Genomic DNA, 57671 nt, shown 5'->3' with positions numbered 1-57671 from the left:
CCAGGGCCTCTGTCAGTTCCTCGTAATCGTCGGAGGCCACGGGATACATGGAGGAAAACACAACCGGCGTAGGTTCTCGGAACCCTCCCATGGGGGCATCACATTTCCGGTCCGGCATGGTCACGGTGTCGCCGATCTTCACATCGGATATGTTCTTGATCCCGGCAATACAATACCCCACCTGTCCGGAAATGAGCCTGTCCTGGGGTTTTCTTTTAATCTGGAAGAGTCCCACCTCTTCAACCTTATACTGGGCGTTATTGGACATGAACATGATCCGGTCGCCCTTTTTGACATGGCCCTGAAAAATCCGGAAATGGACAATGGTTCCCCGAAAGGCATCATAGTGGGAATCAAAGATCAGGGCCTTGAACCCTTCTTCATCCAGGACATCCTCTTTTTCCGATTCCGGGCCCGGTATTCCCTGGATAATGGCATCAAAGATCATGTCCACCCCGGTTCCGGCCTTGGCCGATACCAGCAGGGCCTTCTCACTGTCCAGACCCAGATCCTCTTCGATCTGATCCTTGACCCAGTCAATGGCGGCCGAAGGGAGGTCGATCTTGTTGATCACGGGGATAATGGAAAGGTCATGCTCCATGGCAAGGTATAGGTTGGCCAGGGTCTGGGCCTCCACGCCCTGGGTGGCGTCAACAATGATCAAAGCTCCCTCGCAGGAGGCCAGGGCCCTGGATACTTCATAGGAAAAATCCACATGGCCCGGAGTGTCAATGAGGTTGAGCAGATATTCAATACCGTCGGGGCCGGTATAGGGAAGGGAAACGGTCTGGGACTTGATGGTGATTCCCCTTTCCCTTTCAATGTCCATGGAATCCAGAATCTGATCTTTCATGTCCCTGTCGGAAATAATTCCGGTCAGTTGAATCAACCTGTCGGAAAGGGTTGATTTTCCATGGTCAATGTGGGCAATGATGGAAAAATTCCTGATATTTTTTCTATTGAGTTTCAATAAAGCTCCTAACTAAGATGTTGACAAATATCCTGGTTTTAGTTTAATTCTATGCCCATACATTTATCAATTGAGCAAAAAAGAGTCAAGATTTCCCTCTTTACTAACCTGTCTTTCCAGGAGCCGACAATGGCAAATTCCATTCTCATAGTTGATGACGATACCGCAATCAAAGAATCCGTGGAAGAATATCTCAAAATACTCGGTTATACTGTGAAAAGCGCATCCAGTGCTGAGGATGCCCTGCAGATACTTGAATCTTTTCACGCCGATGTGGTCCTCACCGATATCATGATGCAGGGAATGGACGGTCTTGAACTCACAATGGAGATCAAAAAGAAGCATCATGCCGATGTCATGGTCATGACCGGCTATAGTGCAGAGTACTCCTATGAAGAGGCGGTCAAGGCCGGAGCCAGTGATTTTATCTTCAAACCCTTCAGATTCGAGGAACTTGACCTCAGACTGAAACGGGTTCTCAGGGAAGCGGCCTTTAAAAGGGAGAGGACCAAGATGCTCAAGGATATGGAGCAGCTGGCCATCACAGACGCCCTGACCGGGCTCCACAACTCCCGGCAGTTCTTCCGCCAGATCAAACTTGAAATCCAGAGATTCAACCGCTATTCAAGGGCTCTCTCCCTGCTGATTCTCGATATAGACTTCTTTAAGAACTACAACGACACCTGGGGGCATCTGGAAGGTGACAAGGTGCTCATGGGTATCGGCAGGGTGATCTCTTCGTGCATGCGTTCCATGGATACGGCCTATCGCTACGGCGGTGAAGAATTTGCCATTATCCTTCCCGAGACCGGTCTGAAAAGAGCCTGTGTGGTGGGGGCCAGGATCAAGGACCTGATCGCCTCGGAGGTATTTGAGCCCGAACCCGGGGTAAAGGCCGTGGTTACAGTCTCCATCGGGGCCAGCGAACTCAACCGGGACGAAGATGTCACCTCTTTTATCAAACGGACGGACAAGGCCCTGTACAAATCCAAGGAAAGCGGCCGGAACCGTCTGACCTATAGCTGAAAAATCAAGATATCCGCATGGAGATGTCCACGGACCGGGCCTGATGGGTCAGGGATCCGCAGGAGATCACGTCCACGCCTGTGGAGGCAATGCGCTTCAGGGTTTCCAGACAGACGTTGCCCGAGGCTTCCACAATCGCCCGTCCTTTGATGTATTCCACTGCCTGCTCCATGTCAGGGGGACTCATATTGTCGAGCATGATCACGTCGGCCCCGGATTTCACCGCCTCTTTTACCTCATCCATGGAAGAGACCTCCACCTCTATCTTCATAAGGTGGGAGGTCCTGGATTTTACCGCCCGGACCGCTTTTTCAATGCTACCTGCCGCAGCAATATGATTGTCCTTGATCAAAATACCGTCAAACAGGGAAAACCTGTGGTTGTATCCTCCCCCTGCCCTCACGGCTTCTTTTTCCAGGCATCTCCAGCCGGGGGTGGTCTTCCGGGTGTCCACGAGCCTGACCCCGGGATTGTCCGGCGGACTCCCCAGGGTTTCCACATAGGTGCGGGTCAGGGTGGCAATGCCGGAGAGGCGCTGGAGAAAGTTTAATGCAACCCGTTCTCCCTTGAGTAGATCAATGAGCCTGCCCCGGGCCTCGAAAAGAATTTCACCCTCGGATATCCGGTCCCCGTCGGTAAATCCGGACCTGCACTCAATCCCGGGATCCAGGGAATAAAAAACCTTTTTGGCCACTTCAATGCCGGCAAGGACGAAAGACTCCTTTGCCAGCATGATTCCCTTTCCCCGGTGGCCGGAGTCCAGGATGCTCTCCGAAGTAATATCCCCCAGCCCGGAATCCTCAAACAGGGCCAGGGAGATGATCTGTTCCGTAAGATTCATGGATGAAGGCCTATTGCATTTTCCTTATACGGTCCAGGCTGGCCTGGAGTTTTTCATTTTTCTCTTCCAGTTCCCTGTGCAGGGTTTTAACCTTTTTAATGACTTCTTCAGGGGCTTTATCCAGAAAGCTCTCGTTGTTCAGTCTCTTTTGAACCCCGATCAGCTCTTTGGTATTTTTTTCCTTTTCCTTTTCCAGACGCTTTGTTTCTTTTTGAAAATCAATCACCCCTTCCAGGGAGACATAACAAGTGGTGGCGGAAGTAACCGATGCTGCAGAAGAGGATGGTATGGAATCTGTATCGCAGAAATAAAAGCTCTCCAGAGAGGCCAGATTCACGATGATGGCCTTGTTCTCGGCAAGGATGATCTTTTCTTTTTCATCATCTGCATGGGCCAGAACCTTAATCTTGGTGGAGGGCTGAATATTCATTTCGCTCCTGATATTCCGGATCCCGGAAATCAGGTCAAAGAGAAAGCCCATATCCTGTTCAACCTTTTGATCCCTGTGGAGTTCAAAGCTCTCTTCATCATAGGGAAAGGAAGCCGCCATGACAGACCCGGTTGTGCTGGGCAGGATATGATAGATCTCTTCGGTAACAAAGGGCATAAAGGGATGGAGCATGACCAGGATATCTTCCAACACCTTTGCCAGAACCCCCCTGGAGGTTTCCTTTCTGGCCCTGCCCTCTTTTTCATAAAGAGAGGGCTTTGCAGTCTCAATATACCAGTCGCAGAATTCATGCCAGACAAATTGATAGGCAGCCGAGGCTGCCTCGTTGAACCGATAGGTCTCTATTCCCTGTTTCACGGCCAGGGCAGTGGCTGCCGATCTGGACAGGATCCATTTTTCCGGCAGGGATAGCTTATCCTGTTCAAATCCTAAGCTCTCCTCATCCATGTGCATGAGGGCAAACCGGGAGGCGTTCCAGAGTTTGTTGACAAAATGGCGGTATCCCTCCACTCTGGATTCGGACATCTTCACATCCCGTCCCTGGGCGGCAAAGGCGGCCAGGGTGAATCGGAAGGCATCTGCCCCGTATTGGTCGATAACCTTTAAGGGATCGATGACATTGCCCTTGGACTTGCTCATCTTCTTTCCGTGTTCGTCCCGGACCAGGGCATGGATATAGACATCGTCAAAGGGAACCTCGTCCATGAAATGGATGCCCATCATCATCATCCGGGCCACCCAGAAAAAGAGGATGTCAAATCCAGTAACCAGGACATTGGTAGGATAAAAGGTCTTGAGCAGATCGGTATCCTTGGGCCATCCCATGGTGGAAAAAGGCCAGAGCGCACTGGAAAACCAGGTGTCCAGAACATCGGTTTCCTGGACAATTTCTTTGGACCCGCAGGAAGGACAGGATTCAGGATCTGTCTCTTCCACAATCACCTCCCCGCATCCGGGACATTTCCAGACCGGGATCCGGTGGCCCCACCAGATCTGCCTGGAGATGCACCAGTCCCGGATATTGTCCATCCATTCAAAATAGGTCTTGGACCAGGTATCGGGAATGATCTTTGTCCTCCCGCTCCGGACGGCCTCGCTCGCTTTCTGGGCCAGGGGAGCGACCTTTACGAACCACTGCTTGGAAATGGAAGGTTCCACGTCGGTGTGGCAGCGGTAGCAGTTGCCCACACTGTGCTTTAAGGGTTCTTTCTTTTCAAGGAGCCCCAGTTCACTTAGTTTTTCCAGGGCCTGTTTCCGGCATTCAAACCGGTCCAGTCCCTTGAAGGGTCCTGCCCCTTCCAGCATGGTCCCGTCATCGGCGATTACCTTGAGTTTCTCCAGATTGTGCTTCTCTCCAAGATGAAAGTCATTGGGATCATGGGCAGGGGTCACCTTAAGGGCTCCGGTGCCGAAACCGGTGTCCACATAGTCATCCCGGATAATGGGGATCATTCGGTCCGTCAGGGGAAGGAGCACCTCTGTTTCGGTCAGGTCGGCAAACCTTTCATCATTGGGATTTACGGCTACGGCCGTATCCCCGAACAGGGTTTCCGGACGGGTCGTGGCCACGGTGAGTCCTTTTTTCTTTCCCTTGAACGGGTAGCGGATATAGTAGAGGTAGGAGTCTTTTTCCTCATATTCCACCTCAAGATCGGCCAGGGCTGTTCTGCATCGGGGGCACCAGTTGATGATGTACTGGCCCTCATAGATCAGCCCTTCCTTATAGAGCCTGACAAAGACCTTTCGTACGGCATCGGACAGGCCCTCGTCCATGGTGAATCTTTCCCGGTCCCAGTCGCAGGATGCCCCCAGACGCTTGAGCTGGTTGATGATGGCACCGCCTGATTTTTCACGCCATTTCCAGACCTGGTCAATGAACGCCTCCCGGCCCAGCATGTCCCGGGTCTGGCCCTTGACTGCCAGGTCTCTTTCCACCACATTCTGGGTGGCAATTCCGGCATGGTCGGTTCCCGGCATCCAGAGGACATTGTATCCCAGAAGTCTCCGGTACCGGCACATGATATCCTGGATCACGTTGTTCAGGGCATGGCCCATGTGAAGCACCCCGGTAACATTGGGCGGCGGAATTACAATGGAGAATCCCGGTTTTTCGCTCGAGTCCTCTGCCTTGAAAAAGCCCTTGTCCAGCCAGTACTTATACCATTTTTCTTCGATCCCCGAAGGCTCATATCCTTTGTCCAGAGCATCCGAACCCATAAATTCACTCCTAAAACCCTTATTAATGAAAAAGGGGATATACATCCCCATACCCAGATAAATTTAAATGATGCTGAAAATCAATCGCTGCCGATCTGATCCAGATCCTTTTGAAGGCTTGCCTTGATTTCCTTGATTTCCTTTTCGATCATCTTTTCAATGACCTCAAAGAGAATGGTTTCGATTTTTCCTGCGAACTTCTTTTCGATGACCCGTTCAAGGGCAGCTTCGACCCTGTCCGAAGAAACCTTTGAAAGATCGACCCCTCCATCGGATTCAAGGGAAGGGACATTCTGAAAATCTTCATCCCCAGATTCGACATCGTCAAGTTCCATGACCTCCCCGTCAAAGGATTCTTTGCCCAAGTCCCGGGAAAGGCTGTCATCAACAATTTCCGTTAATTCGATGATTTCATCATCCAGTTCTTGATCTTCAGTCATACTCTCCTCACTTTCATTGAAAATTAACCGATTCTGCCAATTTTCCACGGAAACAAAAAACTATCAAACCCATAACAAAGTGTCAATGAATTGTTAAAGGGGGAATCCTGGAACCTGTCAAGGATAGGGATTGTATTTTTCCCGGGTTTCACGTATTCTTCTTGGCATCTTTTTTTACACGAGGAGCCCCCATGACCAAATCCATTCCCTATGCCAGACAATGGATCCATGAAGAGGATATCCGGGCGGTTGTCCGCACCCTTGATTCTTCTTTTCTCACCACCGGACCGGAAATTGAAAAATTCGAAGCTCGTCTTTGCCAACTTACCGGAGCCGGGCACGCAATTGCCTGCACCAACGGAACCGCAGCCCTTCACCTGGCCTGTCTGGCCCTGGAAATCTCTGCCCCGGATCTCGGCCTGACCTCTCCCATTTCTTTCCTGGCATCGGCCAATTGCATTGAATACTGCGGAGGCAAAACCGATTTTATCGATATCAACCCCCTCACCCTTTGCATGGACCCTGAAAAACTGGAGGCGTACTGCCTTTCAAATCAACCGCCCAGGCTGGTCATCCCGGTCGACTTTGCAGGCATGCCTGCCGACCTGCCTGCCATAAGATCCCTGGCCCAACGGTTTGGATTTGCCGTCATTGAAGATGCCGCCCATGCCATCGGCTCCACTTATACCTTTGAGGGCCGGACCTATGCCTGCGGTTCCTGTGCCCATTCCGACCTGGCCATCTTCTCCTTTCATCCGGCAAAGACCGTCACCGCAGGAGAGGGGGGGGCAATTCTCACCAATGACGATGATTTGGCCTTCAGGCTCAAGACCCTTCGAAACCACGGTATGGTCAAAAACCGGGAACTCAACGAGGAGCACGGCCCCTGGTACTATGAAATGGAAACCCCCGGGTTCAATTACAGAATCACCGATATTCAGTGCGCTCTGGGAGTCTCCCAGCTTAGCCGGATAGACGAGTTCCGGGCCCGCAGACAGGAAATCGCCAGGCTCTACAATAAAGCCTTTAAAGACGATGACCGGCTGATCCTGCCCCCGCAGGAACTGGGGAAAACCGCCTGCCCCCACCTCTATCCTATACAGTTCAGGGGAGGCAGTTCTGTCCGCAAAAAAGTTTATCAAGGGCTTGCCGCTGAAAATATTTTCTGCCAGGTCCATTATATTCCCATCCATTTCCAGCCCTATTATGCAAAAAAATACGGGTATACCAAAAAAAAATGCTACCAGGCTGAGACCTATTACTCCAGATGCCTCAGCCTGCCCCTGTTCCCGGCCTTAAAGGATGAGGAGGTTCAAACCGTCATTGATAAATTGTCGGCACTGATCTGATATGCCGAAATTTCTGATCCAGAAACAGGCCATTGCCAACGGCAGGGTGAGGATTATTGGGCAGGAGGCCAAGCATATCTCAAAGATCCTCCGGCTGAAAAAAGGAGACCCCCTTGACCTGACAGACGGAAAGGGAGTCGACTATTCCGGGCTTATCCTTGGGACTTCCCTGCACCAGGTGGACATTGAAATCATCTCGGAACAGCCCTCTGCAACAGAATCCCCTTTGAAGATAAGCCTTTGTTCCGGCATGCTCAAGAACCAGAAAATGGATGAGATGATCAAAAACCTCACCCAGCTCGGTATTGATGAGTGGATCCCCTTTTTCTGCGAACGCTCCGTTCCCACCCCGGATTCCAAGGGGATTGAAAAGAAATTGGGCCGCTGGCAGAACATCGCCAGGGAAGCCGTCAAGCAGTGCAGAAGAAGCCGGGTGCCGGATATCCTCACTCCGGTGGACTTTAGAAAGGTTCTCGACCGGACCGCCCCGTCCGATATCAAGATCGCCTTCTGGGAAGGCTCAGACACCCCCTTGAAATCCCTTACCGTCCCCTCCCCTGCCCCGGACTCCCGGGTGGCCATCCTTATCGGTCCTGAAGGGGGATTTTCAAGCCGGGAGATCAAGATGGCCCAAGAAAAAGGCTTTATCTCTTTTTCCCTGGGACCGCGTATCCTGAGGGCTGAAAACGCCTCTGTATGCGCCTGTGCCCTGGTTCAGCATATTCTGGGAGATATGTAAGCAAAGCCGGTTTGGCCTAACAGGGTTTTAATTTTTCCCTTGACATAATTTCCCAAAAGGAATATAAACCCCCTGTTGTTTCGAGCCCAGGTAGCTCAGTCGGTAGAGCAGGGGACTGAAAATCCCCGTGTCAGCAGTTCAATTCTGTTCCTGGGCACCAAAAAATTCAAGGCCCTTGGCGGTTAAGCCAAGGGCCTTTGTTTTTTCTATGGTTTATGCTGTCCATGGCCTGTCCTGCCCATTGTTCCCGGCACCTTCCGGATCTTTGCCGGCGGCCGCTTTACCCGGTGCGGCTAAGCCACCTTATTCGGAAAAGCATAAAGGCTCAACTTTTTGTTAGCACCGGCTAACTTGCCGGTAAATTCAATGTAAGGCTGATTTCCGGGTTTTCAATACCGCCCGATTTAATTTATCTGGCAGAAGGTCTGGGAATCGGGTATATCTTCAATCGGTAAAGGAAGCGTACACCCACTTGAGGGCCTTTGACGAACCCAGGACCTGCACGGTGAGCGGCACACCAAATATGAAAAGGGTGAGGAATTTTACCCTGGAATAAAAGATTCTTTCTGTTTCAGCAATGATCAATGCCTGAACCTGGTTTTTGGGATCAGTTGAATAGTGATTGAGCGGATATAGGGCAGATTGCCACGACTATAGAATAAAGGCTGAAGAATGAAAGACGATACAATATACCGGCTGATCAAATTTTTTACCAGGCTGATTGGCTGGATTCCCCGCCCCATAGCGAGGGGTATTTCCGATTTTTTGGGACGGATCTGGTTTAAGGCGGATAAGCGGCATCGGCTCATTGTTCAGGAGAATATCAGCCATGCCTTTGGTCTCTCCATGGATGATCCGGGTGTCAGAAATATGGCCAGGGAAATCTTTAAAAACATAGCCGGAATCCTGTTTGAAATCGGGTGGGCATATAACCTGAAAAGAAGCGAATTCCCCCGCTATTTTACTTTTAAAGGATATGAAAACCTGGAAGCCGCTCTTAAAAAGAGAAAAGGAGCACTGGTTCTGACCTGCCACCTGGGAAACTGGGAACTGCTCTGTCAGGCCGTTTCTCAGTTGGGGCTGGAAAATGCAATTCTTTACAGGAAGCTCGATTTTCAGCCTTTGGAAAGATTTTTACTTGAAATCCGGGAGCAGTTCGGAACCCGGCTGATTGCATTGAAAGGTGCCAGCCGAAAGGTCGACGCTCTTCTTGCCAGAGGCCATATTGTGGGTACGCTTCTGGATCAGAATGTGGATTGGCATGAGGGCTGTTTTGTGAATTTTTTCGGCCGGCCTGCCTGCACCAATGACGGTGTCGCCTCTCTGATCCTGAGAACGAAGGCTCCGGTTGTTCCCATGTTCATCGTAAGAGAGGGACAAAAGTATCTCATTGAATTTTTGCCTGAGGTGCCGTTGGTCCTTACCAATGACAGGATAAAGGACCTGGAGATCAACACCCAGAATTATACCTCTGCCATTGAGACCATGATCCGTCGCTGCCCAGCCCAATGGTTCTGGGTACATAACCGCTGGAAAACAAAGAATTCATGCCCCTGGCCCAAGGCGGCTTGATCAAGAGCTGTCGAACGAACGGGTCTTGCATCATTCTGAATTTCCTCTATCTAAAATTGATTCGTTTATACTCTTTATAAGCTCAGCTTGGATATACCTTTACAGAGGTTTTGAATGCTGATATGAAACACCGCAGACAAGAAGATGATCGTCAGATCGCTATTCGCTCATGATGGATATCCGGACCTATCGATCATGCAATTGCGTTTCAATCATAAGAAGCCGTCTTTTATCCTTGAAAATCATATAAAATGAACCTTGATCTGGAAAATAAAATCGCAGTCGTAACCGGGGGGAGCGCCGGTTTGGGAAAGGCAATCGCCCTCAGCCTCGCAGGGGAAGGCGCCAGAGTCGCTATTTCAGGACGGAGGCAGGATCTTCTTGAGCAGACGGCAATTGAACTGAGAAGGGAAACCCAGGCCCAGATATTGACCTTTGCCGGGGATATGACTCAGATTGAATCGGTAACCGAATTTGTCAAAAGAATTGTTGATGAATGGGAAACTATCCATATACTTGTGAACAATGTCGGACAGGCGACCCGTGGACACCTTGAAACATTATGCCGGAAGGATTGGCAAAACACATTTGATACCAATTTATTGAGTGCCATTCACTGCACCGGCCAAATTACCCCGATAATGAAAAATCAGAAATGGGGAAGAATCATTTATATTTCGGCTCTGTCGGGAAAGGAACCGGGCGGGGAATTAATTGCTTCAAACGTCGTAAAATCGGGCCTCATCAGTTTTTCAAAGACATTATCCAGGGAATTGGCTCCTGACAATATTTTGGTCAATTGTGTATCTCCCGGATTGATCGAGTCACCCCAGAATGACCGTTATTTTACTCCATCTGAAAGAAATGAGGCCATTGGGAATATTCCGCTCCGCAGATTCGGAGATCAAAATGAATTTGCCGATGTTGTTGCATTTTTATGCTCTGAGCGGGCAAGTTATGTGACAGGTGTGAATTTACTGGTTGATGGTGGCGCCAGCCGGGGAGTATAATTCCCTATAATGCGAAGAGTATAGTATGGCCATATTGTTCAGATCCAAATTCTTACAACCTGAAGACAGGAGACAGAACCCATGGGAAAAAGACTGATCTTGTTTGTCCTTCTATTGTTTTTCCTATCCGTAAGTGTATCCGCTGCCATGAACCGGGGCAGTGATTCCATTCAGATTCATGCCGGGAACAAAGGAGATATCACTTTTCCCCACCACGATCACCAGGATGCTCTGGGAGACTGCATGATCTGCCATGACCTCTTTTCACAAAGGAAAGGGGCCATTGCCGATTCCATTGCCAAGGGAGATCTTAGAAAAAAGCAGATCATGAACAAATCCTGCATCCAGTGTCACCGGGACCGGAAAAAGACGGGCAAATCCTATGGCCCCGTCAACTGCAACGCCTGTCATAAAAGATAGGCCGCTTTAAAGCCGGCCCTCCAGAATATCCATGATGATTGGAATGGCCGGAGGCACCCTAGTGCTTGACCGGGTAAGATTCCGGATCATGGTAAGATGGGTTCCCCGGACCAGGGTAAGGGGAACTCCTTTCAGGCGGGTGGAATCCACAGTGACCAGGATGTCTCCGATTGTGTCGAAGAATCGCTGGTTCAGGGGTATCACCCGGGCGGCAATGATGTGCATATCCACATCCCGCGGCCGTGGGCGGGCGTTAAGCTCCCTGAGAAATTTACTGCCGGGAATCAGGTCAACGGCGGCGGCCCCGGTTCCGTCCAGGAGAAAATAAAGGAAAGGGGCATCCTTTTCCAGCCAGTGATGAAGGAAGTCCCTGATCTCAGTCATGATGCGGAGCCTGGCCAGCTGGGAGCCGTGGTTGGGCGTGCCGACCATGATCAGACGTTTAATCCGGGGAACCAGGCCGTTCTGAACCAGGGTCGAGTACTTGAGATCCGGACGGGTGAGCATATTCCGGGTCACCAGTCCGCCCATGCTGTGGGCAATGACGATGACGGACCTTTTTTCGTCCAATTTCTCCAGTTCGCCCAGGAAGAAATCCGACGACAGGGAAATTGCCTGGTCATTGGGATAGACCATTTCAAAGGTCCTGAAGTTTTTCCCGGTTAAGACCGGTGCCAGATTCATCCAGATCATACCGGGTTCATCCAGCCCATGAATGAGGATGATAAGGTCTGAACCCTCTGTATCCTGTTCGGACCGGTTCAATACTTTTAATCCGTATCCCTTTTGGGTCTTCCGGTCCGCGGCAGGAAAGATTTTCTTCACCAGGAACTGGATGGACGTTCTGGCATGTTTTTCCTGATCCGGAAAAAAACCTCTGCCCCATTGGACACAGAAAAAAACAATCAGGATAACAATAAAAATTTTCCCAAGTTTTCTAATGGAAAGCTTTTTCAATTCCCCTCCCTGTCCGGGTCTGCCCTGCCCTTTTATCCGTGGAGGCAACCATTGGGTTGACATCACGGGACTTTATCTATAGGTTGTCACTTGCCAGTTTTTAGCCGTAATGGCACGTTTGAGAATAACCTTACAGGACCGGATACACCATGCTGTTGAAAATCAACCCCGACAACCCCCAGGAACGCCAGATTTCAATTGCGGTGGAAATCCTTAAAAAAGGCGGACTCCTGGCCTATCCCACGGATACCTTTTACGGTATCGGCTGCAATATCATGGACAAGAAAGCCATTGAACGGATCTATGCCATTAAACAGAGGGATAAAAACAAGCCCTTCAGCTTTATCTGTCCGGATCTTAAAGACATCTCCAAATATGCCAAAGTTTCAAATGTCGCCTACAGGGCCATGAAGCGGCTGCTGCCCGGTCCCTATACCTTTGTGCTTCCCGGTTCCAGAATGGTCCCGAAAATCATGCTCACCAAACGGAAAACCGCCGGTATCCGCGTACCGGACCATGAGATTGCCCTGGTCCTGACCCAGCGTCTGGGCAACCCCGTCATCTCAACCAGTGCCACAGACCCGGACGGCAAGGTATTCCAGGATCCTTCCCTGATCCACGACTACTTCGGCAAGAGGCTTGATGCGGTCATTGACGGAGGGCCCGTGCCGGGCCAGCCCTCTTCCGTGGTCTCCCTACTGGATGACGTACCTGAGGTGATCCGTCACGGCGCCGGAGATGTGGAGATCTTTGAGTAGGGTATCTGCCAGTTTCCGGATAAAGCTCAACTGATCCTCCTTGGGATAAACCGGTTTCAGCTCTCCCTGGATCATGGCCAGCTCCCCGGCCCACTGGACCGTATCATCCAGATTGCCCAGCCTGTCCACCAGTTTCAGCGCCAGGGCGGTCTGTCCCGTATAGACTCTTCCGTCGGCCAGCTTTGCCATCTCTTCGACCTTGATATCCCTGGCCTTGGCTGCATGATTCACAAACTGAAGATGAAGTTCATCCACCAGGTCCTGGAGAATCTTTTTCTCGTTTTCCTTGAGTTCCCGTAACGGAGATCCCATGTCCTTGAATTCTCCGCTCTTGATGACCACGGGGGAGATCCCGATTTTCTTGGCGATCTCCATGATATTGGCGTATTCCATGATCACGCCGATGCTGCCGGTGATGGTACCGGGATTGGCCACAATCCCCTGGGTGGCCGATGCAATATAATAGCCTCCGGAAGCGGCCACGGATCCCATGGAGGCCAATACCTTTTTGGATGCCCGGGTTTTCATGAGTTCACGGTAAATTTCCTGGGAGGGCCCGATACCGCCGCCCGGGCTGTCAATGCGGATAATAATGGCCTTGATATTTTCGTTTTTCCTGAAATCCCGGATCTGTTCGATGATCTTTTTGGAGGAAAGAATCGGCCCGGCTACTTCCACGATGCCGATATTGCCGCTCCCTGAAGAGGTGAACCGGTCCTCCAGGCCCTTTCCCACGAACTGGGAACCGATATAGGCCAGGCCGATAAATCCGAGAAAGACCAGGGTCATGCAGGAGGAAATAATCATGAAAAAAAACAAGAACGGGTGGCGTCTGGCAAACATGGGAATCATCCTTTTGTAAAAAACAAAAGGCCGGTGAAATCATGATTTCATCCGGCCTTTATATTATGAAAGAACAGTCTTCCGGTTAAACGGAAGCGGCAGTCCGGTTAGGGGTGCCGCCTCTGGTTTGAGTCGGGAAAAACCTATTCCTCTTCTTCTGCAGGGTCTTCTGCGTCGACATCTGCGTCGGCATCGGCATCCGCCTCTGGTTCCGCATCTGCATCGGCTTCTTCCTGGGCCTTGTTGGCTTCAATCTGCTCCTGGATGTTATTCCGGAGGATCTCGCCAAAAGAGGAGGTGGCAGGCTTCATGTTCTTGGCAAATTCTTCAAGATACTTATCATCGTCATCGTCTTCAAGACGTTTGATGGAAAGCCCGATCCGTCTTTCATCGGAGTTGATATTCATCACTTTGGCCGTAATGGTCTCTCCGATCTGGTAGTGCTCTTTGGGGCTCTTGATGTTTTCTTTGCTGATTTCGGAAACATGAACAAGGCCTTCAATGCCCTCCTCCAATTCCACAAATACGCCGAAGTCGGTCAGGTTGGTAATTACGCCGGAAATTTCCTTGCCGACTTCGTAGCGCTGTCCAACGGTTTCCCAGGGATCTGCCTGGGTCTGTTTGATGCCCAGGGAGAATCGTTCATTGGCCTTGTCAATATCAAGAACAACGGCCTGGATGGTGTCGTTCTTCTTATAGACCTCAGAGGGATGTTTGATTCTCTTTGTCCAGGAAATATCTGAGATATGAACCAGACCGTCAATATCGTCATCAATGCCGATAAAGAGGCCGAACTCGGTAATATTCTTGATTTTTCCTTCGATGATGGTCCCCACGGGGTATTTCTGGGAAATGACTTCCCAGGGATTGTCAACCGTCTGCTTGATGCCCAGGGATATTCTTCTGTTATCGGGTTTGAGATCCAGAACAACCGCCTCAACCTCTTCGCCCACAGTTACCATCTGGGACGGGTGGCGGATCTTCCGGGTCCAGGACATTTCAGATACATGGATAAGGCCTTCCACCCCTTCTTCAAGCTCGATAAAGGCACCGTAATCGGTGAGGCTGACCACCCGGCCCGTAATCTTGGAGCCCACAGGATATTTATCTATGGCCGTGGTCCAGGGATCCGGGGTAAGCTGTTTCATGCCCAGGGAAACTCTTTCCTTTTCAAAGTCAAAGGAGAGAATCTTGACGTTGATATGGTCGCCCACGCTGTACAGTTCCGAGGGATGTTTGACCCGGCCCCAGGAGATGTCTGTGATGTGAAGAAGACCGTCCACACCGCCGAGATCCACAAAGATCCCGTATTCGGTGATGTTCTTGACGATCCCTTCCATGACCTTGTCGTTTTCAATGGCCTTAAGGGTGGTGGCCCTCAGTTTATCCCGTTCCGCTTCCAGAAGGACTCTTCTGGAAAGGACGATATTGTTTCTCTTTTTATTGTACTTCAGAATCTTAAAGGTATAGGTCTGTCCGACCATTTCATCCATATTCCGGATGGGGCGCAGGTCAGCCTGGGATCCTGGCAGAAATGCCGTCAGTCCGATATCAACTGAAAAACCGCCTTTTACCCTGGAAGTAATGACGCCCTCAATGGTGGAGTCGTCATCGTACACTTCTTTAATGGCATCCCAGACTTTGACTTTCTTGGCTTTTTCCCGGGAAAGAAGCACGGTTTCTTCTTCTTCATCCCAGACTTCGATCATCACCTCAAACTGGTCGTTGACATTGACGTTGACATTGCCTTCCTCATCAATGAATTCGTGAATAGAGATCCGGCCCTCAGATTTGTATCCCACATCCACAAGGACCATTTCCCTGCCGACGGATATCACAGTTCCGGTAACTACCTGCCCCTCTTCAAATTTTTTAAGGCTGGACTCGTAAATGCCCAAAAGCTCTTCCATCGTTTCTTCGCCGGTGATGTCATCAAACTCGGACGTAGAAGCCTCTTCTGTTTTCTCTAATTCATCAGTATTCATTTTTTGGTTTTCGTTTTCTTCAGCAATGTTGTTCATTAATATTATTCTCCCTTGTCGAATTTTTGTTACCCGCCCTCTCTGGGCAACACCCGGGTTAAATCCGTATAAATACTGGTATTAGACCGTGGGAAACCGACCAGAGGATGAGTACAATTTGCCTTTATATCAACTTCAAAAAAGGAAATCAAGAAAATAATACGGTATTCGGGAGCTCCTTTTTTACGAATTTTGAATATAGGACTTCATTCTGGCGACCACCTCAAGGATGCTCAGATGGGTGGAATCTATTCTTACGGCGTCGGGAGCCGGCTTAAGAGGCGCCTCTTTTCTGTGGGTATCGTCGTGGTCCCGCCGGCTCATCTCCGCCTGGACGGTTTGAAAATCTTTGCCTTGATCGCCGGTTTCATCAAAGCGTCTTCGGGCGCGAACCGAGATATCGGCAGACAAAAAAAACTTAAAATCCGCATCCGGGAAAACCACGGTTCCCATGTCCCGGCCCTCAAAAACCGCGTCCTGGTTCATGCCGATCCTTCTCTGCAAATCGAGCAGGGTCGCCCTGACCTCGGGCCGGGCTGAAACGGCAGAGGCCAGCATGGAAATTTCAGAGGTCCGGATAAAGGGGGTGATATCCTTTCCTGAAGAGACCAGGGTTAAATCCGGGCCGTCCAGAATGAAATTCAGGTCGAGGCCGGTCAGGAATTCGGCCAGGATCTCATCCTTTTCCCAGTCTGCATTCTGGTTTTGAATTTCATAGGCCACTCCTCGGTACAGGGCGCCGGTGTCCACATAGACGCAGCCCAGATCGGCTGCCAGGGCTTTGCTTACCGTTGTCTTTCCGGCTCCTGCAGGGCCGTCAATGGTGATGATTCTGGGAGACATATGGGAATTTCCTTATAGAACAGATTTCAATGCCTTGATAAAGGCCTGATTTTCCCCGGGGGTGCCGGTATTGACCCGGATAAACGTATCAAACCCGTAGGATTTCATGGACCTGACAATCACGCCCAGTTTGAGCATCTTATTGAACACTTGAGTGGCATCGGTTTTCAGGTTAACCATGAGAAAATTGGATTGGGTGGGAAGAAATTCCAATCCAATTTCCCGGAACTCATCACATAGATAATCGATTCCCTGGTGGGTGAGTTCAATGCTTTTTTTCAAGAAATCATCATCGCCGAGGGCGGCTTCGGCTGCTGCCTGGGCAAGTCCGTTAACATTGAAAGGCTGACGGATCCGGTTCAGTATCTCGGCCACCTCCGGGTCCATGATCCCGTAACCGATCCTGAAACCGGCCAGGCCATAGGCCTTGGAAAAAGTTCTCAAGGTAACGATCCTGGGATCGTCCAGGGGACGATCCAGAGAATTGTAAACCGCCCCGTCCCTGACAAACTCAATATAGGCTTCATCCACCACAATGATCACATCCCGGGCAAGTTTTGCGGCAAAATCCTCAAATTCTTCCCGGGTCAAAGTGCCGCCCGTGGGGTTAAAGGGGTTGGTGATAAAGACCATCCGGGTTCTGGGTCCTGTCTTTTCCAGGATACCGTCCAGATTGGTTGAAAAATCATTTAGGGGCACCATGACGGGACATCCCTTGGCCGTCTTGACGCTGATTTCGTACATCAGAAAAGAGGGCAGGGGCATAACCGCTTCATCGCCCGGATTCAAAAAGGCATGGGCCAGAAGGGCGATGATATCGTCGGACCCGTTCCCCAGGACAATATTTTCCGGTTTAACACCATACTTGTCCGACAGGCTTTTGCACAGGGAAGGCGCACTCGGCTCCGGGTACCGGTTCATGGCGGACAGGTTTTCCTGCACGGCCCGGGTCACCCGGGGAGAAAATCCCAGGGGGTTTTCATTGGAGGCAAGTTTAACGGCATTTGAAATGCCGTGCTCCCTTTCCAGCTCCCTGAGGGGCTTGCCCGCCTCATAAGGCTTTATGGTTTCTATCTGACTGCTGATTTTAAATTTCATGGGAGACCGCTCCTGACCCGGATATCTGTGGATTATATGTTCATGTAAAAACCTACTATCTATTTAGGATTTGAATTTTTGTCAATACCTGTGATAGAGAAACCTCAAGATGAATCACTTGTCAGACGTAAAACCCAAATTGTGGATAAAAGATAATGAACCCCGCCGTCATCACAGGTCTTGAAAATTTCAGACAAAACCCGCCCCAAGAGCTGAAAAACCAGCGGCTCGGTCTCCTGGCCAACCCGGCCTCTGTTGCCGGCGACTTTCGCCATGCCGTTGAGATCATCAATGAATCCTTTCCCGGTCAGCTGTCTGCCCTGTTTTCCCCCCAGCACGGTTTTTACGCGGAAAAACAGGACAATATGATCGAATCCTCCCACACCATCCATCCCCGATTGAATATCCCTGTTTACAGCCTGTACAGTGATACCCGGATCCCCACCCCGGATATGTTCCAGGATATCGACACCCTGATCGTGGATATCCAGGATGTGGGCACCCGGGTCTATACATTTATATATACGATCTCCTTTTGCATGGAAACGGCTGCCGGCCTGGGCAAAAAAGTGATGATCCTGGACAGGCCCAATCCCATCGGCGGGATTCACGTGGAAGGAAACCTTCTTGAACCTGAATTTGCATCCTTTGTGGGCAGGTTCCCCATTCCCATGCGCCACGGACTCACCGTGGGAGAGATTTCAAAATTCTTCAGCCTTGAATTCAACCTGGGATGCGATCTGAGTCTCATCCCCATGAAAGGCTGGACCAGGAAAATGCTCTGGCAGGACACCGGACTGGCCTGGATTCCCCCCTCTCCCAACCTGCCCACCCCCCTGTCCTGTTCGGTTTATCCCGGGCAGGTGATCTTTGAAGGAACCAATTTGTCCGAAGGCCGGGGCACCACCCTGCCCTTTGAACAATTCGGGGCCCCTTTTCTCGATACCGGGGCAATTATTCAGGAGACCTGGGGCCGGATAAAAGGGGCTCATCTCCGGGAGGTCAATTTCGAGCCCACCTCGGGCAAATGGCAGAACCGGGTCTGCCGAGGGTTTCACATCCATATCCTGGATCCGGACCGATACCGGCCCTATTTTTCCTCTCTTCTACTTTTGCAGGCCATACTCAAATTTCATCCGGATGAGTTTCAATTTAAAGAGCCTCCCTATGAATACGAATATGACCGCATGCCCATGGACCTGATCCTGGGCAGCCAAACCCTGCGGCAGGAGATCATGGAGCAGAAAAACCTGAAAGACCTTGAGGATAATTGGTGCAAAGGACTGAACCATTTTACATCCCTTTCAAGAAAGTATCATCTGTATGGGGGATGAATCTAAAAACCTGCCCTGGAAACGGATGAGTTTCAAGGGCAACAAGGTATGGGCGGAAATCACTTCCCAGGGAAAGATCAAGGTTGAGGATGGCAAGGTCAGGATCAAGTATAATTTAAACCAGGATTATGAGTACAGGATCAAAATGGACAACCTCAGGCCGGAAGAGGAGGCTGTCCCGGCAGCTCCCAAGAAGCCCAAACCTTCCGGTAAAAAAAAGGGCGACCAGGGGAAACAGGAACTGACAACTCCGGAAAATATGGAAACCGATCTGCCGGAAAACTGCATCCGAATTTATACGGACGGAGCCTCTTCGGGAAACCCCGGGCCTTCGGGGATCGGGGCTCTTCTGATCTACGGGGAAAATCGGAAAGAACTTTCCAAAAGCATTGGAATCTCCACCAATAACATCGCCGAACTGACCGCCATTGAGGCGGCCCTTTCCCTTTTAAAGAGAAGGGATCTTCCCGTCCGGGTCTACACGGATTCAAGCTATGCCCTGGGACTGCTGAGCCAGGGATGGAAACCCAGGAAGAACCGGAAACTGGTGGGCCGGATCAGAACGCTCATGGAAAACTTTACAGATCTGAAACTGATTAAGGTCAAGGGACATTCCGGCATCAAGGAGAACGAAGTGGCGGATTTTCTTGCGACTTCGGCCATTAAAAAAGATTAGGATCAGGTACCCCTCTGGGGGATGAGGCTTTTCCGGCCCGGGGAGACCGGTCTACTGCCTGCCCGGCAGGTTTGGAAAGGAAAAACGGCAAAGGCCGGCCCAGGGGCCGGCCCCAAAACAGGATCACAAAAAATGAATCAGGATCCTGGAATTTATTTTTTCAGATCTGCCAGTTCTTTTTCAAGTTCGGCGATTCTGGTCTTATCATCATCTGCCGGGGCATCCTGGCCTTCTTCATTTTTCCAGGAGTCCTTAAGTTCATCAAAACCGAGGTAAAGGGCAAGTCCGCCGCCAAGCAAGAGAATAGGTGGGATGCATCCGGCAAGGACCTGCAAAAACTGACCAAACCATACCGCCAGACCGACAACACCGAGAAGAACTGCAATCGCACCACCAATTAAAGTTTTCATAAGTACATCCTCCTTAACTAAGTTTATTTTTCCACAGCTAAATAGTTTCTTGTTGAATAGAAATGATCATCCACAGATAAAGACAATTACCATAGGATCACCTTTTTATCAAGGCGTTTTTCCAGGTTTGGATCCCCCGGTTCTCCAGGGGAATGAAAAAGATTCATAACCTGATTTGTCATCAGTTTTTAGATAAAACCCGGGATGCCCGTGATAATAATATTGCCATTGGAACCCAGCTCTGGTAATGAATAAAGGTTTAAATCAGCCAGGCTGACTCCCATGCGGACCATCGGTGATTTCAATTTATACTCGGGAGAGACCAAGGCCAAATAGTAAGGAAAGTTTCATGAATCTGTTTGCACCTCTTAAAGCCCTTCTGGCCCGGCCCCGCGCTAGAATCAGAAAATACATTGATAATCTTCTGGAAGATTCAATTACCTATCACACCAGCCTTTACCCCGGCAACAGAAGCCTGATCATAAAAAAAATCCTTAACCGGCTCACCGCCAAGGTAAAGGTGGATGATCACAATCTGGATAAAATCAAAAAAATCGATCCGGACAATTTTGTGGTTTTTGCCAGCAAAAATAAACGGGTTTTTGATTTTCTCTACCTGCATACCTGTTTCAAGGATATGGAACTGCCCTATCCTGAATTGGGATTTGATTTTTCCTTTTTCTTCACCCAGCCCCTGAAACGGTTGTTCAGGATCTTTATCTCTCACATGGATTATTTTCTCCATCATTTTCATTTCAGGGACATCTACACCTCGGGACAGGCCGAGCAAGAGCTTTTAAAGGGAAAATCCGGATTTGTCTGCCTTATCGAAGAGGATGATTTTTACAAGAGATTTATCAAATCCACCCCAGACCCCCTTTTCCTTCTCATCGAATTTCAAAAACGCATGGACAAATCCGTCATCATCGTGCCCGAGGATATCATCTACGTTTCCAAACCCATGCACAAGGACCCGGGACTGGCCGATATTCTCCTGGGGACCCATGAAAAGCCGGGACTGCTCAAACGGCTGTATATCCTGTTTCGTCACCCGGATAAGATAAAGGTGGCCATTGCCAATCCGGTGGACCTCAAGGAGTTTATCCGCCGGCCGGAAATCGATCGCCTGGATGCCGAATTCCAGACCCACAAGCTCAGGACCTATTTGACGGACATTCTCAACCGCCAGAGAAAAAGCATTACCGGGCCGGTCCTCAAGTCCCGCCAGGAAATCACCGAAGAGATCCTGACCCGTAAATCCTTGCGGGAGTATCTTGCCGAATATGCCGCAGCCCAAAACATCTCTTTGCAGAAAACCAATAAAAAGGCCGCCTCTTATATCAACGAGATTGCCGCCAATTACAACCTCAGGGTGATCAACTTCGGCAGGTGGATCCTGACCTGGGTATTTAAAAACATATTCGAAGGACTGATGGTCAACCAGTCAGAGATCAACAGAATGCGGGAAAAGTCCACCGAGGCCCCCCTGATCCTGGTTCCCTGTCATAAAAGCCATCTTGACTATCTTCTCCTGCCCTATGTCATGTACAAAAACAATATGCCCTGCCCCCACATCGCCGCCGGAAAAAACCTATCCTTCTGGCCCCTGGGTCCCCTGTTCCGGGGAGGCGGAGCTTTTTTCCTGAGACGGACATTCAAGGGAGCCGAACTCTACTCAAAGATATTTGCCGCCTATCTGGGAAAACTGCTCCTGGAGGGGTTCAATATCAAGATCTTCATTGAAGGTGGGAGGAGCCGGACCGGAAAGCTTCTCACTCCACGACCCGGCGGCCTTGCCATGATCATCAGGGCCTATCTTGATGGCGCCTGCGACAACCTCTACTTTGTCCCGATTTTCATAGGATATGACCGGGTTCTGGAAGAGGATGCCTATTTAAAAGAAATCGAGGGGGGGAATAAGAGTCCGGAGACCCTCAAGGGACTGATCTCCACCCGGAAATTTTTAAAAAAGAAATATGGAAAGGTCTATATCCGCTTTGACGAACCCATTTCCATCAACGATTATATCCGGGAAAAAAACATAGACCTCATCAAAACCACGGACAAAGAGTATATCCGGTTCATCAAACAACTGGGCTACAAACTCATCAACCGGATCAACGCCAATGCCGTGGCCACCCCCCACGGCATTATGGCCAGCGCCATCCTGACCGGTTCCTCCAACACCTTCTCAAAGAGGCAGCTCCTGGAACGGGTCAATACCTATATGAATCTTCTTACCTTTTTTGAGGCAGAGCTGTCCGACACCCTGCTCATTGACCCGGACAACACCCTGGATACGGTCATCCGTACCTTTATCAGCCGGAATTTCATGGAACTGGCAGACGAGGATGAAGATGAAATTACAGAGGATACCCAGTTCATCATCAAGCACAATAAACGGGCCATTCTGGATTACTATAAGAACTCCGTGATTTCCTTTTTTGTTCCTTCGGCCTATACTGCCGTGGCCGTACTGGAATGCGACCGGTTTACCTTCTCTCCGGCCGACCTGGTTCTGCGGTATAAGTTTCTCCAGAAGATGTTTACGGATGAATTCTCCTACGACGAAGACCTGACCTGCGAGGAACAGATCTCCCTGAGCATCAAGGGCTTTATAAGCCAGGGGATCCTGGTTCCGGATTCCAAGACCGAGATGTTCAACCTGACCTCCAGCGGGCGGAGAAAATTAAAATGGTTTGCCGCTTTTATGCAGCCTTTCCTGGAATCCTACCATACCGCCCTTGTCTATTTTGAAAAAGAAAAACCCGGGGAGTACGATGCCAGGGAAAGGGGCAAAAAGATCCTGTCCCAGGCCGGGAAATTGTACAAACGAAACCAGATCCGGCTGAAAGAATCCATCTCCCTGATTAATTATAGAAATGCCGCCAATTATTTCATGAAAAACGGGATCAACGGGGCTGAAGACCAGGTTCAAATCGAGCATTATAAACAGATTATCGACCGCCTGATCCAGCTGACCCTGTCCTGATCCGCCAAATATTCGGGCCATCCCATGAAAGCTCTCATCCTAGCGGCAGGATTCGGCACCCGGCTCCTGCCCCATACCCAGGAACGACCCAAGCCCCTGTTTACCCTGGGCAACCGGCCCCTGCTGGAAATTGCCATTAACGGTCTGGTTGAGGCGGGGTGTGAGCACATCCTCATCAACACCCATCACCTTCACGAAAAGATTCAATCCTTTGTCCGGAGCCTCCGGGTTCCGGTGAAAATCCAACTGGTTCATGAAAAAGAGATTCTGGAAACGGGCGGGGCCATTGCCAATATCCGATCTTTTGTGGAGGATGGCCCCTTTTTCGTCATTAATTCCGATGTGGTGTCCAGCCTTGATTTAAAAGCTCTCTATGAATTTCATTCGGCCTCAGGGGTTCTGGCCACCCTGGCGGTTCACGACCATAAAGAGTTTAACATTGTCAAGATCGATTCCAGGGGATTTATCGAGAATTTTGAATTTCCGGAAAAGGGACTGGCCTTTACCGGAATCCAGGTCCTGTCCCCGGCCATATTTGACCGTTTCCCGGACCAAAAGAAATTCTCCTCCATTGATCTTTACCGGACCCTCTGCCCGGAACACCAGGTCAAGGCCTATGTGGCACAGAATCTGTTCTGGAGGGATATCGGAACTCCTTTTTCCTACACGGAAACCTCCATGAGATGGACGGCCGGACAGGCCCTTGACCTTCCCGTCACTGATCTCGGTCCAATCGAGATAACCCCCCTGGCCGGGGACGGTTCAGACCGGAAATGGTTCCGGGCCTCGTCTCCCCGGGAGCCCGCAAGAACCCGGTCCGTTGTTATCTCCGACCACGGCATCTGTTCCCGGGCCGGGGACAACCTGGCCCAGATCCGGTCCTTTGTCCGCATCGGGGGCCACCTCTTTTCCAAAGGGATCCCGGTCCCTGAAATCCTGGCCTTTGATGAACTGTCCGGGATCGTGGTATTGGAAGACCTAGGCCATGCCCACCTGGCCGACCGGATAAAGACACTGGACCGTTCCGGTATCCTCTCTTTGTATAAACGGGTGATCCAAAGAATCATTGAGTTTTCCCAAAAGGGCAAAATCGGCTTTGATCCGGCCTGGACCTGCCAGACCGAGACCTACTCCAGGGATTTGATCCTGGAAAAAGAATGCCGATACTTTATGGAGGCCTTTGTTCAGGGGTATATGGGGATAGAAATTGATTTTAATGATTATATTGAAGAGTTCAATTATATCGCAGACATGGCCCTGAAACACTCAACCCCGGGACTGATGCACCGGGATATGCAGTCCAGGAATATCATGATCCATAAAGAAAAGATCTTTTTCATCGATTATCAGTCTGCCCGGACAGGCCCTCTGGAATATGATCTGGCTTCCCTTTTAATTGATCCCTATGTTACACTGGCCCGGAATGCTCAGGAGGATTTGCTGGCATATGCAATTGAAATCCTCGGGATAAAGGATAAAATCAAGACAGAGAATTTCCTGAGGACCTTTGGGTTCTGCTGCCTGACCCGGAACCTTCAAATTCTCGGGGCCTTTGGCTATTTAAGCCGGGTCAAGGGGAAAACCGGGTTCCAGGCCCACATCCCCCCTGCCCTGGACAGCCTGAAATCCATTTTCTTGAAACTGGACCAAGGGAAATTGAAAAACCTGACAGATCTTGTCAGACAGCTATGAGGTAAGGCATGGAAAAAATTCATATCATGATCAACGGTCTGCCCGGCAATGTGGCAAAAACCATGGCAGACGCAGCCCTTAAGGATGAGCGGTTTGAGCTGATCCCCTATTCCCTGACCGGCCCGGAAATTCCTCAATCCCGGTTCCGTGTGGACTCCTTTGAATTTTCCCTGGTCAAACCCGAAGAACGGGAAAAGGTCTTTCTCCGGCTGGTTGAAGAGTATCCCGGGTTTATTGCCGTGGACTACACCCATCCCAGCGCTGTGAACGCCAATGCCCAATTCTATACCCGAAACCGGATTCCCTTTGTCATGGGCACCACGGGCGGGGACCGGGAGGCCTTGGAGGAAAGCGTGGTAAAAGGGCAGACCCCTGCAGTTATTGCCCCGAACATGGCCAAACAGATCGTTGGATTCCAGGCCATGATGGAATATGCGGCCAACACCTTCCCGGACCTCTTTGCCGGATACTCCCTTAGGGTGAAGGAAAGCCATCAGCAGTCCAAGGCAGACACATCCGGTACGGCCAAGGCCATGGTGGGTTATTTCAACACCCTGGGGGCGAATTTCAAAAAGGAGGAAATCGAGCAGATCCGGGACCCGGAGATCCAGGAAAAAGAGTGGCAGATCCCCAAAGAGTATCTGTCCGGCCACGGCTGGCACACCTATACTCTCAAATCTGCCGACGACACGGTTCTCTTTGAGTTCAAGCACAATATCAACGGCAGGGACATCTACGTTTCCGGCACCTTTGATGCCGTGGTTTTCCTGAAAGAGAAACTGACTCAACCCGATTCGGGACAACGGCTCTACACCATGATCGATGTCCTGAAAAAAACCTGAACTTCGGTATTCTTATGAGCCTCTTTGTCAAACTCGCCCTGATCCTGTTCGGCCTGGCCTACCTGATCTCCCCGGTGGACATCATACCCGATATCCTTGTTCCCTACCTGGGATGGCTGGACGACGGCCTGGTTCTCTGGTGCGTATATTATCTGCTCCGACACGGGCAGCTGCCCTGGTTTCTGTTCAAGAAAAAACCCCTGGGCCGGTCCCATGCAGATCCCGGGCCGGAAGGTGCCAAGACCGGGTCTGAAAAACAAGGAAGATCAAACCGTCCTTCAAATTCCGGAGCCCCCCGGAAAAATGACAAAACCCAATTCCGCTCCCCAAAACCGGGATCTGAATACCGGATCCTGGGATTGGGCCCGGATGCCCCATGGAAAGAGATCCAGGCCGCATACAAGGAAAAGATAAAAAAATATCATCCAGACAAGGTCAATCATCTGGGAGAGGAATTTTCAGACCTGGCCAATGAAAAATTCCTGGAAATCCAGCAGGCCTATGAAAGCCTGAAAAGAAAAAAGGGCCGCTAGATTATAGAATCTCTATCCGACACCCTGAAAGTCAAAAATCAATCCATTGAGGTTCAATGGCACAGAACCGGTTCATCCTCTTCCCCTGTACTGGTCTTTCTCCACGAGGGACTGGGAAGCCTGGGGCTGTGGAAGGACTTTCCCCGGGATCTTTGCCGGATCTGCCAATGCCCGGGATTTGTATTTTCCAGATCCGGGTATGGAAAATCCGCTCCCTGTGCCCTGCCCCGGAAGATCAATTTCATGCACAAAGAAGCCCTGGATATTCTGCCTGAAATTCTGGCAACTGCCGGGATCAAAGATCATATCATCATCGGCCACTCAGACGGGGGGTCCATCGGAGTGATCTATGCGGGCAGCCCCCATACCGCCCGTCTCAAGGGACTGATCACGGAAGCCGCCCATGTGTTTGTCGAACCGGTCACCATCAAATCGATACAAAAGGCCAGAAAAGCCTACCTGGAAGGCAATCTCAAAAAAAAGCTGGAACGCCACCACGGAGAAAATACGGACACGGCCTTTTGGGGATGGAACGATGTCTGGCTTCACCCCAAATTCATTCACTGGAACATTGAAAAGTATCTGCAAAGGATCCAGGTTCCGGTCCTGGCCCTCCAGGGCCGCCAGGACCCCTACGGGAGTCTGGCCCAGCTCAATGCCCTCTCAGATAAAATACCTGACTGCAGCACCCGGATCATTGAAGAGTGCGGCCATGCCCCCCATATTGAACAAAAAAAATCGATCTTGAAAATAATGGGCGATTTTATCCATCTTTATTTGCCGTCCTGATATACTGAACTGCCTGGAAGAATTCTTCCTTAAAAGCGGCCAAAGGATGAAAAAGCTTCCTGTTGTATCTGATGGATGGTTTTGGAATCCGGTAAAAAAGGAATTTTTGGAACCATTGGCATGGGTAATTCAAGGGTATGAAAAAATGGGAGGGACTTCATCTTCATATTGTAAGCCAGAACCATCAAGGTCTCCAAATTGACCACATCTTCGATATTATAGGCCAGCAGGGTTTCCAAAGCTTTTTCATTCCCGTTTTGTTGATACTCTTGCCAAAGCAGAACAGCGAAATAGCCGTCAACCCCGTCCAGATCCCCCCGGTCAAGCCCCAATGCTTTTTCACATCGTTTTAAGCCTCCGGAGTATCCCAGGCTTTTCAAAATATATCTCAGGTCAATGTGAGCCTGATCCAGCTTTGTACTAAAATACTTTTCAATGAAAGGCTGATCAAAAATCTTTCCGTTGTAGGTTACAATGATATTGTAGTTTTGGATATCTTCCTTGAAATCGTTCAGGTTCCGGCCCTGGACATAGTAGCTGATCTTTTTTCCGTCATAAAGGGCGATGGTTGTGATTTCAGCCCCCCACATGTCAAGGCCGGTGGTCTCAATATCAAGATAGGCCATTGAATTTCGAAACTCGGGAAATAAGCGCCAGTGTTCCCTGGCCGGCAGGAGATCGGAAAAATATATCGGGTTATCCAGATTCTCCAGGGAATCTTGAATATGCTCTCTTATATTTGCCAGTCGCTGGGAAGATATTCCGGGATGATCACCCTTGAGTACATCCTGCCAGGTCCTTATGCCACAGTCCCAAATCTGTTCTTCTGTCTTGGCACCGATCCCCGGGATATGCTGAAAAGAATTTTTAAGCATGGATCATTGAATCCCTTTCCTGTTTTTTGTTTTGTATTCTTTTGGAGTAAGGAATTGGATTTATCAATCCCTCTTGCCATGGGCCAGCATGTGAATCAGATCCGATTCTTCAAGGACGGTGATATTCAGATTTTTTGCCTTTGCCAGTTTGGACCCGGCCTTGGCCCCGGCAATCAAAAAATCAGTCTTTGAGGAAACCGTGGAGGTGACCTTGGCTCCCAGGTCCCTAAGGGCCGTTTTGGCCTCGTCCCGGGTCATGGTCTCCAGAGTGCCCGTAAGCACAATGGTTTTAGCGGAAAAGACATGGTCTTGCTCTTCCCGGGAATCCTCTTTTAAACGATAAAGGTCATTGAAGATTTCCACCCCGGCCCCAAGGAGCCTCTGGATCACGGCCCGGTTTTCCGGGATGGAAAAAAACCGGGTAATGGCAGTGCTCCCTTTTTCCCCCAGGCCGTGGATGGACTCCAGACGGAGCTGGTCCGCATCCATGAGTTCCGGAAGGCCGGGAAATTCCCTGGCCAGAAGCATGGCAGCATTTTCCCCGGTGTGATCAATACCCAGGGCAAATAGGAGCCGGTTCAAAGAAACCCTCTTGGCGTGACGGATGGCATTGACCAGGTTTTGGGCCGACTTTTCCCCCATCCGGTCCAAGGCGGCCAGGGTGGATTGCTCCAGGGAAAAAAGATCTGCAAAGTCTTTTACCAGATCCTTGTCCACCAGAAGTTCCACCAGTTTTTTGCCCAGGCCGTCCACGTCAAAGCCTTTCTTGGAAACAAAATGACGGATCCTCTCCTTGAGCTGGGCCGGGCATCCGGAGTTGATGCACTTGACGGCGGCCTCATCGGGCAGCCGGGATACCGGGCTGTTGCATACCGGGCAGAATCGGGGCATGCAGAACTCTTTTTCGTCACCGGTCCGGGCGGAGTCGATCACCTTGACCACCTTGGGAATCACATCCCCGGCCCGGACCACCAGAACCCTGTCTCCGATACGGATATCCTTTCTGATGATCTCATCCTCGTTGTGCAGGGTGGCCCGGGAGACTGTGACCCCGCCCACCCGGACAGGGGCAAGCTCGGCCACAGGGGTGAGGGTGCCGGTCCGGCCGACCTGGACGCGGATGTCGTTGATTGTGCTGGTTTCCTGGGTGGCCGGAAATTTATAGGCAATGGCCCATCTGGGGCTTTTGATTTTCTCCCCCAGGGCCCTTTGCATGTCGATGCGGTCCACCTTGATGACCATCCCGTCGATTTCATAGTCCAGATCCGGCCGCATCTCCTGGAGCCGGCCATAAAAGACCAGGGCCTCTTTTAAAGAAATCCCTTTGCGGATATGGGGATTCACCCGAAAGCCAAAGGCCTCGAGTGTCTCGAGGAATTCAGCCTGGGTATTAAAATCCATGCCTTGGACCTGGCCCAGGCCGTAAGCAAACATGGCCAGGGGCCTCTTGGCCGTAATTTTGGAATCCAGTTGCCGCAGGGAGCCGGCAGCCGCATTTCTGGGATTGGCAAATAAAGATTCTCCCTTTTCCAGGCGCTGCCGGTTCAGGGCTTGAAAATCCTTTTCAAAGATAATTACCTCGCCCCGGACCTCGATCAGGGCCGGGGGATTCTTCTTATCCCGGTCGAGCCGCAAGGGGACAGATCGGATGGTCCGCACGTTATCGGTGATCACCTCTCCCCTGAATCCGTCTCCCCGGGTGGTGGCCCGGACCAGGATCCCCTCTTCATACCGGAGTTCCACAGCCACCCCGTCCAGCTTGGGTTCCACTGTATAGAGGACCTTTTTCGTTTCAAGATTTTTAAGAATCCGGTTGTGAAAATCCGTGATATCCTGATCGGAAAAGGCATTGTCCAGGCTGAGCATGGGAAGGGTGTGGGGGGCCGACTCAAAGCTTTCAAGGGGGGGAGCCCCGATCCTTTTTGTGGGAGAATCCTCAACGGAAAGTTCAGGAAACAGAGTTTCAATTTCCTTGAGTCTCCTGAGCATCATGTCGTACTCATGATCGGAGATCAGGGGATCATCCAGAACGTGGTATTGCCGGCTGTGAAAGGTCAGCTCCTTCTGGAGCCTTCGGGCTTCTTCTTTTATTTTCAGATCCATGATATTCGTCAGTTACCTATCCTCACCCAATCCATGGGCAAAGGAAAGCACGGCCTTGCAGGCCTGTTTCCTTGCCTCCTTGAATCTCTTTTTCCTGAACCCCGGGTCCCAGTCTTTGGAGGCCAGACTGTCCGACACCACCAGCAGGGAGGTCAACCGGACCTTTCTGTACCGGGCCGCGGCAAACAAGGCCGAGCATTCCATGTCAACGGCTGCCGCCCCGCGCTTTGTGAACCAGGCCACCTTTTCCGGGGTTTCCCGGTAAATGGCATCCGTGGTCCAGACCGGTCTTTGGCCTGCCTCCATGGCGTTGACGGAAAGATATCCGGCCAATTTCTCTGAAAGGGTCCTGTCCGGAAAGGTGATTCCAAGATCCGGGTCCAGGGCCTGGTAGTTCCCTGAGGTTCCCTCGTCACAGATGGCCCGGTCCGGAAGGATAAGGTCTCCGATGGCAAGATCCCGGGTCAGGGCCCCGCACCAGCCGAGAACGATGATCTGCCGGGCGCCTTTGGCCACCAGGGATTCCAGGAGCATGACAGCGTAAGGGGCGCCGATATAGGGTCCGGCAATGGTCACCCCTTTTTCCGTTTTAAAGAGGCGGCCCATGAAAAAGGGTCCTTGTCTGACCTTTTCAACCAAGGACCCCATGGTTCTTACATCCGGCTCGGTGGAAACCAGGACAGCCACCGGACCGATATCCGGCGCCTGTCTGGCTCCCAGGGGAGGGACCAGGGATTTACTATTCAGGTCCGACCCGGTCGGATAGCTCATCCTTTACCTCATCTATGATATCGTAGAGCCACATGATGTCCTCCACGGAAAGGCGTCCGGCCTTGGACGGCGCCCTGTCGGTTCCATCCTTTTTCTTGAGGATCCTGGGACCGACCTGGACCTTGGGTTCTCCATCTCCGTACTGGTGTATGGAGATTAAAAGACCGGTTTCCTCATTTTTCCATTCGCAGAGTTTCTTATCTTTATCAGGATCATAGCCTGCCATTTGAATCTTCTCCTAAAAATTATAGTTTTTCAAAATCACCAATATTCTTAAACAATCCAGACACCGAAGCCAACAGGGCGATCCTGTTGTTTTTCAGCCCGGGATCCTCACTAAAGACCATGACATCCTCGAACAGGGCATCCACATCGGGTCTCAGGGTGGCAATCTCTTTTAATGCCGGTTCATACTCCCCGTTTCCGGTCAGATCCAGGACCCGGGCCTGGACCGAAGATACAGAGTCAAACAACCGGGTTTCACTGGGATCCTCGAACAGGGCGGAGTCCACGGAAAGGCCGGACAGATCCCCGGCCTTTTTCAGGATGTTTTCCACCCGCTTAAAGGTCACGGACAGGGGGTCGAAATCCTCTGCCTGCCGGAGGCTGTCCAGGGCCCCGGCCCGGAGTACCACGTCGGGAAGATTGTCAAAGGAGGCGCCCAGAGCCGAGCTGACCGCTTCCTTGGAATATCCCTGTTCGGTGAGGATATTGACCATCCTGTTCTGGAGAAAGGTCATTACCTGGCCTGCCTTTTCCTTGCGTTTGCCGGGATCATCCATAAATGGGGACAGGCCTTTTTCAATGAGATCTCCCAGGGAGAAACTTAAATTTTCCCCCAGTATGATCTGGATGATGCCGATGCCCTGGCGGCGGAGGGCGTATGGATCCGCACCCCCCGTGGGAATCAGGTCAACGGAAAAGCATCCGCAGATGGTGTCGAGCTTGTCGGCAATGGCCAGCAGGGCTGCCGTGGGATTCTCCGGGAGCTGTCCGCCGGACTGGACCGGTCGGTAATGCTGCTCCACAGCGTCGGCCACATCCGGGTCCTCACCGGCTTTTTGGGCATATACCCGGCCGATGACGCCCTGGAGTTTGGTGAATTCGATGACCACCTGGCTGACAAGGTCTGCCTTGCATATGGCTGCGGCCCGTTTCACCTTGGCCTTGAGACCCTCCTTGTCATCATAGCCCGATACATCGGTGAGATAGTCCACGAGCTGGGCGATCCTCCCGGTCTTTTCATGGACCGAGCCCAGTTTTTCCTGGAAGGTCACCTTTTTCAATTTTTCGGCAAACTCGTCCAGGCTGGATTCAAGGTCGACCTCATAGAAGAACTTGGCATCGGAGAGCCGGGCTCTCAGGACCCTTCCATGCCCTTGGGCCACAAGGTCCATATCTTTGGCCCGGGTATTGTTGACGGCGATGAACATGGGCAGAAGAAGCCCGTTTTCATCCCTGAGGGCAAAATATTTCTGGTGTTCCCGCATGGCCGTGATCAGGACCTCGTCGGGCACCTGGAGAAATTCTTCATCAAACCGGCCCACCACAGGGTATGGATACTCCACAAGGTTGGAGACAATGTCCACCAGTTCCGGATCATCCAGAATCTGCCCCTTATTTTCCGCAGCCAGACTTTGAATGGACTCCAGAAGCATGTTTTTTCTCTTTTCGATTTCCGGTATGACCCCTGCCGACTCCAGAACTCCCACATAGGAGGCGGCATCCTTTACCGCATAGGTCCGGGGGTTCATGAACTGGTGACCCAGGGTCTCATTGCCGGACTGGATAGTGCCCACGGAAAAATTCAATGTCTTTTCCCCCAAAAGCCCCATAAGGGATATGATGGGACGGGCAAAGCTGATGCTCAGGCTGCCCCAGCGCATGGACTTGGGAAAGGGAAGGCCCAGGATCTGCTGTTCCAGCATGGATTCAATGATGGCCGCCGAAAATTCACAGGTCTCTTCCACCACTGCGGTGAGATACCGGCCCTTGCCCGTATCCTCCACCTTGATCTGATCCAGGCCGATGCCGGCCTTGTCTGCAAATTTTTTGGCCGCAATGGTGGGACTGCCGTTTTCATCGAACCCCACCTTTTCAGGGGGGCCGGTGAGGACAGAGGTTCGGGCCTTCTGGGAATCGGCAACATCTTCAATGATCAGGGTCAGGCGCCTGGGTGTTCCCAGAATCCTGGATTCACCGCTTTCGATCCTCTCCCGGGTCAGGGCTTTTTTCATATTCTTTTGAAATGCGGTCAGGGCAGGAACAATATACCCGGCCGGAATCTCTTCACATCCGATTTCAATCAACAATGTATTCATGTTCTATGCCTCCCCTCCCCTGTTCAATAATGGATGGCCCATCTCCTCCCTCTGGATGATATAGGCCTTGGATGCCAGGCGGGCGATATCCCTGATACGTTTGATGTACCCGGTTCTTTCCGTGACGCTGATGGCTCCCCGGGCATCCAGGAGGTTGAAGGTGTGGGAACATTTCAGGCAGTACTCATAGGTGGGAATCACCAGTCCCTTTTTCACGATCCTGTGGGCCTCTGCCTCGTATTTTTTGAACAGGTCAAACAGAAGATCCACATCCGCCACCTCGAAGTTATAGGTGGACTGTTCGACTTCCTGCATGTGGTAAACGTCCCGGTAGGTGATTTCATCGTTCCATTTCAGGTCAAATACGTTGTCCACGCCCTGGAGATACATGCAGATCCTCTCCAGCCCGTAGGTCAACTCAACGGGGATGGGATTGACCTCCACGGACCCGGTCATCTGGAAATAGGTGAACTGGGTCACTTCCATGCCGTCCAGCCATACCTCCCAGCCGAGACCCGAGGCTCCCAGGGTCGGGGACTCCCAGTCATCTTCCACGAATCTTATATCATGTTCAAGGGGATCCACGCCCAGAACCTTCATGGAGTCCAGGTAAAGCTGCTGAACGTCCGGGGGAGAGGGTTTGAGGATGACCTGGTATTGGTAGTAATGCTGGAGCCGGTTGGGATTTTCTCCGTATCTCCCGTCCGTGGGCCGCCTTGACGGCTGGGCATAGGCCACCTTCCAGGGTTCGGGACCCAGGGCTTTTAACAGGGTGGTGGGGTGAAAGGTTCCGGCCCCCACTTCCATGTCATAGGATTGGATAAGGACACAACCCTTTTCGGCCCAGAATCGGTTCAGATTTAAAATGACATCTTGAAAATTCATATCTGTCTGCTCTCATAAAAAAATTATAATTGATGGATCATTATTCCTCTGGGATCTATCCTTGTATCAAGAATCTGTGCGTTTTGTACAGGCTCAAGTATTTTTTTCCAGGATCCGGCCAGGGCAGCCAGTTTTCCGGCCCTTCCCACGGCCCAGATGCACCCTCCCCCGCCGGCCCCGGCAAACCGGACACCGCAATTGAGTTCCTGGGCGGATTCAAACAAGTTTTTGCCGGTGTTGTCAAGCACCTCAGGGGTCATTCCAAGCCTAAGCCGGGTCTCCTCATTCATGAGATCACCGGCCAGATCCCACTCTTTCTCTTTCAGGGCCATGAAAAATTTTTTTGTGATCCCCACAATTTTTTGAAAATCCTTCCGGGTTTCTCCCCGGATAAAGGAGTCAACCCATTGTTTATTTATATTTTTCGATACATGGGGAATTCCGCAATAGGCCACCAGAATATGGTCATTCAAATGGTCAAGCTCCCGGGAAGATTCAAAAAGGGGAACCCGTTCAAACCGGGGGCCGGTCAGGCCCATTTTCCATTTCCACAGGTTGGCGCCGCCGAATGCTGCGGCAGCCTGATCCTGCACCCCGCAGACCACACCGGCCACACTGGATTCAATATAATGGGAGAGCCAGGCAAGTTGTTCCGGATGGCTCTCTTTTTCAAGGGCCTGGAAAAACCCGGCCAGGACAGCCACGGAAGCGGAAGACGATCCCCCCAGGGCACTCCTGGGCGGAGAAGCCGACTCAATGGAGATGTGGATCCCATGGGCATTGAAGTATTGGGCGCAGGCAAAGATCAGTCCCATGGGATGGTTGAAGGGGGCCTGCCCCCCGTCAAATTCAGCCGGATCAAATCCCCTTGAAGAGACTTTCACCCGTCCCCGGGTATGGGGGGAAAGAATGACCCGGGTCCGCATATCCAGGGCCAGGTTGAGCCCGGCCGGACCCAGATGGGACAGGGGAAGATAAAAGGTGGACAGATCCAGGGTCCCGCCAAAGTCAATCCTGCAGGGCACGGAGGTTACGACCTGTCCTTGTTCCAGTCTGGGTTGAAAATTCATATTTCCCGCCTTAAACGATTCAAAAATTTCAATGTTCTCATCTCCCGGCCAATATGAAAGGGGATAAAGGATTCCATCAGGGCCTGGCCTTCGGCCATGGCAAAGGGAGAAAACTTTATCCTGTCGGCCCGTTTCAAGTCTGAGTTGTTGATCCAGAAAAGCTGTTTCAAGGTTCCCTTTGAAACATAGAGACCGTGTCTGGGGCCGCCGGAACCTGCCTGTCCCTGGAAGGCCGTTTTTTTCAAACAGGACTCGCAGATGATCTTGCCCTCTTTTAAGTCAAACCGGACATTCTTCTGGGGGATGGCGTCCAGATGGGTTTTGCAGCTCTCACAGGATTCAATGCTGGGGGAGAATCCGGAGATGCTCATGAAACGGATCTGGTACAGGAGGTTGAGCACCTGGGGGGAGATATCGGATCGGTTCAGCATGTCCAGGCTGAAGGCAAACAGATCGTAAAGGGCGGGCTGGACCTTTTCCTCCTCGAGCCACAGGTATACCAGCTCTGCCCAGTAGCTGGCATAGGCGGTTTTAAACAGATCGTACCGGATATTTACAAATCCGTTCTCAAGCTCGGTCTGGGTAAGGATGATCAGTCCATCCCTGTTCTTCTTTGGGTACCGGCACTGGATCCGGTTTAAGGAAAAAAGATCCAGGGCGCCGGAGAACCTTTTTACGCTTTTTTTTGCATTCTTGGCGATTACGGTGATCTTGCCCAGGGTCTGGGTCATGAAAGTGATGATATAATCATGATCCCCGTACTCGATTTTTCTCAGCAGGATGGCTTGGGTTGAAAAACCGGACATGGTCATATCAGGAAAACAGGGTCATATGCCCAGGAAAAGTTTTGCAATTCTAAAATAACAATAGACAGAGACAATATCGATGGAGGTCGTGACAAAGGGACCCGTGGCCACGGCCGGATCAACGTGGAATTTCTCAAGGGCCAGGGGCACCATGGATCCCACCAGGGCGGCAACGGTCATGGACGAGAGAACGGCCAGGCCCACGGCCAGGGCCAGGGACCAGGAAAAGGGTTCCGCCATGAATGAGAACCGGGCCACAAGGCCGATCAGGGTTCCGTATATCACTCCCAGGATCAGACCCACGGCCAGTTCCTTGGAAACCACCCGGGAGAAATCCTGGATGTTGATTCTGCCCGTGGCGATTCCCCGGACAACAATGGTGGAACTCTGGGTTCCAATATTACCTCCCATACCCATGATCACAGGGATAAAAGCGGCAAGGCCTGCGAATTTTGCCAGGGAGTCTTCAAAACCGCCGATGATAAAAAAAGCGGCCACTCCGCCCAGGCAGGAGGCCAGAAGCCAGGGCAGGCGGATCCTGGATCCCCTCAATACGGTCTGGGTTTCAATATACTCCTCGCCCACACCGGCCATTTTCAGCATATCTTCCGTGGCTGCCTCGTGGAGGATGTCGATAACGTCATCCACGGTGACAATTCCCAGGATGCAGTTTTCATCGTCCACCACCGGAACGGCCAGGTAATCGTACTTGGAGACCAGCCTGGCCACTTCTTCCCGGTCCGTATAGGTTTTCACAGAGACCATGTCCGTGGCCATGAACTCTTTTAAAGGCTTGTCCGGCTGGACCACCACCAACTGGCGCAGGGAACTGACTCCCACGAGCTTGCCGTATCCATCCACCACGTAGATGTAAAAGGGCATTTCAACGTCAAGATATTTGTTCTGCAGGGCTTCAATGACCTCCCTGGCCTTTACATCCTCTTCCAGGGCCACAAAATCGGTAACCATGAGGCTGCCGGCCGTATCCTCGCCATAGCTCATGAGCTGCTCAACGTTGTCGGACTCCTCTTTTTTCATTTTGGAGAGAATCTGGTCGGAGAGCTCTTCGTCCAGAAGTCCCAAAAGCTCGGCAGCGTCGTCCGACGGCATGTGGTCAAAGACCCGGACCAGCTTTTCAAATTCCACATTTTTCACGAACTCGAGAAAGACGGTTTCATCCATCTCTGAAAAAAGCAGGCCGATTTTTTCGGGATCATGGATGAGCTCAAACAATTTCTTTCGATTCAGGCCGGAAAGTTCCTTGAACACGATGGAAAGGTCTGCCATGTGGGTCTTGTCGATGATCTTGATGAGCTGCCGGGTGGCCCCCCGGCGCAGCAGTCTCTTGATGCTCGTGTTCAGAATTTTTAATTGTTCGGTCTGCATTGTTTTTCCCAGTTAAACCGGTTGATAAGGGTGTCCATCACAGCATGATCTTTACATGGGCATTCTCTTTAAGGGACTCGAGCCATTGGGCAAACTTTTCCCTTTCTTTTTCCTTGTAGAGAATTTTCTGAATTTCATCCCGGGCCTGGTCCAGGGTTTTCCCTCCCTCCCTGACGATCTCTTCGACAAAAAGAATCTGAAAGCCCTGATCGATCTGAATAATACCGGTATGGTCGCCCTTTTTAAGGTGGATCAGCTCGTCTTTAACGGCATCGCTGAAATTATTGATGTCAAAAATTCCCAGATACCCCCCTTCCCGGGCATTGGGTGCAAGGGAGTTCTCCTCGGCCAGCAATTTAAAGTCGGCATTCCGGTCCAGCTTGTTTTTCACTTCATTTATGGCCTTTTCATCCTTCATGAGGATATTCCGAAGCTCGTATTTTTCTATTCCGGAAAATTCCTCCAGGTGTTCTTCATAATAGGCCTTGATATCAATATCGGTGATAATTACCTTGGAACGGACTGCCCGGTTGATCAGCCGGGACTGGAGAATCTCCTGCCTGATCCTGTCCCGGTACCCTTCATAGGTCATTCCCTGGGCTTCAAGGGCTTTTTCAAAGTTTTCCTGGGTAAATTTGTTCTGTTTTTTAAAATTTTCAATGGCCCTGTCAAGTTCAGGCTCTGTGACCTGGATATGATATTTTTTTGCCTCCTGGTTGGCCAGGGATTTATCGATCATCTGATGGAGCATCTTTCTTTCAAGACTCTCCATCATCTCTTTTTTCCTTTTTTCAGACCCGGCTCCGGCTTCGATTTTTGTTTTATAGGGGGAAAGCATTTTATCGAGTTCCACCAGGGTGATGATTTCATCGTTGACAACGGCCACGATCCGGTCGACCACTTCTGTCCCGGCAGCCAGGGAAATCTGAAGCCAGGCCAGGGTAAAAACCATCAGAAAAACTTTTTTAATCATTGATATGTCCTTTATCCTTACCGATTAAAAATTTTGCGATCGCATCTTTATTAATTTCTGCGGGAAAGTCCAGCTTCAATTTCTGAATCCACTCATTATACTGGTCCTGACTTTTTTCCCTGCGCAGCCTTTCCACCAGTTCACTGCCGCTCTCGGTCAAATCGGTCCGGCCTTCCCCGGTTTCCTCTTCTTTGTATTCATCGGCGACCTTGTCATAAAAAGAGACCAGTTCTTCGGGAGTGATTTTCACTTTCTCCCTGAGCTCCCTTTGAATCAGTTCTTCCATGATCATGCTCTGTTTCAGCTTTTTTTTCCAGAATTCGTACGGCAGGGCGTTTTCCAGGAGGATCTGTTCAAAACTGTCTTCGGGATAATCTTCCCTTAAAAGCTTTTCCGCCTGGTCCACTTCTTCATCGGAAACCTGGATCCCCATCTGAGCGGCGGCGTTAAGAAGCTGAGATTGTTCGGTTAAGGCAAGAACAAGATCCATGATCATTTCATTGTATTCAGCAGGATCTTTTTTAATGTCGTAGGGATAGGCCGCCAGTTTCATGTCCAGTTCCTCAAGAAACTCATCCTTTTCAATGAGGATATCACCGCACTTGATGACGTATTCCGTTACATCAACGGCCGGCGGCGGACTGCACCCGGCTCCTGAAAAGCACACCAGGCCGGCGGCAAAAAACAGCCAAATATATTTCTGAATTCCAGGCCCCATCTTTCCCCTGCCCAAGATCTAAAATTTGAATCCGATTCCGTTCCAACAAATCAGAAACATTACCATCCCGGACCGGTTTTCGCAAGTCAATTTAAGCCTTGAAATCCTTGAGCATGGGTTCAGTTATAAAAATGGCAGGCCGTAAGATGGGCAGGATCATCCCTGTGGGCAATCAGTTCCGGCTCCTGTTCCCGGCACAAATTTTCCGCATGGGGACAGCGGGTGTTGAACCGGCACCCTTGGGGCGGATTTTCCACGGAGGGCACCTCCCCTTTCAGGAGAATCCTCTTTTTGACGGCCCCGGGATCCGGCAGGGGAATGGCCGACAGCAGGGCCCGGGTATAGGGGTGGCAGCAATGGTCATAGATGACATCTGCCCCGGCGATTTCCATGATTTTCCCCAGGTACATCACCACAATTCTGTCTGAGATATGCCGGACCACGGAGAGATCATGGGATATAAAAACATAGGTCAGCCCCATGGTCTCCTGGAGCCGGAGCAGCAGATTCAGGATCTTGGACTGGACCGAAACATCCAGGGCCGATACCGGCTCATCACAGACAATGATCTCGGGATCCATGCTGATGGCCCGGGCAATGCCGATCCGCTGCCTTTGCCCCCCTGAAAATTCATGGGGATACTTGTCAAGGGTTTCGGGCAAAAGGCCGACTTTTTCCAGCAGATCCTGAATTTCTTTTTCCAGATCAAGTCCATGTCCGTCGTGGATCCGGTACTTTTCCTCCAGGACCTGCCGGATGGTCTGCCTGGGATTAAGGGATTCAAAAGGATCCTGGAAGATCATCTGAAGATTTTTTGACAGTTCTTTTCTCCTGGCGGAGTTTAGCTCCGACACGGTCCTTCCGTTGACGGATATCTCTCCCCGGGTCAGGGCGTACAATCCCAGGATGCATCTTCCAAGGGTGGTCTTGCCGCATCCGGACTCCCCCACAATCCCCAGGGTCTCGCCCTTTTCCACTTCAAAGGAGACATCGCTCACGGCCTGGACCCAGCCGGTCCGGCGCTGAAACACCCCGCTGTACACCGGGAAGTATTTTTTGAGATTTTTTACCGTAAGAATGGGCATCCTGCCGTCCTGTTCTATCCTCAATTCATCACAAGCATCTTGGCCTATACCATCTTTTATCATAAAAAGCGAGAACCGGTGGGATGGATTCCGTCCGGACGGATAAGGGATGGATGATAAATCCAATTCCAAAAAATGCGGGAATGGATATTTTTATTGAATTTGAAAATAAAGAGGCATAAGGTGACCTTTATTTTCAAATACCAATGGAAAAACAAATATGAATTTTAACAAAGAAGTCATTATCATCGGCGGCGGGGTCATCGGACTGGGCTGCGCCCATTACCTGATCGAACAGGGAGCTTCCGTCAGGATACTGGAAAAGGACAGGATCGGAGACGGCGCCTCCCACGGCAACTGCGGACTCCTTTACTTCAGCGACCTGATCCCGCTTTGTTCTCCGGGGGCGGTCAGCCATGAAATCCTTCGCACCCTTAAGGGAACCTCTCCCCTTTATATCAAGCCCACCCTGGACCTCAAGCGCCTGTCCTGGCTTTTGAACTTTGCATTCAAATGCAACGATTCCCACAAAACACGGGCGGCCAAAGCCAAATTTGAACTTTTAACCTCTTCCATGACCCTGTTCCGTGACCTGCTCAGCCTGGAGGAACTGGCCTGTGATTTCGAAGACAAGGGAATTCTTTCCGTTTTCAAGGAGACTGCCAATTTTGAAGCCTTTCAGGAGACCGATAATTTCCTGAAAGATTTCGGCCTGGGAGCCCGAAAGATTGAAAAAGACGAGCTTCTTGACATGGAACCCGCACTAAGACAGGATGTGGCTGGTGCATGGCTCAACCGGTTTGACTGGCATCTGAGGCCGGAACTGCTCATGGACTCCTGGAAAAAATATTTGCTTTCAAAGGGGCTGATCATCGAGGAAAATTGCCAGGCAGATGATCTTGAAGTTTCCAACGGCCGGATCAAAAGCGTGAATACGGTCAAGGGGAAATTTGAGGCGGATGATTTTATCCTGGCCACGGGGGCCTGGGCCCCCCTGACCGCAAAAAAACTGAACTTCAACCTGCCTGTGGAGCCGGGTAAGGGCTACAGCATCACCATGGAAAGGCCGGAACCCTGTCCCGCAACTCCCTGCATGCTCTATGAAAAGAACATGGTGGTCACCCCCTGGAAGAGCGCCTACAGACTGGGAGGCACCATGGAGTTTTCCGGGTACGGCACCACGATGAACAGAAAGCGGCTGGAAAAGCTGATGACAGGAGCCGGGGCCTATTTAAAAGAGCCCCTGGGACGGCCCCTGATCGAGGAATGGACCAGCCTGCGTCCCATGACCTATGACGATATGCCCGTCATCGGCCGGGCCCCGTCCCAGGAGAATCTGATCGTGGCCACGGGCCACGGCATGCTGGGACTGACCCTGGCCACGGGAACGGGGAAAGCGGTTTGTGATCTGATCTACGGCCATGAACCCGGGATTAATCTCAAGCCCTTTTCCCTGGAACGCTTCCAATAGAGGAAAAGACTTAAAAATCACCCCGGCATAGGACCAGACCGGGGTATGGAAAATAGAAATCCCCCCTGTTTTTTCCATATCCCGGACCGGTCGTTCTTAAAATTTTGAACTCCCTGTAAAAAATCTATTCAGCCCATTGAATCCCTGGCCCGGCCTGATTCTCTGGCTTTCCACCGGCGAATTTTGAGTACAAACAATCGGTTTCTCAAAAAAATAGACTTTTTAAAATCCCTTTTATTCCAAAGAGTTCCATTCCATAATTTAGTTTTTCCTTCAATAACACAATAATAAATTTTATATCGCAATGTGTTTAAAGGTTTTCTTGAATCCAGCCGATTCATTATTCACCAGTGGAGGAAATCCAAACTCCAGGCTTCAGATATTTCACAAGGAGGTGAACCCAAATGAAGATCCTGTCATCGGCAATAAACTATGCCAGCTCATCCCAGCTAAGTCATTCATCGGAAAACACACTTTATTCCCTGGACCAAAACGGCCAGGTCGTCCATAAGGACCGGCACACCGGTAAGGAAAACCGGCAGACCCAGTCCTCCGCCTATTTTTATACCGGCGGCCAGGATACCGTTGACATCGGGGACGAGGCCCGGACCGCATCCGCCCGGACCACCAGGGAGTCAGAGGAGGCCTCAGGGGACGACGACCTGGAAAAAAATCTTTACGCGGCATCGGTTTTTGAGTGGGCTGCAAATGCCATTGACTGGCTGGTCAACGCATTTGAGAGCCGGGACGTGACCCGGCAGACCCGGATGTCAACCCAGATACTTGAGCCGTCCCTTCTCCAGACTCCGTCCGGGCACATCACGGATAAAAGGTTCTCCATCTATACATCCATGGCCTCTGAACTCAGGGCCAAGGCGGCAGCCCTGAGGCCGGAACAGATGTCTGCCTCTGATAACCGGATCAACCGATTTACCCTGCACGAGAAAGAAAAAACCCAGGTCCAGGCCTCCGGGATCATTCAAACCGCTGACGGTCGAAAGATCGATTTTTCCCTGGATGTCCTTATGGAGCGGGAAACCACCAGCGCAATCACTGAAACTTTCCGCATTGTGGATCCCCTGGTGATCAATTATTCAGGCACCTCGGCCGAACTGAGCGATGAAAAAATGGCCTTTGATCTGGATGGAGACGGCCAGGAGGAACAGATTGCCCGGCTCAAACAGGGCAGCGGTTTCCTGGCCCTGGACCTGAACCGGGACGGCAAGATCAACAACGGCAAAGAGCTTTTCGGACCTTCCACGGGTAACGGATTTCAGGAGCTTTCCTTTTACGATAAGGACAATAATCACTGGATCGATGAAAACGATGCCGTATACGAGGATCTGATGGTCTGGATCCAGGAAGACTCCGGGGAAAATGTATTGAAGAAGCTTTCCGAGACCGGCATCGGAGCCATTCACCTGGGATCGGTGAGTTCCGAATTCCAGCTCAAAAGTTCAAACGGCACTTCCCTGGGGCAGATCACAAGCACCGGAGTCGCCCTGACCGAAGAGGGACAGGTTAAAACCGTCCAGCAGCTGGATCTCACCGTCTGAAGGGGACATAGATTTTCATTCGATCCCAGCCCTGATTGGAAGAATCAGGGCTGGGATCTGTTCAACCCGGTGCACGGCAGATCCTCTGGTATATTGTCAGTTTAATAATGTAAACTCTTTCCCTTTCATTATCCTGATAAGGTAATTTCACAAGGCATAAAATTGATTGTTGCAATTGTCGGCAAAAGATGTTTAATCTCCAATTAAGTTGAATATTCACTTTCAAATTTGCCTATGCTTATTTCTCTAAGTAGATTTTTTGAAATACCTTTATACTCGCCTGAAACATTCCTACTGAATTTGGAATTTCAACTTATTGGGTTGGATATCATTCAAAATTACATCATATACTAACCTGCACAATTATTTATAATCAAAGGGGTGCTATGACTACTGAAACATTAATGGGGTTAAGAGTCTACAAGGATCGGAATACTGCGGTCCCATTGACGAAAGACTGGCGGAATATCCATGACTACTTTAATACACTGAAAAAGGCCTTCACAGAAGAAGAAAAATACTTATCCCATGTTAAGAGTCGTATTATTGGGGGCGTGGGAGGGATTAAAGGGTTGAAAAAAACAGACGCTTGGCTGAAATCTCTCTGGAAGAAAGAAAAAGCGCCGATAGAGATATTGAAAATGTTGAAGGTGAGACTTGGTGAGGTTGGGAATGGATGCAACTTGACATACTCTCCATATCAAAGAAAAACGATTGCGAACTTGTCTGAATTGGTAGTTAAAGGATTGTATAGCATACCAGTGAAAACAGCCTTGGGATGCACGGATGCAGGGTGTGTAGCCTATCAGCAGGAGATTTTTTCTCTCTTGAGTAATAGCGGAAACGTCGTTATTAATGCGGGGGTGACCATTGGTTCCAATTTAAAAAAAGAATACGGGCAGATTGCGGTGCCAGAGAAGGTGAAGGTTTACACGGTGCTACCAGAAAGAGAGGCCAATATGCCGGTCCAGATTCGTGTAAAATTCGCTTCTAAAAAATACCTTGAGTCTTCCGCAGTTCACTCTCGTCACGTAGAAATCCTGAGCGGCATCTTGTTCGAGGCTGGGAATGTTTATACAGGGAATTTTGGGGCTAACGCAAGTAAGGACACCGAGGCAAAAGTAGCTGCCCACAACACTAGGCAGGTCGCACGAATCGCGAAAAATTATCCCATAACCCAAAATGATTGGCGGAACCTAATGAAATTATTTTTTGCGACGAACGTAAGTGCACTTACGTTCCAATGCACTGCTAACTATGTGACAGCGTTCAAGAGTGGTTCTCACGATATTGGAGCAAACTTACAGACTAATTATTAGTAACCCCCGCTTTTGAAAAAATTTAACAAATCAATGCTGGTGAGCATAAACGACCGCGCACATAGCTTAAACTATGTTAAAACTCAAATTGTTTCTTGTTTCATTAACCAATATTTTTCCGAGTGTTCTTCTATAGTATATAAAATTACGTTCCGTCGGGGACCATTTAAGAATTTATTTTCTCTCCGCCCGCGGATCCGGAAGAGTCAAATTATTACCGGATATTGTTGACTCTGGGCAAATCAAGAGTTTTGGAGATTAACCTGATTTCAAAATGCCTAAAATGGGTAAGCATATTGCAGCACCTATTCTCGCTGATATCAGTTCTCGCTTCCATGTCAGGGCTGTATATACTACCAAAAATCAAGCAGACCCAAGATCCCAATCAAGCCTCATAATATCCCTTATACCAATCCACAAATCTCTGAACCCCTTGTTTGACCGGTGTGGAGGGTTTAAATCCGGTGTCTGTGATCAGGTCGTTTACGTCGGCATAGGTGGCAGGCACATCCCCGGGCTGGAGGGGGAGATATTCCTTGAGAGCCTCTTGCCCCAATGCCGTTTCAATGGCCTCGACAAATTCCATCAGGGCCACGGGCTGGTTGTTTCCGATATTGTAGATCTTATAGGGTACCCGGGAGGATGACGGGTTGGGATTGTCCGAGGACCAGTCCGGATCCGGCTCCGGAATTTTTTCCATGACCCGGATCACCCCTTCCACGATATCGTCGATATAGGTGAAGTCCCGTTTCATGTCACCGTTGTTGAATACCTTGATGGGCTCATTGTTGAGTATGGCTTTGGTAAAGAGGAACAGGGCCATGTCCGGCCGGCCCCAGGGCCCGTACACCGTGAAAAACCGAAGCCCGGTGCAGGGAAGGTTGTAAAGGTATGAATAGGTATGGGCCATGAGTTCATTGGCCTTTTTGGACGCCGCATAGAGGCTGATGGGATGGTCCACGTTGTGGCGGACGGAAAAAGGCATATTTGTGTTGAGGCCGTATACCGAGCTTGAGGAGGCATATACCAGGTGGCCGACCTTGGAATGGCGGCATCCCTCAAGGATATTGCCGAACCCCACCAGGTTGGCGTCCACGTAGGAAGCCGGGTTTTCGATGCTGTACCGGACCCCGGCCTGGGCCGCCAGGTTAACGACACAGTCAAAGGAATGGGATACAAAAAGGTCTTCCATACCCTTTCTGTCGGCCAGGTCCAGACGCTGGAATTGGAATCCGTCCCGATCGTTCAATAGAGCCAGGCGGGATTTTTTCAGTTCCACATCATAGTAGTCGTTGAGATTATCAATTCCCAGGACCTGGTGGCCCTGGTCCAGCAGACGTCTGCCCAGACCGTATCCGATAAAGCCGGCTGCGCCGGTGACAAGAACCTTCATATTCCATCCTTTTGTTTTGCCGATAATTCTTTTTCTACCACAGGGCCCAGCTGCCGGTGAAATAAACGTAAAGGGCCAGCCCCAGGTTGGTGACTCCGTGGGCCACTATGCAGGAAAGCAGATCCTTTCGCATTATCCATAAAACCGACATGAGAATACCGTAAACAATCGCTGCAGGCCATTCCGGAACCGTATGCCCCACAGTGAAGACAACGGTGGATATTAAAACCGCCGGGACGCTCCAGGCTCCGGGGCTGACATCGTTAATATTCGCTTCCTCAAGTGCGTCCAAAAGGGGGGTCTTTGCCTTTTGTCTGCGAAACTCATCCCATTGCAGGGCTAGTCTGAATACAAACCCCCTCATCATCAGCTCTTCAAAAACAGGAACTACCAGGCTGGCCGTTACCATGCGCAGGATAAACCCTGAAAAAGACCAGGCCTCGCCGCCGTCCCCTGCAAAGGGTCTGTAAAGTCCGCACCACAGAACCAGCCCGACAAGACCGAAACCCACTCCCCAAAGACAGGAGGCCCTCCGGCTCCTAGGCCCGGTAAGGGGAATGTACCAGCGCCAGGCCCAGACCAGGAGGGCCGTGACAATGACCAGTTTGAGGCTGTAGTTCAATTCAACACTGATCTTGTCCTGGAGAAGGGAGGCAATCCCCACATAGGCAAAATAAGGGGCGGCATAGGGAATGATCAACTCTCGGTTGGACCAGGTGTGCAGGGTCTTGTTCATCTTGCTCATGGGGGCCTTTTTCAACATTGTTCAGCAAATGATCAAGTTCTAATGGATCGGCTCTGATATTTCAAGGAGTTATTTTTTTCAAATGGGACCCTCATCTTCTGGAAATAAAAAACAAAGGGATTGCCACGGGCTTCTGCGCCCCATGCTGCCTTGACGGAATATCCGGCAGCATGAGGTGGAATCGGGTCTTCTATAATATTTTTAGGAATGCAGGGAAACGGGCATTGGGCTGAAGGGATACTCTGTTCTATGGAAGGTCTGAATAAATCGGGGAACTGGACCATTTGCTGATTCTTTCCCAGCCGTACCGGTCCTCCCAGCCCCTTCGCCTGTCCCTCCGATTCTGTCGGTTCTGATTTCCGGGATATCCCGGGCCCATGTCCAGGATACGCCTGTCAACCGGCGATCTTCGGTCCACCGGAGAGCGTTTGATGTACACACTTTTTGCATGGGTCATTTTTACCTCCTTGCCTTTTTCAATTTCGTCTTTCATATTTTCGTCCCAAATGATTGGTTTAGGCCGGGCAGATGGAGAAAGGATGGTTTACATATCTTGCAGTTCAGGATCTGAGCTTACCACTGAAGTATATTTCCCTATATTATATAAAAAATTCCACAATTGTCAAAATATTTTTTATGGAAATATCAGTTTGTCAAGGATGAGGCCGTAAAACAGACCCGGGCTTGAAGGGGGCGGGTTGATCCGCGAAAATTTCCATCCGATGTGGGCGCCACATACGGAACAGGCTCCAATTTCCCAGGAATAGCCGGGAAACCATGTAAATTCGGATGAGGGTCTGGAAACAGATACGCACCCCTCGGCCCGGGTAAAACATCCGATTTCAAAGACATGACCGTGGGGATTGGCAAAGGTATGGGAAAAAGCCGAATCCACCGTGGTCTGATGGGCCGGCCGGGTAACGACATTGCTGCACAGACGGCAGACCACCACCTTTTCTTCCCCGGGGGCGGTTTCAGATTCCTGTCTGGTCTCTTCATCGATGGCTTGGCGGCAAACAAGGAGCATGGATAAAACCGTTTATCTGCTTTCTTTGTCCAGGACATAGAGGGTCGCTCCCACCGGGGCAAAGGAAAGAATCAGAATATTGAGCCAGGGGACCAGAAATAAGAGCCCGAACCCCAGGTGAAACATCAGATTCTGTCTCAGGTATTGCACTCTTGTTCGGAAGGGAACCATCCGTCTGGCAGGAACCAGGTCGGTATTGTCCCAGGCCATGAACATGGCTGCGGTCAGGGCCGATATCAGTATAATTGCGGGACTCAAAGGAGTGAACAACCCGAAAATCATGATCAGAAGACTGATGATGACCGGGATCACCGCCCTGGGGATCTCCTGTCTGACCAGATGGAGAAAGAACTGAATCAGAGAAGTCTGTACGGGATTTTTTTCCTGCCCCAGAACCATTCTCTCGGTGATCCGGGACATGTAATCCATGATAAACACCCCAAAAAACAATTGGGCGATGAGATAGGACAAGACCATGGCAATCCCGGCCAGAAACAGGGTTAAAATCCATGAGGCAATCTTCCAGATATAGACCAGCCACCCTGATTCAGGCGCCTTCCATATCATGGAGAGAATCTGATCGTGCCAGAGCAGGATCAGGCCGACCAGGGAGAGGGTCAGGAGCAGGATCACCAGAAAACGAAGCAGGCCCAGCATGAGAAGAGAAGGCGTTTTCATGGCCAGGCCCAAACCTTTTAAATTGTATTTTATTCCCGAAAAAAATTCCATATGACCTTAAATTGTCCTTGCTATTCATTCCATGTATTCGTCCACTATAGAAAAATTAGATTCCAAGTTCAAGGGATTTGCCCATCATGCAGGGGTCAAATCCCCGCACAGACCCTTGTGCTTTCAGAACCCGGGATGCATTGAATAAAATAGGTCAGCTCCCGGGAAAATTCCTTGTAGCATGCATTGGTATTTTCCTCCACCACCTGCTGATCCAGGTGAAAGTACTCCCTGTAAAATTTGAAAAAAGAGAGGGATTTTTCCGTGTCCCTCCGGTCAAAGATCCCCCTGGCGATTCCGATTTTCCAGATCATGGCCGTGTCCTTTGAGACCAGATTCTCTTCAAGAAGGTTCAGGACTTCCTCGGAAGTATGAATCTTGTGGGATACGCCCGTGCTTTCCAGGCGGGAAGCCGTATTCACGGCTGTGCCGATGGCCGTGACGATCCGTCTTCTTGAGGATCCCAGGGGGCCGACCAGGGCCGGTCCGAATTCAAGGCCGGCCCTGAATCCGATATCCATGGAATGGGTTCTCATGAGGGTCCTGATTCTCTTTTCCCGGTCCATGGGGTGGCTGCCTAACCGGATGCGGTGGATCTCATTAAAAATGGAGGCCAGGGCGCAGACCAGGAGCATGACACGCTCGGCAGGACCGGGCCGCCGGTCAAGGCCGGGATCGTCAAATATGGAAACATTCTGGAGGAAGACGGAATCTCCGATGAAATTGTCCACACGACAGGAAAAGACAGCCGCGGTTTCAGCGGCGATTTCATGGCAGAGGTTCAATATCAGAAAGTACTCCCTGGGGCTTAGGCAATTTCTGACCCGGACCGATCCAACCATATCCAGAAAAGCATAAACCCCGTCGGTTATCATGACAGGGGTCATTTTCAACTGACTTGCCTTTACCGCGCCCACGGCCATGAGCTGTTTTTTTTGCTCGTCCAGTTCCGCCTCTTTTTCCTTGAGCCGGGTCCAGGTTTTCCGCAGTCTCTTTTCCTTGCGCCAGATCAGTTTGGTGGCAGACCTGCCCCTGGCTTTGCCCAGATAGGCCAGGGAGGCGGTTTCAATGGCCGAAACAAGGGTATCCATTCTTTTTTTCAGCCGGTCTCCATGGACAAAGCCTTTATCATCCATCTTAAGAAGCTGCCGGTCCACGGTATTGAAGATAATGGCCCCATAGTCCGGGACATAGGCGGATACAAAATTATCCGGCCTGAAATACCCGATGATATTCGGATCCACCCGGATATCGGCCTGCATATCAAAGCCTTTTCCGTCATAGGAGATCACCGGCAGATCATTTGGGATCTTACCTGCCCTGCCCGGCTCTCCACTGGTACGGGGTGCAAGTCCGATCCCGTTTATAATCAGGACTTTAATTCCCTTTGCATAGTAATCCTTGTGTTTCCTCAGGATATAGGCCACCACCCCCTCATTTTCCCTGACATCCCCAAAGGGATCCGTCCTGGAGAAATAGACCGGAGAGAGCCTTTTTATTTTCACGATGCCCGGGCCGAACCATTGAAACAGGAGGCCTGCCGCCCCCCTGCCGTCCAGTTTGTGAACCACGCCCCTGTCCCATTTGTAGGGGGGCAGAAACTTCTCTCCCGAATAATCCGTACCAAACATAAGACCTGCCTGCCTGGCCTTGAGAAGCCTTCTGCTAAAAGACAATAAAAATCTGAGAATATCTTTTTTTTTAAAGATCAGGGTTTGGAATTCTTGAATATCAGGCAGTTTTCGGTTCATGATTTTTCCTGAAAAACAGTCCAAATAAAACCCGAACCTATGGATATGGAGGAGAAAAAATGATAGCTTCAAATAACCGCACCAGGAGAAACAGGAATGGGTTCGAGGGGTGATGCCTTCTTGGGTTCCGGCTATTATATAAAATTTTATAAAAATATAAACAAGTATCTGGGAAATAAAACCCAAACCGTACAAAATTCAGAGCCATGGATATGCCGATCTATCTGCAAACCAGACAGCAGGGCCTGCTGAAAATAAAGATTGCCCAGGCCCGGGACCTCATGGAAAGCTGCCGTCTCTGCCCCAGGGCCTGCCGAATCACTCGAAGCAGAGATCAAAGGGGATATTGCAGGGCCACAAACCATCTGGAGATTTCCAGTTTTTCCCCCCATTTTGGAGAGGAACCTCCCCTGTCCGGTTCAGGGGGCTCGGGAACCGTTTTTTTCACCCATTGCAGCCTTGGGTGCATTTTCTGCCAGAACTTTGACATCAGCCTAGAGGGGAGAGGAGAGGAGGCAGAACCGGGCCAGCTGGCTTCGGTCATGCTCTATCTTCAAAAAGCAGGATGCCATAATATCAACCTGGTCAGCCCGGGACATTATCTGCCTTTTATCCTGGAAGGGCTGGACATTGCCGCTGAAAACGGGCTTGATCTTCCCCTGGTCTATAACAGCTCCGGGTATGAGAGCCTGGAGGCTCTCAAAATACTGGACGGCATCGTGGATATCTATATGCCGGATTTTAAATTCTGGGACGGCACCATCGCAAAACAGGCATGCAATGCCCCGGATTATCCCCAAGTAGCAAGAAAGGCCCTAAAAGAGATGCACGACCAGGTCGGAGACCTGATCCTGGATGGAGGGGGGATTGCCCGGTCGGGCCTGCTGGTCCGCCACCTGGTCCTGCCTGAAAATCTGGCCGGAACCGATAGAATTCTGAACTTTCTGGCCAATGAGATCTCCCCCCGGACCCGGGTCAATGTCATGTCCCAGTACCGGCCCATGTACCGGGCCCGGAACATCCCGGAACTTTCCAGATCCCTCACCGTAAAAGAGTACAGGCAGGCCCTGAAAATCGCAGAAGAACTGGGGCTGACCCTTCTCACCTGATTGCGGACCCGCCCCCTGCCCCAATCCATCTTCCATGGATTTTTCTTCTATCCCCGGGTCTGGGCCTGGATAAGGGCTTTGAGAATATTCCGGGTCTCCACCAGGGCCGGAGAGATATTGAGTCTTTTCCGGCCCAGCTGAAACCGGACGCTCTCCTTTTTCAGGAATCGGTGGGGCGGCAGATTGACCAGGATTTTTTCCAGCCGATCCAGGGAAAACTTCATATGATCCTCGGAAAATACGAGGATCAGGGTGTTGGGGGTGATATCCAGGCGTTGGATCCCGGCCTGGATGGACAAGACCCTGAGCATGATCTTGAGGAGCATGTTTTCCGCTTCCTTGGGAAGCTTTCCATACCGGTCTGCCAGTTCTTTTTTCATGTCTGCGATCTCGGACACCCGGGTGAGGCGGGAGAGCCTTCGGTAAAGGGTGAGACGCTGCTCCACGGATTCGATATAGGTATCGGGAAATCCCGAAGATATGGATGCGTTGATCTCGGGCTCCAGGGGTTCGATCCTCGATTCTCCCTTGAGCTCATGGACCGCGTTGTCCAAAAGCTTTAAAAACATATCATAGCCCACGGCCGCGATATGTCCGGACTGGGAAGCCCCCAGGGCTGTTCCGGCTCCCCGGATCTGCAGATCCTTCATGGCGATCTGGAACCCGGAGCCCAGGTCCTTGTACTCCATGAGTGCGGACAGTCTTTTTTTGGCGTCCTTGGTGAGGCGGGATTCGTCTGAGATGAACAGGTAGGCGTAGGCCTGGTGATCTCCCCGGCCGATGCGGCCCCGGAGCTGATAGATCTGGGAGAGACCGAAGCGTTCAGCCTTGTTGATGATCATGGTGTTGGCCGAAGGGATATCCAGACCCGATTCAATGATGGTGGTGCAGACCAGAAGGTTGATCTCAAAATTGACGAACTGGAACATGACCTTTTCCAGGTCGGCTTCCGAAAGCCTGCCGTGGGCCACTCCTATTTTGGCCTCCGGGACCAGGGCTTCAAGCTCAGCAGCCATCTTAAAAATACTTTTTATATTGTTATGGACGAAAAAAACCTGGCCGTTTCTGGCCAGTTCCTTTTTCACCGCATCCTTGACAATGGCCTCTTCATATTTCGAAATATAGGAGACAATGGGCTGGCGGTCTGCCGGCGGGGTGGTGATCACGCTGATATCCCGCATCCCGGTCAAAGACATGTGAAGGGTCCGGGGAATGGGGGTGGCGCTCAGGGCCAGCACATCCACCGTGCTTCTCTTTTTCTTGAGGGCCTCCTTGTGCTTGACCCCGAACCGCTGCTCTTCGTCGATGACCAGAAGGCCCAGGGATTTGAATCCCACATCCTTCTGCAGCAACCTGTGGGTTCCGATGACGATGTCGGTCAGTCCCGACTCCATCTGCTTGATGATCCGGGTCTGTTCCTTTCTGGACCTGAACCGGGAAAGGCACTCCACATTTACCGGATAGTTGCTGAACCGTTCCCTGAAGGTGGCCAGATGCTGTTCCGCCAATATGGTGGTGGGAACAACCACAGCGGCCTGTTTTCCGTCGTTTACCGCCTTAAAGGCCGCCCTGACGGCCACCTCTGTCTTGCCGTATCCCACATCCCCGCAGACCAGCCGGTCCATGGCAATGGGAGATTCCATGTCCAGGCTCACATCATCGATGGCCTTTAGCTGATCCCGGGTTTCCTCATAGGGAAAAGAAGCTTCAAAATCATTGTAAACATGGTCCGGCCGGCTAAAGGAAAAGCCTTTCTTGACTCTTCTTTTGGCATAGAGGTCCAGAAGGTCGGCAGCCATTTTTTCCACCTCTGCCTTGGCCTTGGCCTTGGATTTCACCCAGGTTTTAGACCCGATCTTGTCCAGGACCGGGGTGTAGCCGTCCATGCCCACGTATTTGCCGATCATTTCGATGCGGTCCACGGGCAGATATAATTTGTCATCATCCCGGAACAGGATGAGAATAAAATCCTGGGCAATGTTCTCGACCTTCAGGCGGCAAAGTCCCCGGTACTGCCCGAGACCATGCTCCATGTGAACGACGATGTCTCCCTCTTTCAATTCTTCCGGAGCAATGAATTCGGTTTTCAGATCCCGGGCCGCACTCTTGTGGCGCCGGATTCTTTTTTTGCCGAAAATCTCATTTTCCGTGATCAGGGCCAGACCTTCCTGCTCCAGGATAAACCCGGCGCCAAGATCGCCGATCAGATAATAGATTCCAGGCCTTTTGCCCCGGACCGAGTCAAAGGAATCCACAAACCCGGGTTCAATTCCATAGGGGGCCAGAAGGGAGAGCAGGCGCTTGGCCTGGACCGGCTGGCTGAGGACGCAAAGGGTCTTCTGCCCCAGGTCGGATCTTTTTTGTATCCAGTCCACCAGAGGCTGGAGGGGATGTTCCTCACCGGAAAGAGACCGCAGCTGCTGGGAAAGGATCAGGTTGTCCTGGCAATTGAAATGAAATATCCTGGTTTTTGCCTTATCCTCTTCCAGCTCAAGCGGTTTAAAGGACAGGTGGTTCAGGGAGTCTATTTTCCGCCGGACCTGGTCCCAGGAAAGGTAAATGGTCTCGGGTTCAACACAAAGACGGTTTTCCGATGTCACGGTCCTGTAGTTGAGAAGGGCCTTGTTTTCAAAATCAAGGGCCCTGGACTCCAGCACATCCGGGGAATCCAGGATCACAAGCCCCTTGTCCGGAATATAGTCGAAAAAGGTATCCAGGGTTTCATATACAATGGAAAGCATGCTCTCTATGCCGGGGAACCGGCCGGTTTCCCGGATGGTATTCACATATTCCCGGACCCTGGGGGCCTCCAGTCCGGCTGCAGCTCCGGCCCGGCGGAGCCGGGCAAGGATGTGGGGATGATCCTGCCGGTGAATCACAGCCTCGGTGGCCGGCAGAATAACGATTTCAGACAGGTCCCGAGTGGTTCTTTGGGTATAGGGAGAAAACAGCCGGATGGATTCCACAAGGTCACCGAAAAACTCCAGCCTTACCGGATAGGCCTGTCCCGGTGAAAACAGGTCCAGGATCCCTCCCCTGACCGAGTAATCTCCGGGATCCTCCACCAGGGAGGTCCGGATGTATCCGCCGGCTTCCAGTTTGGCCACCAGATCATCCCGGTCGGTCTCCTCATTGACCATGACTAGTTCTGAAAAATGATTGATCCCGGTTTTGGGAATGAGCTGCTGAAGAAGGGTCTCGATATGGGTGACAACGATTCTGGGTGAGGAACCGGATTCCATGAGCTCGGACAGCACAGCCAGACGGGAAGTGGAGGTTTCCCGGTGATATGAGAGGGATTTGAAAGGCTGGATATGGTATCCGGGAAAATAGAGAACCGCCTCCTCCTCCTGGGGAAGGAAAAATTTCAGGTCTTCCATGAAGGCCTGGGCCGTTTTCTGATCCCCCAGGACGACCACAAGGCTTTGACCGGCCGATCTGAAGATCCGGGATGTAAGATAGGCTTTGTGGGCCCCCTCTTCCCCGGCAATAATCACACTGCTTTTCTGCTGATTGATTTCATGGATGATGGATTGGGTCATGGCAAGGGGGCTGTCCAGAATCAGAGGCCTGTTGTCAAAAACGCTGTCCCGGGCCCGTTGATTTTATATTGATTTTACCGGACTTAAACAAACAAGGCCGGCGGATATGGGTTTTATTTCGGCCTGAAAGGATAAATGATGTAGGGCCAAGAATCAAGGAATAATCCCGATGCACTTGCGCGGTTTTCAATCAGACATCACTTGAACTTATTGGCCAGATCATTGTCAATCACATAGATACAGGCCTCGTTGGCCCCCTGGAGGGTATATCCGAATTTCCGGGACAAATTGTCGATGAGAAATTTCACGTCCTTTTTGATCCGCTTGTCATGGGTTCTGAATTTTTCCGTATCAAAATCCTTGATGGCGCCCCTGAAGTTTTCATTGTCCACAAAGGGCTCCAGCACCCGTTTCTTGAGGTTGTGGACATACCGCTCGTAAAGGGATTCAAAAAGCCGGGTCTCAAGGATGTCCTTGCCCTCGATCATGATTTCATGGGTCAGGGTCCGGGTGGTATACTCCTTGAGCACATCGTTCCGGATATCCTTTCTCCGGTTCTGGTCCATGTTCTCCGCCAGGAGACGGTTTTCAATGCTCTCCAGAAAAGCCTCGGTGACATGGATCTCCTCTTTGGTGAAAATGCACCGGATCACGGAGTTGATCTCATTGGTCACGGCGGAGATATAATTTTTGATATCCTTGGCAATCTGCTCTTCATTGTAATAGTAAAGGGATTCCTTGACCTGCTGGAGCACGGAATAATCGTACATTCTCAATAGGGAGGACAAAAACCCCTCTGGAATCTTTTTTTTGGGATCAGAGTCCATTTTTTTAAAAAAGGTGCAGAGTTCCGACATGTTGATCAGCTTGTCTTCCTTGGCATACTTGGAGTAAAACTGATCAAATATCTTGATGGAGTCCCGTCCTGAAAAGCCCTCCTTTCCGTAAATCTCAGACTCGGCAATGATCTTTTTCATCCTCTTTTTATCCAGGGCCTTGAGATCGTCATCATCCAGCCATTTGGGAATGTTTCCGGAAAAAAGCTCCATCTTCAGCAGCATGAGGTTGTCGTCGCAGAAGTTCATATACTTCTTGGGCTCCTGGATCCACTCTTCCAGGGCCGAGGATTCTTTTCCGATGCGGGTGCAGATGATGATCCTGGCAAAGTTATCCAGAACCATGGGCAGAAAACTGCTCTCCACGTGGCGGCCGAAGATGTTCAGATAGATCTTCACTTCGGTCTTCACGTCCAGGACATAGGGAATGTCGATGTACTGAATCCTGTCGTCAAAGGAAGGGAAATCCCCGATATTCTGTTTGTCCTCGGGATTCATCAGGGCAAAGAACAGGGAATCCACCCTCTCCTCTACATTTTCGACCTTGTGAACCCCTTCGGAAATCACATTGTGCAGTTCCACCATCCTCTCCACATTATGGGACTTGATATCCATGAGGGCGTATATCCCATTGTTGACTTTGGCAAAGTTGGAAAAGATATAGTTGATGATGTTGGAGTCCTGGAACAGGGTGTTGATCCTTTTCTGAAGCATCTGATTTGAGATGATGTTCTGCTTTAAGGGCTGGTCCCCTGGATTGAACACAGAGATGCCGTTGCCGATCCGCCGGTTAAAGTAATAGGGCCTGGCATGGAGCATCTTAAAGACTTCACCGGGATTCCCCACCCGTTCAAGCAGGGAATGATAAATGGAGGAGCAGACCGTGCAGACCTCCTCTTTAAATACCCATTCATACTCTTTTTCCGTAAACAGACGCCATTTGAACTCATCGTTCTTGATCAGTTCATCCAGGACATTTCTGCGCTGTTCCTTGGGGATGACCAGAAAGGGATTGTCATGGGCCAGACAGGGAATTTCAATATAATCCCTTTCCTTGCCGGTGAATTCAATCAGCCCGGCGTCCCTGTCCATGTTTGTCTCCCCTTCCTTTTCCACGTACTGGATCAGCTTTTCAAAGGCGGAAACCGGGATGACGGCTTCCTTGTCCTGGAGCTTTTTGATATCCAGCCGCCAGACGATCTCATAGCGCAGACCCTCCTCTGTATTGGCATAGATCTCAAATTTTTTTAAAAGATTGTTTAAAAATGTGCTCTTGCCGCACCCGTGGGGTCCGTAAAATACATAGATCCTGTTCTGCTGGGCCCCGTGCCGTAGGTACTCCATCTGCTTCATGAAGCGGTTGGCAAAAAGCATGTCCGGGAAATAGGGGTTGCTGGATCCTTCGGAGAACAGCCTTGAACAATCATAGTCGGTAAAGGCCATCCGGGTCAGGTCATCGGTGATCGATTCCTGGGATTCCTCCACATAGCTTTTGATCATATCGTGGAAGGACTGGAAGATATTTCTCAGGACCTGGGAGGGGTCTGATTTTAAGATATTCAAAAAATCCCCAAAAGATACGGGTTGGAGCCTCTGATAATCCCTGATTTCCCGGTCCAGCAGCTCAAGTGCCTGGTCAACGGCCAGGTCTGAAACCTGACCCGTGGATTTTGTCGAGGATGTCTTGTTTTCCGTCATCAATCACAGCTCCCGCTTATTCAGTTTACGATCTTCCATGACATAGAGCAGCCGCTTCCACTGGATTTTTTCTTTGGATTCATCTTCCTTGGCTGCCGGGGCAGCCGGATCCCAGAAATTGGCATATGAAGTCACTGCCTTCTTGGACGAGGTCACAGGCTCACTGGTCTCAAGGTAAACCGGACCGCCCCATAGATACTCGATACCCATCATGGTGTTTTCGATATAATCCAGTTTCAGGGGCTTGCCTTCGAAGGTATGGTCCAGGTAGAGAATCCCCTTTTTGCTTTCTTCCCGGTCCACCCGGATATGGGGGGGATGGTACAGGGAGTTGATGATCATCTGCTTATAATCTTCGGCTTTCTTGGATTTAATATAGTACTCCCATGCCATTTTTTCCCGGACAAACCGCTTTCCGGTAACAAAGAGCTTATGCCGGGTGACAAATTCCTGGTCAACAAACCGGTTGATAAAGGTAAAATCATTCAAGGTTTCCCGGATTTTAAATATATACGAATCCCCGGTATTTTTCTGATCGTCGTACCGATCTTTTCGGACTTCGTCCCTGAGCCGGGAATATTCAATGGAGTAGCAGCCCTTGTTCTCCATTTCACGGATATGCTCAAAAAGCCTCATGCCCAGGGCATAGGGGTTGAATCCGACCTTGGGAAGGGAGGTA

Annotated in this window: 49 protein-coding genes and 1 tRNA gene (2 of these 50 running past the window's edge); 19 read left to right on the top strand and 31 right to left on the bottom strand. The window is 50.7% G+C overall.

Annotation, left to right across the window (positions count from 1 at the left end):
- On the bottom strand, nt 1-970 hold the 5' portion of the coding sequence (gene lepA, locus F608_RS0124975; RefSeq protein WP_022668474.1) for a translation elongation factor 4. It extends 848 nt beyond the left edge of the window; 970 of the gene's 1818 nt are visible here — the first part of the coding sequence; the start codon lies at nt 968-970; its stop codon lies beyond the left edge, outside the window.
- A 129-nt stretch (nt 971-1099) separates the two neighbouring features.
- Here lepA and F608_RS0124970 point away from each other — a divergent pair, with 129 nt between their 5' ends.
- Nucleotides 1100-1996 carry a GGDEF domain-containing response regulator gene (locus tag F608_RS0124970; RefSeq protein ID WP_022668473.1) on the top strand — a complete coding sequence of 299 codons (897 nt, stop codon included), beginning with the start codon at nt 1100-1102 and terminating at the stop codon, nt 1994-1996.
- Nucleotides 1997-2000: 4 nt separating this feature from the next.
- Here the strand turns inward: F608_RS0124970 and nadC are convergent, their stop codons facing one another.
- The 3 genes from nadC to F608_RS0124955 all read right to left on the bottom strand — a co-directional run bounded on the left by nadC (nt 2001) and on the right by F608_RS0124955 (nt 5945).
- A complete protein-coding gene (gene nadC / locus F608_RS0124965; protein ID WP_022668472.1) occupies nt 2001-2837 on the bottom strand; it encodes a carboxylating nicotinate-nucleotide diphosphorylase in 837 nt (278 codons plus the stop codon).
- Nucleotides 2838-2847: 10 nt separating this feature from the next.
- Complete coding sequence (locus F608_RS0124960; protein WP_022668471.1) at nt 2848-5505, bottom strand: valine--tRNA ligase; 2658 nt, start codon at nt 5503-5505, stop codon at nt 2848-2850.
- 80 nt (nt 5506-5585) lie between these two features.
- Nucleotides 5586-5945, bottom strand: a complete 360-nt coding sequence (locus tag F608_RS0124955; protein WP_022668470.1) for a hypothetical protein — start codon at nt 5943-5945, stop codon at nt 5586-5588.
- Nucleotides 5946-6136: 191 nt separating this feature from the next.
- On the opposite strand from F608_RS0124955, the gene pseC reads away from it, so the two are divergent.
- From pseC to F608_RS0124920, 6 genes are all read left to right on the top strand, one after another.
- Nucleotides 6137-7294, top strand: coding sequence for a UDP-4-amino-4,6-dideoxy-N-acetyl-beta-L-altrosamine transaminase (gene pseC, locus F608_RS0124950; protein WP_022668469.1), 1158 nt, complete (start codon nt 6137-6139; stop codon nt 7292-7294).
- A gap of 1 nt (nt 7295) precedes the next feature.
- Nucleotides 7296-8033 (top strand): RsmE family RNA methyltransferase, encoded by a 738-nt coding sequence (locus tag F608_RS0124945; RefSeq protein ID WP_022668468.1) that lies wholly within the window; start codon nt 7296-7298, stop codon nt 8031-8033.
- 84 nt (nt 8034-8117) lie between these two features.
- Nucleotides 8118-8193, top strand: a tRNA-Phe gene (locus F608_RS0124940).
- Nucleotides 8194-8705: 512 nt separating this feature from the next.
- Complete coding sequence (locus F608_RS0124930) at nt 8706-9605, top strand: lysophospholipid acyltransferase family protein (RefSeq protein WP_022668466.1); 900 nt, start codon at nt 8706-8708, stop codon at nt 9603-9605.
- A 251-nt stretch (nt 9606-9856) separates the two neighbouring features.
- The gene (locus F608_RS0124925; RefSeq protein WP_022668465.1) at nt 9857-10615 is read left to right on the top strand and encodes an SDR family NAD(P)-dependent oxidoreductase; all 759 of its coding nucleotides are present in this window, start codon (nt 9857-9859) and stop codon (nt 10613-10615) included.
- An 81-nt stretch (nt 10616-10696) separates the two neighbouring features.
- Nucleotides 10697-11035, top strand: coding sequence for a cytochrome c3 family protein (locus tag F608_RS0124920; protein WP_022668464.1), 339 nt, complete (start codon nt 10697-10699; stop codon nt 11033-11035).
- A 6-nt stretch (nt 11036-11041) separates the two neighbouring features.
- Here the strand turns inward: F608_RS0124920 and F608_RS33315 are convergent, their stop codons facing one another.
- Nucleotides 11042-11992: an esterase/lipase family protein gene (locus F608_RS33315; protein WP_022668463.1), complete on the bottom strand. Its 951-nt coding sequence runs from the start codon at nt 11990-11992 to the stop codon at nt 11042-11044.
- 149 nt (nt 11993-12141) lie between these two features.
- Here F608_RS33315 and F608_RS0124910 point away from each other — a divergent pair, with 149 nt between their 5' ends.
- Nucleotides 12142-12750, top strand: coding sequence for an L-threonylcarbamoyladenylate synthase (locus F608_RS0124910; RefSeq protein ID WP_022668462.1), 609 nt, complete (start codon nt 12142-12144; stop codon nt 12748-12750).
- Here F608_RS0124910 and sppA read toward each other — a convergent pair.
- The 4 genes from sppA to hisC all read right to left on the bottom strand — a co-directional run bounded on the left by sppA (nt 12688) and on the right by hisC (nt 17555).
- Nucleotides 12688-13593 carry a signal peptide peptidase SppA gene (sppA, locus tag F608_RS0124905; RefSeq protein WP_022668461.1) on the bottom strand — a complete coding sequence of 302 codons (906 nt, stop codon included), beginning with the start codon at nt 13591-13593 and terminating at the stop codon, nt 12688-12690. The two genes, F608_RS0124910 and sppA, sit on opposite strands and share 63 nt — an antisense overlap.
- Nucleotides 13594-13736: 143 nt before the next feature.
- Nucleotides 13737-15614, bottom strand: a complete 1878-nt coding sequence (locus F608_RS33310; protein WP_022668460.1) for a 30S ribosomal protein S1 — start codon at nt 15612-15614, stop codon at nt 13737-13739.
- Nucleotides 15615-15797: 183 nt separating this feature from the next.
- Nucleotides 15798-16457: a (d)CMP kinase gene (gene cmk, locus F608_RS0124895; RefSeq protein WP_022668459.1), complete on the bottom strand. Its 660-nt coding sequence runs from the start codon at nt 16455-16457 to the stop codon at nt 15798-15800.
- Between the two features lie 12 nt (nt 16458-16469).
- Nucleotides 16470-17555, bottom strand: a complete 1086-nt coding sequence (hisC, locus tag F608_RS0124890) for a histidinol-phosphate transaminase (RefSeq protein WP_022668458.1) — start codon at nt 17553-17555, stop codon at nt 16470-16472.
- A 155-nt stretch (nt 17556-17710) separates the two neighbouring features.
- On the opposite strand from hisC, the gene F608_RS0124885 reads away from it, so the two are divergent.
- Nucleotides 17711-18889, top strand: a complete 1179-nt coding sequence (locus tag F608_RS0124885) for an exo-beta-N-acetylmuramidase NamZ family protein (protein WP_022668457.1) — start codon at nt 17711-17713, stop codon at nt 18887-18889.
- Nucleotides 18879-19565 (top strand): ribonuclease HI, encoded by a 687-nt coding sequence (locus tag F608_RS36340; RefSeq protein WP_022668456.1) that lies wholly within the window; start codon nt 18879-18881, stop codon nt 19563-19565. The genes F608_RS0124885 and F608_RS36340 overlap by 11 nt, the downstream gene beginning before the upstream one ends.
- Before the next feature lie 152 nt (nt 19566-19717).
- On the opposite strand, the gene F608_RS35935 is transcribed toward F608_RS36340, so the two are convergent.
- The gene (locus F608_RS35935) at nt 19718-19975 is read right to left on the bottom strand and encodes a hypothetical protein (protein WP_084681275.1); all 258 of its coding nucleotides are present in this window, start codon (nt 19973-19975) and stop codon (nt 19718-19720) included.
- Nucleotides 19976-20324: 349 nt separating this feature from the next.
- Here F608_RS35935 and F608_RS0124865 point away from each other — a divergent pair, with 349 nt between their 5' ends.
- The 5 genes from F608_RS0124865 to F608_RS0124845 are packed head-to-tail and all read left to right on the top strand — an operon-like array spanning nt 20325 to nt 26823.
- Complete coding sequence (locus F608_RS0124865) at nt 20325-22967, top strand: 1-acyl-sn-glycerol-3-phosphate acyltransferase (protein WP_022668452.1); 2643 nt, start codon at nt 20325-20327, stop codon at nt 22965-22967.
- A gap of 24 nt (nt 22968-22991) precedes the next feature.
- Nucleotides 22992-24659: a sugar phosphate nucleotidyltransferase gene (locus F608_RS0124860; protein ID WP_022668451.1), complete on the top strand. Its 1668-nt coding sequence runs from the start codon at nt 22992-22994 to the stop codon at nt 24657-24659.
- 8 nt (nt 24660-24667) lie between these two features.
- Complete coding sequence (gene dapB / locus F608_RS0124855) at nt 24668-25501, top strand: dihydrodipicolinate reductase (RefSeq protein ID WP_022668450.1); 834 nt, start codon at nt 24668-24670, stop codon at nt 25499-25501.
- Nucleotides 25502-25515: 14 nt separating this feature from the next.
- Nucleotides 25516-26034: a DnaJ domain-containing protein gene (locus F608_RS0124850; protein WP_022668449.1), complete on the top strand. Its 519-nt coding sequence runs from the start codon at nt 25516-25518 to the stop codon at nt 26032-26034.
- The gene (locus tag F608_RS0124845; protein ID WP_341833821.1) at nt 26035-26823 is read left to right on the top strand and encodes an alpha/beta fold hydrolase; all 789 of its coding nucleotides are present in this window, start codon (nt 26035-26037) and stop codon (nt 26821-26823) included.
- Between the two features lie 29 nt (nt 26824-26852).
- Here the strand turns inward: F608_RS0124845 and F608_RS0124840 are convergent, their stop codons facing one another.
- The 12 genes from F608_RS0124840 to F608_RS0124785 form a co-directional block, all read right to left on the bottom strand.
- Nucleotides 26853-27698, bottom strand: coding sequence for a ribonuclease H-like domain-containing protein (locus tag F608_RS0124840; protein WP_022668446.1), 846 nt, complete (start codon nt 27696-27698; stop codon nt 26853-26855).
- A gap of 63 nt (nt 27699-27761) precedes the next feature.
- Complete coding sequence (ligA, locus tag F608_RS0124835) at nt 27762-29801, bottom strand: NAD-dependent DNA ligase LigA (RefSeq protein ID WP_022668445.1); 2040 nt, start codon at nt 29799-29801, stop codon at nt 27762-27764.
- Nucleotides 29802-29813: 12 nt separating this feature from the next.
- Nucleotides 29814-30572, bottom strand: coding sequence for a nucleoside phosphorylase (locus F608_RS0124830; protein ID WP_022668444.1), 759 nt, complete (start codon nt 30570-30572; stop codon nt 29814-29816).
- Nucleotides 30541-30798, bottom strand: a complete 258-nt coding sequence (locus F608_RS0124825) for a hypothetical protein (RefSeq protein WP_022668443.1) — start codon at nt 30796-30798, stop codon at nt 30541-30543. The genes F608_RS0124830 and F608_RS0124825 overlap by 32 nt, the downstream gene beginning before the upstream one ends.
- A gap of 19 nt (nt 30799-30817) precedes the next feature.
- Nucleotides 30818-32893, bottom strand: a complete 2076-nt coding sequence (gene glyS / locus F608_RS0124820) for a glycine--tRNA ligase subunit beta (protein WP_022668442.1) — start codon at nt 32891-32893, stop codon at nt 30818-30820.
- A gap of 3 nt (nt 32894-32896) precedes the next feature.
- Entirely contained in the window at nt 32897-33778 is an 882-nt protein-coding gene (gene glyQ, locus F608_RS0124815) for a glycine--tRNA ligase subunit alpha (protein ID WP_022668441.1), read from the bottom strand.
- A gap of 23 nt (nt 33779-33801) precedes the next feature.
- Nucleotides 33802-34848 (bottom strand): GHMP family kinase ATP-binding protein, encoded by a 1047-nt coding sequence (locus F608_RS0124810; protein ID WP_022668440.1) that lies wholly within the window; start codon nt 34846-34848, stop codon nt 33802-33804.
- Nucleotides 34845-35654: a DNA repair protein RecO gene (gene recO, locus F608_RS0124805; protein ID WP_022668439.1), complete on the bottom strand. Its 810-nt coding sequence runs from the start codon at nt 35652-35654 to the stop codon at nt 34845-34847. Before recO ends, F608_RS0124810 begins: the two co-directional genes overlap by 4 nt.
- Before the next feature lie 21 nt (nt 35655-35675).
- Entirely contained in the window at nt 35676-37040 is a 1365-nt protein-coding gene (gene mgtE, locus F608_RS0124800) for a magnesium transporter (RefSeq protein ID WP_022668436.1), read from the bottom strand.
- A gap of 37 nt (nt 37041-37077) precedes the next feature.
- Nucleotides 37078-38013 carry a SurA N-terminal domain-containing protein gene (locus F608_RS0124795; protein ID WP_022668435.1) on the bottom strand — a complete coding sequence of 312 codons (936 nt, stop codon included), beginning with the start codon at nt 38011-38013 and terminating at the stop codon, nt 37078-37080.
- Complete coding sequence (locus tag F608_RS33305; protein WP_022668434.1) at nt 38006-38731, bottom strand: SurA N-terminal domain-containing protein; 726 nt, start codon at nt 38729-38731, stop codon at nt 38006-38008. Before F608_RS33305 ends, F608_RS0124795 begins: the two co-directional genes overlap by 8 nt.
- A 119-nt stretch (nt 38732-38850) precedes the next feature.
- Nucleotides 38851-39816 (bottom strand): ABC transporter ATP-binding protein, encoded by a 966-nt coding sequence (locus tag F608_RS0124785; protein WP_022668433.1) that lies wholly within the window; start codon nt 39814-39816, stop codon nt 38851-38853.
- Between the two features lie 220 nt (nt 39817-40036).
- Here F608_RS0124785 and F608_RS0124775 point away from each other — a divergent pair, with 220 nt between their 5' ends.
- From F608_RS0124775 to F608_RS0124765, 3 genes are all read left to right on the top strand, one after another.
- Complete coding sequence (locus tag F608_RS0124775; RefSeq protein WP_022668431.1) at nt 40037-41287, top strand: NAD(P)/FAD-dependent oxidoreductase; 1251 nt, start codon at nt 40037-40039, stop codon at nt 41285-41287.
- Between the two features lie 404 nt (nt 41288-41691).
- Complete coding sequence (locus tag F608_RS35335; RefSeq protein ID WP_022668430.1) at nt 41692-42843, top strand: hypothetical protein; 1152 nt, start codon at nt 41692-41694, stop codon at nt 42841-42843.
- A 386-nt stretch (nt 42844-43229) separates the two neighbouring features.
- Nucleotides 43230-44162 (top strand): hypothetical protein, encoded by a 933-nt coding sequence (locus tag F608_RS0124765; protein ID WP_022668429.1) that lies wholly within the window; start codon nt 43230-43232, stop codon nt 44160-44162.
- Nucleotides 44163-44547: 385 nt separating this feature from the next.
- Here F608_RS0124765 and F608_RS0124760 read toward each other — a convergent pair whose 3' ends face one another.
- The 6 genes from F608_RS0124760 to F608_RS0124735 all read right to left on the bottom strand — a co-directional run bounded on the left by F608_RS0124760 (nt 44548) and on the right by F608_RS0124735 (nt 49807).
- Nucleotides 44548-45555 carry an NAD-dependent epimerase gene (locus tag F608_RS0124760; RefSeq protein ID WP_022668428.1) on the bottom strand — a complete coding sequence of 336 codons (1008 nt, stop codon included), beginning with the start codon at nt 45553-45555 and terminating at the stop codon, nt 44548-44550.
- Between the two features lie 34 nt (nt 45556-45589).
- A complete protein-coding gene (locus tag F608_RS0124755) occupies nt 45590-46300 on the bottom strand; it encodes a CPBP family glutamic-type intramembrane protease (protein ID WP_027363098.1) in 711 nt (236 codons plus the stop codon).
- 247 nt (nt 46301-46547) lie between these two features.
- Entirely contained in the window at nt 46548-46793 is a 246-nt protein-coding gene (locus tag F608_RS0124750; RefSeq protein ID WP_022668426.1) for a hypothetical protein, read from the bottom strand.
- A gap of 141 nt (nt 46794-46934) precedes the next feature.
- Nucleotides 46935-47327, bottom strand: a complete 393-nt coding sequence (locus F608_RS0124745; protein ID WP_022668425.1) for a cereblon family protein — start codon at nt 47325-47327, stop codon at nt 46935-46937.
- Between the two features lie 12 nt (nt 47328-47339).
- Nucleotides 47340-48056, bottom strand: a complete 717-nt coding sequence (locus F608_RS0124740; RefSeq protein WP_022668424.1) for an EI24 domain-containing protein — start codon at nt 48054-48056, stop codon at nt 47340-47342.
- Between the two features lie 95 nt (nt 48057-48151).
- Nucleotides 48152-49807 carry an adenylate/guanylate cyclase domain-containing protein gene (locus tag F608_RS0124735; protein WP_153307603.1) on the bottom strand — a complete coding sequence of 552 codons (1656 nt, stop codon included), beginning with the start codon at nt 49805-49807 and terminating at the stop codon, nt 48152-48154.
- Nucleotides 49808-50019: 212 nt separating this feature from the next.
- Between F608_RS0124735 and F608_RS0124730 the strand changes: the two genes are divergently transcribed.
- Complete coding sequence (locus F608_RS0124730) at nt 50020-50916, top strand: radical SAM protein (protein WP_244154334.1); 897 nt, start codon at nt 50020-50022, stop codon at nt 50914-50916.
- A 47-nt stretch (nt 50917-50963) separates the two neighbouring features.
- Here F608_RS0124730 and mfd read toward each other — a convergent pair whose 3' ends face one another.
- The 3 genes from mfd to F608_RS0124715 all read right to left on the bottom strand — a co-directional run.
- Nucleotides 50964-54458, bottom strand: a complete 3495-nt coding sequence (mfd, locus tag F608_RS33295; RefSeq protein WP_022668421.1) for a transcription-repair coupling factor — start codon at nt 54456-54458, stop codon at nt 50964-50966.
- A gap of 197 nt (nt 54459-54655) precedes the next feature.
- Nucleotides 54656-56992, bottom strand: coding sequence for a serine protein kinase PrkA (locus tag F608_RS0124720; protein ID WP_051148679.1), 2337 nt, complete (start codon nt 56990-56992; stop codon nt 54656-54658).
- 3 nt (nt 56993-56995) lie between these two features.
- Nucleotides 56996-57671, bottom strand: the end of a protein-coding gene (locus tag F608_RS0124715) for a SpoVR family protein (RefSeq protein WP_027363094.1). 971 nt of this gene lie beyond the right edge of the window; 676 of the gene's 1647 nt are visible here — the last part of the coding sequence; its start codon lies beyond the right edge, outside the window; it ends in the stop codon at nt 56996-56998.

It is taken from the genome of Desulfospira joergensenii DSM 10085 (genome assembly GCF_000420085.1).
In the GTDB taxonomy this organism is placed as follows: Bacteria; Desulfobacterota; Desulfobacteria; order Desulfobacterales; family Desulfobacteraceae; genus Desulfospira; species Desulfospira joergensenii.
The sequence above is the reverse complement of the archived record's forward strand: the minus strand, read 5'-3'. Positions and strand labels throughout refer to the sequence as shown.

Excerpts from the sequence above, each read along its gene's own strand:
- F608_RS0124970 (WP_022668473.1), top strand. The coding sequence starts at position 1,100 with ATGGCAAATTCCATTCTCATAGTTGATGACGATACCGCAATCAAAGAA.
- nadC (WP_022668472.1), bottom strand. The coding sequence starts at position 2,837 with ATGAATCTTACGGAACAGATCATCTCCCTGGCCCTGTTTGAGGATTCC.
- F608_RS0124960 (WP_022668471.1), bottom strand. The coding sequence starts at position 5,505 with ATGGGTTCGGATGCTCTGGACAAAGGATATGAGCCTTCGGGGATCGAA.
- F608_RS0124955 (WP_022668470.1), bottom strand. The coding sequence starts at position 5,945 with ATGACTGAAGATCAAGAACTGGATGATGAAATCATCGAATTAACGGAA.
- pseC (WP_022668469.1), top strand. The coding sequence starts at position 6,137 with ATGACCAAATCCATTCCCTATGCCAGACAATGGATCCATGAAGAGGAT.
- F608_RS0124945 (WP_022668468.1), top strand. The coding sequence starts at position 7,296 with ATGCCGAAATTTCTGATCCAGAAACAGGCCATTGCCAACGGCAGGGTG.
- F608_RS0124930 (WP_022668466.1), top strand. The coding sequence starts at position 8,706 with ATGAAAGACGATACAATATACCGGCTGATCAAATTTTTTACCAGGCTG.
- F608_RS0124925 (WP_022668465.1), top strand. The coding sequence starts at position 9,857 with ATGAACCTTGATCTGGAAAATAAAATCGCAGTCGTAACCGGGGGGAGC.
- F608_RS0124920 (WP_022668464.1), top strand. The coding sequence starts at position 10,697 with ATGGGAAAAAGACTGATCTTGTTTGTCCTTCTATTGTTTTTCCTATCC.
- F608_RS0124910 (WP_022668462.1), top strand. The coding sequence starts at position 12,142 with ATGCTGTTGAAAATCAACCCCGACAACCCCCAGGAACGCCAGATTTCA.
- sppA (WP_022668461.1), bottom strand. The coding sequence starts at position 13,593 with ATGTTTGCCAGACGCCACCCGTTCTTGTTTTTTTTCATGATTATTTCC.
- F608_RS33310 (WP_022668460.1), bottom strand. The coding sequence starts at position 15,614 with ATGAACAACATTGCTGAAGAAAACGAAAACCAAAAAATGAATACTGAT.
- cmk (WP_022668459.1), bottom strand. The coding sequence starts at position 16,457 with ATGTCTCCCAGAATCATCACCATTGACGGCCCTGCAGGAGCCGGAAAG.
- hisC (WP_022668458.1), bottom strand. The coding sequence starts at position 17,555 with ATGAAATTTAAAATCAGCAGTCAGATAGAAACCATAAAGCCTTATGAG.
- F608_RS0124885 (WP_022668457.1), top strand. The coding sequence starts at position 17,711 with ATGAACCCCGCCGTCATCACAGGTCTTGAAAATTTCAGACAAAACCCG.
- F608_RS36340 (WP_022668456.1), top strand. The coding sequence starts at position 18,879 with ATGGGGGATGAATCTAAAAACCTGCCCTGGAAACGGATGAGTTTCAAG.
- F608_RS35935 (WP_084681275.1), bottom strand. The coding sequence starts at position 19,975 with ATGAAAACTTTAATTGGTGGTGCGATTGCAGTTCTTCTCGGTGTTGTC.
- F608_RS0124865 (WP_022668452.1), top strand. The coding sequence starts at position 20,325 with ATGAATCTGTTTGCACCTCTTAAAGCCCTTCTGGCCCGGCCCCGCGCT.
- F608_RS0124860 (WP_022668451.1), top strand. The coding sequence starts at position 22,992 with ATGAAAGCTCTCATCCTAGCGGCAGGATTCGGCACCCGGCTCCTGCCC.
- dapB (WP_022668450.1), top strand. The coding sequence starts at position 24,668 with ATGGAAAAAATTCATATCATGATCAACGGTCTGCCCGGCAATGTGGCA.
- F608_RS0124850 (WP_022668449.1), top strand. The coding sequence starts at position 25,516 with ATGAGCCTCTTTGTCAAACTCGCCCTGATCCTGTTCGGCCTGGCCTAC.
- F608_RS0124840 (WP_022668446.1), bottom strand. The coding sequence starts at position 27,698 with ATGCTTAAAAATTCTTTTCAGCATATCCCGGGGATCGGTGCCAAGACA.
- ligA (WP_022668445.1), bottom strand. The coding sequence starts at position 29,801 with ATGGATCTGAAAATAAAAGAAGAAGCCCGAAGGCTCCAGAAGGAGCTG.
- F608_RS0124830 (WP_022668444.1), bottom strand. The coding sequence starts at position 30,572 with ATGAGCTATCCGACCGGGTCGGACCTGAATAGTAAATCCCTGGTCCCT.
- F608_RS0124825 (WP_022668443.1), bottom strand. The coding sequence starts at position 30,798 with ATGGCAGGCTATGATCCTGATAAAGATAAGAAACTCTGCGAATGGAAA.
- glyS (WP_022668442.1), bottom strand. The coding sequence starts at position 32,893 with ATGAATACATTGTTGATTGAAATCGGATGTGAAGAGATTCCGGCCGGG.
- glyQ (WP_022668441.1), bottom strand. The coding sequence starts at position 33,778 with ATGAATTTTCAAGATGTCATTTTAAATCTGAACCGATTCTGGGCCGAA.
- F608_RS0124810 (WP_022668440.1), bottom strand. The coding sequence starts at position 34,848 with ATGAATTTTCAACCCAGACTGGAACAAGGACAGGTCGTAACCTCCGTG.
- recO (WP_022668439.1), bottom strand. The coding sequence starts at position 35,654 with ATGTCCGGTTTTTCAACCCAAGCCATCCTGCTGAGAAAAATCGAGTAC.
- mgtE (WP_022668436.1), bottom strand. The coding sequence starts at position 37,040 with ATGCAGACCGAACAATTAAAAATTCTGAACACGAGCATCAAGAGACTG.
- F608_RS0124795 (WP_022668435.1), bottom strand. The coding sequence starts at position 38,013 with ATGATTAAAAAAGTTTTTCTGATGGTTTTTACCCTGGCCTGGCTTCAG.
- F608_RS33305 (WP_022668434.1), bottom strand. The coding sequence starts at position 38,731 with ATGGGGCCTGGAATTCAGAAATATATTTGGCTGTTTTTTGCCGCCGGC.
- F608_RS0124785 (WP_022668433.1), bottom strand. The coding sequence starts at position 39,816 with ATGCCCATTCTTACGGTAAAAAATCTCAAAAAATACTTCCCGGTGTAC.
- F608_RS0124775 (WP_022668431.1), top strand. The coding sequence starts at position 40,037 with ATGAATTTTAACAAAGAAGTCATTATCATCGGCGGCGGGGTCATCGGA.
- F608_RS35335 (WP_022668430.1), top strand. The coding sequence starts at position 41,692 with ATGAAGATCCTGTCATCGGCAATAAACTATGCCAGCTCATCCCAGCTA.
- F608_RS0124765 (WP_022668429.1), top strand. The coding sequence starts at position 43,230 with ATGACTACTGAAACATTAATGGGGTTAAGAGTCTACAAGGATCGGAAT.
- F608_RS0124760 (WP_022668428.1), bottom strand. The coding sequence starts at position 45,555 with ATGAAGGTTCTTGTCACCGGCGCAGCCGGCTTTATCGGATACGGTCTG.
- F608_RS0124755 (WP_027363098.1), bottom strand. The coding sequence starts at position 46,300 with ATGAGCAAGATGAACAAGACCCTGCACACCTGGTCCAACCGAGAGTTG.
- F608_RS0124750 (WP_022668426.1), bottom strand. The coding sequence starts at position 46,793 with ATGAAAGACGAAATTGAAAAAGGCAAGGAGGTAAAAATGACCCATGCA.
- F608_RS0124745 (WP_022668425.1), bottom strand. The coding sequence starts at position 47,327 with ATGCTCCTTGTTTGCCGCCAAGCCATCGATGAAGAGACCAGACAGGAA.
- F608_RS0124740 (WP_022668424.1), bottom strand. The coding sequence starts at position 48,056 with ATGGAATTTTTTTCGGGAATAAAATACAATTTAAAAGGTTTGGGCCTG.
- F608_RS0124735 (WP_153307603.1), bottom strand. The coding sequence starts at position 49,807 with ATGAACCGAAAACTGCCTGATATTCAAGAATTCCAAACCCTGATCTTT.
- F608_RS0124730 (WP_244154334.1), top strand. The coding sequence starts at position 50,020 with ATGCCGATCTATCTGCAAACCAGACAGCAGGGCCTGCTGAAAATAAAG.
- mfd (WP_022668421.1), bottom strand. The coding sequence starts at position 54,458 with ATGACCCAATCCATCATCCATGAAATCAATCAGCAGAAAAGCAGTGTG.
- F608_RS0124720 (WP_051148679.1), bottom strand. The coding sequence starts at position 56,992 with ATGACGGAAAACAAGACATCCTCGACAAAATCCACGGGTCAGGTTTCA.